Origin of the sequence: Fusibacter paucivorans (assembly GCF_018390735.1) — a bacterium.
Classification (GTDB): Bacteria; Bacillota; Clostridia; order Peptostreptococcales; family Acidaminobacteraceae; genus Fusibacter; species Fusibacter paucivorans.
On record NZ_JAHBCL010000006.1, the window covers coordinates 57,672 to 115,342 of the forward strand.

The window sequence follows — 57,671 nt, forward strand, 5'->3', positions numbered from 1 at the left end:
GTTTCCACCTTTTCATCAATTTGCCGACAGCTGTCACTTCAAATATCATTTAATTTCTTCAAATACAACGGCTGCATGGCAGCGTTTCTTATCTGATCTTTTTGCTTATCGTAAGTTTTTTTGCTGTTTTTGACTTAATTTGCTCAGTACCAACTCATAAGAATCGGCGATCATTTCTTGCATTGTTGTCACCGGAACATCACCGTTTAAATCAATCGAATTCCATAATCGCTTGTTCATATAATAGCCAGGATAGATATCCTTATATTTTTCTCTGAGTACGACCGCTTCCACTGGATCGCTTTTTAAGGTTATAATGCTTCGCTTCGCCTTGTCTTCACCGATCATGGCAAACATTTTACCGCCAATAAAATAGCGCGTCGCCTCCCATTCCGGCTGGTAATCTTTTGTCGCGTTTTTTAACGACAGACAATATGCATCAATCCATTCATGTGTCATTCGATCCCTCCAAACTTATGTGCCCTAACGATGATAAAACCGTCATTCGCTATGCGGCGGTATCATCATAGTGTTTTCTTTAAAAAATAGCGCTTCACATCATCTTCATATCCATTTAGAATTCCAAACGTTTCAAAGCCATTTGCAAGATAAAAATCAGGCGCCTGAAAACTGAATGTATCTAAATGGATAAAGGTACATTTTGCCTCTCTCGCAAACGCCTCTGCCGATTCGAGAAGCGCCTTGCCGTATCCTGCACCTCTGCAGGTTTCTTCAATCCACAAGATATCAATAAAAAGGCAGCCGCGATAAGCCTTTCCAAGCATGCCGCCATACACTTTAGAATCGTCATCCATCAATACTAGTCTGAGCGGCAGGCTGTAAAAAGGCTGCAACGTTGGCGCCTGTCTTTGATTATAAGCAAAGAGCCCTTCACGAATAGCCTCGTCAAAACGATCATCTGTCGGTACCTGAATATGCATTGATTCCATCAACTGCCATCCTTTCTCGTCACCATCTCACAGCATCACTCACCTATTATAGAATCACCTATAACACAACCCACTTCATGCCAGCACCACTGCTTGGCAGTCATTATCCAAGCCTCTATTTTAACGGTCGTCCGCACGAGGGACAAAACGTGTAACCATGTTTTAATTTTTTACCGCAGTATGGGCAAAAGTGTACTTCAACTTCAGCGCCTTCCATATGGTCCGTCTGAACTGCTTTGCGCTTCGGATGATTCTCTTCTTCATCGTCCGTAATATCGTATAAGGACATACGCTTTTTACCGGTTGTATTCTTCATGTGATAAATAAATTGTACAACACCTAAGATGATAAAGAGAATCCCAAAAAACACCATTGGATTACGAACACCAAAAGGCGTCGCAGCAACCGTAAACGTCCAAAAAATACCAAAGATGATGGCGACGATTGAACCTACTGCACTCATTGCAGACGGCCCTCTGCCTGGTTTAATATGCCTCATATAATTGTTGCCTCCTCATTATATGCAATCAGTTAAAGTCTTACTTTTCATTATAGCATTTTTGCCGTCTTGCGCCTTATGAAATTATTGTCATCTCTCGCACTGATGATCAATATGGCAATTGCCTCAATTGCAAAAAAAGAGGAGGGGATCGCGTGATGAATCGCGATCCCCTCAGGCAAGTATTAGGTTTATCAGAAATTTTCTTGTAAGTCTTTTCATGATGCATACAAGCACTGTCAAACAATGCGTTTATTACATCTTAAAATTTGTAAGGCTTCAAAAGAAACGGCTTAGCGATATGCTTCAATAAGCGTCATAAAGTCTGATTCATTTAAGAGTCCATTTTTCTTGTACGCCGTTAATTTGATCTGATCAAGCAATGCAATTTTTTCTGTTTCGTTAAGTTTAACATTACACTTATCAAGCCAGTATTCGATAGATGGCGCCCCACTGTGTTTGCCTAAGACAATTTCTGTCGCTTGATGACCTGTTAATTCCGGCAAGTATGGACTGACCAGCAACGGATTGTCATTTTTAACATTTTGGAACCAGCCTGCAACAATACCGGATTCGATTTTAAAAATATCGTCGCCAACAATACCGCGATTGGGTCTGACCGGGAAATTCACCATGCTTCTAAAGAGTTTTGAAAGCGGATAAATCTCATCGTATTTGAGCCCGAGATCAATCCCATACATGGTCAGAAGTGAAAGGGCGATATCTTCGTATGAAGCATTGCCGGCACGCTCGCCTGCCGCGGAAATCGTTGTGTGTACAACATCGGCTCCTGCTGCAAGACCCATGATACTGTTGGCGCTTCCCAGACCATAGTCATCATGGAAATGCAATTCAACAGGTTTTTGAATGCGCTTTTTGACGACATCTACCAAGTAAGGCACCGTATGCGGCGCCAGTCCGCCTAAGGTATCCACAATTGCCAGCGCATCCATATGCCCTTCTGTCGCAACCCTCTCGATGAGTTTTAAGACCCAGTCAATGTTCGCACGGCTCATATCAATCGGAAAGAACACGGTATATAATCCAGCTTCTTTAGCTGCCGTCGTCGCTTTGATGGAAAGTTCAATCGCTTTTTCCAAAGACCAGCCATATGCTTCTGTAATCATCTGTTCATTGGAAGGAATTTCGATGACGAGACCCGATACGCCACAATCAGCCGCACGCTTGACATCTTCTACCATACATCTTGCAAAGCCAAAAATTTCAGGCCCCATATTCATTTTGACAATGGTCTTGATGGCATCCGAATCCGCTTTAGACACCGCCGGCATGCCGGCTTCAATTCTGTGAATTCCGGTTTCGGCCATTTTTTCTGCGAGTCTAATTTTTTGCTCTGTATTCATAATAAGTCCCGCTTGTTGCTCGCCATCCCGCAAGGTGACGTCGTGAATTTTTATCTGATCCTGAAAGTTAAATTGTTTTGCCACCTCATCGAGATGATTCCACTGGCTCGTATACCATTTGTCCGAATGCCATTTTTCCATTTTCGTCCTCCATACTAAATAAATCTACATATTCTGTCGATGCATATATCCGAGAAGCCATATGTCTCTGCCTTGGTCAACTTGCCGTTAACCACGGTCATCAGCTCATCGAACAAGTATTTTCCCGCATCATCAATCGTTGTTTCACCAGAAATGATGCCGCTGACATCGCAATCCATGTTGTCTTGCATCATTTCGAATGTGCCGTGATTACCTGTGATCTTAATCACAGGTGCCAGTGCATGCCCTGTTGGCGTTCCTCTACCAGTCGTAAAGGCAATCACTTGACACCCACCGGCAATCATTGCCGTAACCGACGCAATATCATAACCGGGTGTATCCATGATAATAGCACCTTGTTTCGTTGGCGTATCCGCATATGCAAGCACCTCAACGACCGGGCGCGTACCGCCTTTATAAATACATCCAAGCGATTTTTCTTCAATGGTCGAAAGACCACCATCCTTATTGCCTGGTGTTGGCTGACCCGTTCGAAGGTCTTGACCGACGCCGGCGAGATGCGTTTCGAAATCTTTACAAATCTGAATGATTTGATCGTGGATTGCCGGTGTTGCACCGCGCTTTGCCAAGATATGTTCTGCACCTATAAATTCAGGCGTTTCACTCATAATCGTCGACGCACCCATATCCACGAGTTGATCACTCAAAAATCCTACGGCAGGATTCGCCGCCAAACCCGATGTTGCATCTGACCCACCACATTCAATGCCCATCATTAATTTTGAGATGGGAACGGAAACGCGTACCTGCATTGATGCCTGTTCTGCCATTTCACGAGCAGCCTTTACTGCTTTTTCAATTGTTTTCACCGTACCGCCTTCTTCCTGAATGCCAAAAGAGACAACCGGCTTATTCGTAACAGCTTGAATAGAAGCTTTCACACTTTTATGCGAATGATTTTCACAGCCGAGGCCGATGACGACAACGCCAAAGACATTTGCATTCGATGCAAAACCTTTTAATACGCGTTGTGTAATGTCCTCATTGCCCTTGACTTCTGCACAGCCCACTTGATTAATGATATTGACACATCCCTTAACTTGTGAGGTAACAATACGGCAAGTCTCACTGGCACATGCACATGTCGGCAAAATGAGAACGTGATTCCTAACGCCTACTTTGCCGTCTTCTCTTACATAGCCCATAAACTCCATAACGTTACCTCATTTCCTTATCATAATCTCGGGGGAGACTCTCAATGTTAAGATGAGAGACATAAGCGCCCTTGGTAATCTTTTGCAGGGATGCGCCAATAATTTCGCCGTATTTGACAATTGGCGATTGTTCTGCAATATCTTCAATGGCAACCTTATTCCACGCCGGGATGGCTTCTATAGCATTAATGCTTTTCAGTTTGTTATCGAAAAAAAAGATAACGGCCTCCCCAGCAGCAATATCTTGTGTTGCTGTCACGACATTGTCGCGCTGATTTAGTAATACTGTGTTGGTCTTCATTTTTCTTTTACACTCCATTTTTTTGGGATGACTGTGTGTACTGATTTTAAGCTTCGCTGACTTTCGTTTTTTTCATGAACCTCTCTTCAAAATCTGACATGCCGGTTTTCACTGATCCAAACCGTTTGGCGACAAAAGTGGTAATAACCGGTGTTAAGAGCGTCGTTACAATTACCGCAGCTGCAATTTGTGTTGTCGCCACTTCAACCAATGGTGCCATAGCGGGAACCGCCAACGCAACAGCTGCCGGCGTCGCTACCGAATTGCCTGCCGCACTCGAAGCCGCAGCTGCAGCATAGCCCGGACGGCGATTGATGTAGCGATCTGCGAAAAACATCGGAATACCGCTAACGAAAACGACTAATAATCCGAGCAGTACACCTGAAGCACCTGCACTTACAACATTTGTGAGCTTAATGCCGGCACCGAGGCCAAAAGCAAAAAACGGAATGAGCAACGAGACACCCGGTGTTAAAAATGTTTTGATTTTCGGATCGAGATTACCGAGCAAACAACCGAAGAGAATTGGGGAAATTGCAGCAAACAGACTCATGAAAGGTATATTTGCCATCCCTGTAGCACCTAATGCCACCAATGTTAAAAACGGTCCATCATTGATATTCATAACAGCCTGTGATGCAATGTCTGTCGAATCACCGTATTCGCTGGCGAGCGCCATAAAAAGGCCGCCATTTGAATTTGTCACACTGCTGATAATAGCCAGTGTTGAAATGCCCATGAAACCAGCTGGACCCGTAACACGTCCAACGATGTAGCCAAACAAGGCACCTGCAATAAATTTGGTGATCAATAAGACGCCGCCGCGTTTGATCGCCGCCGGAGCATTTTTAAAATCAATTTGCGCCCCTACGCAAACCAGAAAAAATGCAATGGCAGGCGTCGCTGCTGCCTTTGAAAAATACGCACTATGCAGGCCGCCAAGTTCCAATACCTGCGGCAAAAAAGTGTTGAGCAGTGAACCAATCAGAAGCGGTATAACCATTAGGCCACCCGGCACCCTCTTGACGTTATCCAATATGTTCATAACGCTAACCATCCTTTTTTTGAGTATTTAGAATAAACATTTGACCGGTCGATATTTGAATATCGCAATTCTCGTGCCAACTGTCTAAAAAACACCTTTTGAATCCCTGCCATCCCATGCTGAAACCATTCAAAACACAATTCTTTATTTAAATATACACGACTTGCCCACGCATCAATCAGCAATGGGTAAGGCTATCATAAAAAAACGGCAGCTATGGTATTCTGCCATAGCTGCCGCTGTATATTGCTACAGTTATCTTATAATGGGATCGAAAGCAATTTGATTTTACGAACCAGCGTCGTTCGGTCGATACCGAGCGCAAGCGCCGCCTTTGTACGATTGCCGTCATTTCGCTTTAGCGCCATTTCGATCGCCTGTCGCTCAATAGCCGCCAACGTCTGATCAAAAGGGTCTTTCAAGTCATCATTCAGTTGTCGCTGAAAGCAGTTTCGAATAAACGATACCATCGATTCACCAACAATCCCTCGCTGTTGAATGACAATAACCTTTTCAACGACATTTTCAAGTTCGCGAATATTCCCAGGCCAGCTGTATTGTTCAAACAGCTGAATAACGTCTTTTGAAAAACCTTCAACACGCCGATCAAGTTTCTGATTGATACGCTTGCGCAGGCTGTCCATTAAAATGGGAATATCACCCTTTCGCTCCCGAAGCGGTGGTAAAATCAAATTCAAAACGTTCAATCGATAATAGAGATCTTCTCGATAGCGCCCCTGACGCATCTCATCCAGCAAGTCGCGATTGGTCGCTGCGATGACGCGAACATCTACGGGGATCACTCTAATATCACCAATCCGCATGACTTCTTGCTCCTGCAAAACACGCAGCAATTTTGCCTGCATGCTCTTTTCGATTTCACCAATTTCGTCAAGGAATATCGTTCCCTTATGTGCCAGTTCAAAGAGCCCCATTTTGCCGCCCTTTTTGGCACCGGTAAAGGCGCCGTCTCGATAGCCAAAGAGTTCACTCTCGAGCAGATTTGCCGGCAGTGCTGAACAATTAATCGCTACAAAGGGGCCCTGAGCCCGCTTGCTTGCATTGTGTATAGACTGTGCAAAGAGTTCTTTCCCCGTCCCCGTTTCACCGGTTAATAAAATCGTCGAATCCGTGCCGCTAAAATTTTGTGCAAGTTCAATCGTCGTTACAACCGACTGGCTATTGCCGATAATATTGGTAAAATGATATTTGGCCGTCAAGCGCCGTTCAACCAGTTCTTTCCGGATACTGCTCTCCATATTTACAATCTGTGATGCACGGTGCATAAAAGCGATCGCACCCTTAATTTCACCGTTGACGAGCATCGGCACCCGATCCACCATCACATTGACTCCAAAAAATGCTTCCATCTGCTCCATTTCCGCATCTTCACAAGAAAGAAAATCATATAGTCGAAGTGACGGCAGTACCATTTTGCTGTGTCGTCCTGCACAGTCTTTTAGCTGTATCTTAAGCAATTCCTCAGCAACCGCATTCATATTGATAATCATATCATTTTGATCAATAACGAGAATACCGCTCTGAGAATAATCCAAAACCGTTTTTAACACTTGGTGACGGCTTTTTTCACGCTGTTTGGCATAGAAAACCGCAATCGCACTTTCTATCGCCTGTCTCACAGATGGTTTTTGAGAATGCAGCATTTCATAACGAATATTTCTGGCCTTTAGGCCATCCTGATATTCAATCCCCCAGCTGCCGCCGATAAATAATTCAATGCCGTCAGCCATGGCTTGCTGCGTTTTTGCCTCAAACTCACTAACGTGATCGACTTGATAATAGTGCAAATCCAAACGCAGTTTTTCGTTTATCTTACGGCACCCTTCTATAAAGTCAGCCCCTTCTATAATACCGATTGGTTCATTAAAATCTTTATACTTAAACAATACATCAAAAAATTCATAACCTGTAAAGGGAATATTGATCACTTCTACATCAATATTTTTCGCAATCGCCTTTGCCAAATTACCACGGCTTACAATAATTTCAACACCACGCCGTCTATAGGCATCCGCCACTGCAAGTGCATTGTCGATAACTATTTTTTCAATCGCAATGTTGATCGCTAATTCTTGGGTAATTGTCTTAGCTAGCTCAATCAGTTCATCATAGGGTAATAAAATCGCAATATTATTTTCAATACAGTCCTTCAAAACGGCCTCCCATTTAACCAGCGAACCCCTTTTTTGCTGAACGCAAAAAAGTGCATCTTAAGTACGACTTAATAAATGCACACAAACATCACTGACGTGATGTATCAATCATCCCTATTTACTTCATTCTACACGCAATCGTCTTTCTCCTTCTAAATGACTAAAAATTTACGGTACAAATATTTCCGAAGGTGTCGCTTCTCTCGAAAGCGCCAGCCGCTTTTCCACTTTACACTTGTACATATTCCGATCCGCTTCATCAATGAGCTGAATGACTGAATGCGCTTCAAAGCTCGCAATACCATAGCTGAAGGCCACCGTTGTCTGTTGCTGAAATGTCATCAGCTGTGTATTCAGTACCTCTGCTGTCATATTGCGTCCGATCAGTAAGAATTCATCACCGCCATAACGTCCAACACTCACTTTGGGTATAAAAAAATCTTTAAGCTCAGTTGCCAGAGCCTTAATCATTTGATCGCCGTACTGATGCCCATAAGTATCGTTGATATGTTTAAAAGCATCAATATCCAGCATCGCAACCGTGAGCACCGTCCCTCTTCGCCGACTGTCTTCTACCAGCTTTTGGAGTTTTAAGTGGATTGTACTGTGATTATAAAGCCCCGTTAGCCCATCGTGCTGTGAAAGATACAAAAGTTCCCTGTTTCGTTCAAGAATGATTTCTCGCTGCTGCACGTCCCGCACACTATAACGGTAAAACATCCATGATATCATAAAGGCAATCACATTGAGTATGAGGCCATTCATTCGATGGGATAATAAATAGGACGGCTTATCCTGAAAATAGGGCATGCCAAAGAAGAAAACGGCATAGCCAAGGCCGTACACAACAGCCGAAGCCCTCGGGCGCATGCGAACTGTCGCAGCGAGTCCAAAGACGACCAAGATGTAAATGCTGATATCCGATGTAATCGTCTGCGCAAAAAACGTACTAATAACAGACCATATGACGATGACGTTGACATAACCTATCAGAATAAAATGTCTCAGATGATCTTCATTTTTCTCACGATCTTTCATCAGCCTGTCAAAAATAAAAAGCAATAGAACCAATCCTATGTATAAACTCTTCATCCCAATATATTTAATATGGCGCAGCCGTTCATCAACCCCCAACAGATAACTGACCACGATTGCGCCTTGCAGCAGACATATTGCCAAACTAATCGCCTTAACACGCTGATAGTTGCCAGACAGCAATTTACGTTTCATATTTTCATGACCATTTTCATAAGCAGCATCTACTCGATCGTCTTGCATAAGCCCCCCTATAAAATTTCTTTTCTCCAAGTAATTGTTATTATACAACAATAAAAGCGGCTTGTAACGCGTAATGTTTTACGCTCTTCCGACAAAACGTTTTGAATATCAAAAACAAAAAAACTGCGCACGTTTGTATCCATACAGATACTGTGCGCAAGTTTCTCTCATCACAGCGTTGCAATTATTAATCAAATTCAATACTCGGATGGTCCTCATCCAGCATAAAACGCTGGTAATCGCCGCCAAATCGTCTTTCGATCAATGCGATGACTGCATCCATGGCATTGGTCAGTTGTTCGTAATGATCCCCTTCGAAGCCGACGAGCTGAAAGAAAATATCGGTGCTCGTTTCCGTTATTTTTCCCAGCTCGCTTTGACGCCACAGCCACTGACGCGTTTGAATTTTATTACCGCTGGTGAAAACGAGTTCTCCCGGCTTTACCGTTTCAAATGTCGTTTCGCCGAATGGCAGAAAACAGTCGCCTTCTTCCGAGAGCCGTACCGCCAAATCCGAATCAATGTCTCTCAGATCGTGTGCACCGAGCGAAACCATCTCGCCAATGGCAACGGCATTGCATAAATCGACAAGTGCATTGATTCTTGGCAAACTGCCGCCTTTAACAATGCGTTTACTCATCGCTTCAACTGAATTCATAAATTTATTGGGGTTGATTCCAGCGCTTTGAAGCGCTTCCCGATAAAGCGCCACATCGGGGTGCTGTTTAAGCTGGTCTGAGGGAATTCGCTGTCTGAGCATCGTTTCTTTTTCATTGAGCAGTGCAGAATCTTCGTCTGTCGTCGGCGAATTTTTTAGACCCTTCGCAACAATAATACCGAACCGAACGTTGGGAATATGTTCAAATACCCATGAATCAACTGTATATTTCATATTTGCCTCCAATCATTTATCCCTATTCTAAACCTTACATCTAGTGTAAGGTCAATTCATTTCATGTTATAATCAACATAAGGCAACAAAATCACTATTCTAAGCGAAGCCACACTTTCATATGAGTGAATCTGCATTTTTAATATGGGGGCATTATGAAAATACAGTTGACCGTTAAAGAAATTGCCGATATTGTAGGGATGCCGCCAAGGCGCATCCGTTATTACCATCAGATCGGACTCTTCGCTCCAAGTGGCGTCGATCCGCAAAACGGTTACCATTACTACACACTTGAAAAAATCGAAGAACTTAGGCTCATCATGTATCTTAGACATCTCAACGTGCCAATTGCCGAAATCAAACAGCATCTAAACAATCGCAACCTCTCTGATTATTCACGTATTCTGGAACGTCAGCTACACCAAACGCGTGAAACCATTAGCGCGCTGACAGTCCTTGCATCCAGACTTGAAAAACGCATGCAGTCCATCGCTTACATACACCATCTTCCTGCAATCGGCAATATAACGCTGCTTGAATTGCCGCCACGCGATGTCCTCACCATTCGAAGGTCCATTAACGAACCCTTAGACTGGGAAATTGCCATGCTTGATTTTGAGCGAGAAGCCGACCTACCGCCGAGCCTCTTCATTGGCGACATCGGGTTTTTTGTCGACCTTCGCATCGTTGACCATCGGCACGCTACACAATTTACAGGGCTATATCTCTTTGCTGACGATGCCTATTTTGGCGAAACACCCATGCGTGAAACACTGCCGGGCGGCAGTTGGCTTACCGTTGTCTTTAGAGGTGACCATCAGTCCGCCCCCGAACAGCTGAAAGCGATAAGCGCCTATGCCGAAGCAAATCATCTTCTCTTAGCAGATTACGCATTGGAACGCGTATTGATAGATCATTTCATCGCCAGTGATCCAAATCTCTATCTGACCGAAATCCAAATTTATATTCTGGGATCATCCTGATCCGCGTTAACCTTAACAACACTTAGATTATTTATCTTTTTAATCAATTACACTTGCACTGGCAGGCGATAACAATACTGTAAAGCATCCTCAGCAAGTCATGAAAAACTCACCTGTTCAGCGGCGAGCATTAGACTAATGTTCAAATTGCCATTTCGACATCTCAACGAATCAATCAACGCTTTTGTACTTGTATTTTCATCTAGCGCCACATCGTATGTCAGTTGATACAAACTGCCCATATTGGTTGTTTTAACACGCTTTAGCGTATATTGCACCGTATAGTTTTTCAAAATATCTTCAAAGGCGTTTTCAAAGTCAAGATCTTCCGGCACTGTTATTTGAAGCTGTCTTAATACTTCCGACTTCCCGCCGAGTCGCGTGCGACTGAGAAGATACATGCCGAGGCAGAGAACGGCGCTGAAGAGAAGTGCGTACAGGTAGGCACCGACGCCGACAGCTAATCCTGCTGCCATGGCAAACAGCACATAGGCAATGTCCTTTGGATCACCAGGTGCACTTCTAAAACGAATAATTGAAAAAGCCCCTGCAAGGCTAAATGCTTTAGCAATATCACTGCCAATCAGCATAATAATAATGGCAATGACAGCGGGCAGCAGTATCATGGTTAATGCAAAACTTTGTGATATACGGCCATTTTGCTGTGTCTTGCGGTATGTACCGCTGATGAGTCCCCCGACGGCAAACGCAATTACAATGGTCATCATCACATCTATAAATGCAATCTCAACACTTGTCGTGCCGGTAAAGATCGAATCAAGCATACTGGTTTACCTCCTTCTGCATTTTCAATTGATGCGCCTTGCCATATTTTGAAAAACTCACTGGGAATATTTTCATTGCCGACAGCGCATGCGCTAACCAAAGCGGCATGGCATTTTCAGCTTTAATTTCCATCAGCCACCAACCTCGTTCAAGCAATTGCTCGCCAAAATCACCCGCCTCGAGCTGTAGCGCGTGGCGCCTCGTCCGTATATTCGAATCAAAGGTTATGCGCAATCCATCACCAAAATAAGCACTTCTGTCATAGGCAATATACACCGCTGGCTCTAAGTGACATCTGTCAATCAGATATTGTATTTCATAAAGCACTTGCCGATTGTGGTGAGGCCTTGGTTCCGGCAGCCTCTTTTCCTTCAAGTACCGCTGAGCTTCTGTCAGCACCATATCGGTTCGGCGTTTATTCACCAACCCTTTATATTTCTTTTTAATCTCTAAATAAATGTGATCGTCTGCTTTCGGTACGCCATATGCTCTTAGTCTCAGCTTCTCTTTATAGATCGGCTTTTCTAGCGATCTTATAATCAACTCATCCTGTGGTGTATCATAATAAAGATTGCTGATCGTGTAAAAACCGTTTGACTGCTGATACGCATCCATCATCATATATGGCTGTATCAATGTCAGCATTTGACGATAGGCTTCCTCCGAGATCAGACATTTTTTTTCATATCTGTTGAAAACCTCAATTGCCATGGTATATCCCTCCTGGTTTAACGCATACTTGCCGCATAGTGCGTTTGCCCATTGCTGCAAGGCGTTTGCTTTGCCTTCATTATAGTCAGCCTAACTTAAACAAACCTTAAAGCCAAATGCTTTGCCAGAGGTTAGCTTTTAAGTTTCATTAAAGCATCTTGTGTTATATTCTATGCTATAATGAAGGCAAACAAACCATATCCGTCGCCGCAGGCAGGAGGAAACCATGAGAATTTTACTGGTTGAAGATGAACGACATCTAGCAGAGGCCATTTCGCAGATCCTTAAAAAACAAAAATATACCGTTGATATGGTACACAATGGCGTTGCCGGACTCGACAACGCACTCAGCGACATCTATGATCTAATCATTCTTGATATAATGCTCCCTGAAATGAATGGTCTCGAAGTCCTTAGAACACTTCGCGCCGAAAGTATCGAAACACCTGTCTTGATGTTAACGGCCAAAGGTGAAATCACCGACCGCGTCAAAGGACTTGACAGTGGTGCCGATGATTATCTGCCAAAACCATTTGCCACAGAAGAACTGCTCGCCAGAATACGCGCCCTCTCCAGACGCAAAGGCGAGATTGTCTCCAGCGATGCCATGTGTTTCGGCGACATCATCTTAAATACTGAAACGCTGCTGCTCAGTACAAACCACAAAGAAATAAAACTGACGCTTCGCGAAAGTGAACTATTGGCATTCCTTATTTTAAGAAAAGGACTAATCGCCTCTAAAGAACTCATCATCGAAAAACTGTGGGGTTACGACTCCGAAGCAGAGCACAACAACGTCGAAGTTTATATTTCATTTTTACGCAAAAAACTCCTATACCTTGATGCGCACGTCGTCATCACGACAACACGCGGTGTCGGCTATTCGCTGGAGGTGAAAATCCCGTGTTCAGAAAATTAAAAATACGCATGATGCTCATGAACCTCAGCATTATCACAGTCCTTATGTTTATCGTCTTTGCATCCATCTATTTGATTACTTACAATAAAATGCAGGTTGCCATCGCCAACGATTTGACGCGAGTCGCATCATTCCATCGCGGTCAGCCGCCTGAAGACAGTAAACCGCAAACAGATCTGCGATCCCTTGAAAATACAGAAACACACTCCGTCAATGAAAAATACCCTGAGCGCACCGTTTCTTTTACCATTCTGACTGATGGCGACCGTCAGATGCTGTCAAAAAATTCCTTTTTCGATGCAGAAGATGCATTTTATGAAAATGCTTTGGCGGCTGCTGACAATCAACAAAAGGAAACAGGGATTTTTTCACTGGAGGGCAATGCGTGGGCATATCTCGTCGTCAACCGCGGCAGTGATAAACTATATGCATTTATCGACATTACAGCACAACAAAGTATGCTCGATCGGCTTATGTATACTTTTATCGCCGTATTCGTCATGACCTTTATTTTTATTTATTTCATTAGTCTATTTCTTACCAAACGCTCTATTCAACCCATTAAGGACGCTTTCGACAAGCAGCGTCAATTCATTTCCGACGCTTCACACGAGCTCAAAACACCGCTTGCCGTCATTCAGACCAACGTCGATGTCCTGCTTCAAAATAAAAAAGATCTTCACGAGGAAGATCAGAAATGGCTTGGCTATATTCAAAGCGAAGTTCAGCGTATGAGCAATCTCACCAGAGATTTGCTCTATCTGACGCAAATGAGCGATGATGAGAGCCAACAGCTTATGCACTCGCCTTTTGATATCAGCGATTGTATTGAAAAGCAAATGCTCGGTTTAGAGGTGGTCGCCTTTGAAAAAGACATTATTCTGCAATACGCGCTTGAACCTGGTCTCATGATGCAAGGCAACGCCGAGCAAATCGCTCAGATCATCATCATTTTAATGGACAATGCCATTAAATATACTCCGCCAAAAGGGCAAATAGCTTTGCAGCTCAAACAAATTGCACACACGATTCAAATTGAGATCACCAACACCGGCATGGGAATCTCCCCCGAGGATTTGCCCTATATTTTTGATCGCTTTTACCGCGCGGACAAAGGCCGTTCTCGACAGAACGGCAGTTATGGCCTTGGTCTTTCAATTGCCAAAGCCATCGTCGAACGACACGGCGGGAAAATAAACTGTACGAGTAACGATGGCGGCAATACACAGTTTCTAATCAAATTCAAATCGCTTTAATGCACTAAATGAAATATGGAACAGCATGTTCGCCCAAGATTCTCTCATGTCATCCATTACCATTGTCTCGAACTTTATTCAGCAACCTTTAGTTTAAATATTTTCCTATCAGCGCGGCTGCATCCGCGCTGTTAAATATTGGCGAAAAGCTTCTGCGTCGTAATTCATAATCAGCGCTTCTGGAAAATCAACCTCTGCAACGACAGACAGCGCATAATCAAAACGCGCAATATCCATATTGTAATGGGCATCGGAACTCATCATTACAGGCACTTCATATTTTTTGCAAAGTGTCAGCATCACTTTGACATTTTCATAAGCACCCACTCTAAAAGCATTGGGCCCCAGCGAGCTATTGTTAACTTCCAGCAGTACGCCCTTTTCCTTTGCCGCCAGTACGAGCGGCTCGTAGTCGACCGGAAAACGGCTGTCATCAGGATGTCCAATCATAATAACCTTCTGATGATCCATGGCGCGAATGAGCGCTTCTGTATTGCCAGTCTGATTGCTCTTGCTGTAACAGGGCAGATGGATGCTTGCAATTGCATAATCCAGCGTACCGAGTAAATCTTCCGATAAGTCAATATCGCCATGTGAACTCAAGATATTTAGTTCGACGCCCTTTAAGAGCGTCAGCGCACCATAAGCTTTCGGCAAAACTCTCAAGTTTGCAAAATAAGCCGGACAAGTAGTATTCGGCAATGATGGCGCATGGTCGGAAACACCAAGTATGCTTAATCCGGCTGCCTGTGCATTAACGATATTTTCGTTTAGGGTGCTATAGGCATGTGTGCTGGCAACCGTATGCGTGTGTAAATCAATTAAAGGCTTCAACGTTACCTCGCTTTCTCAGTGATGTCATCAATGATTACGCGTAGATTATACCAGAAATGCTCTAAAGGGTCAAAATGACTTTGCATGCATGCCGTGCATAAGCTATAATGAAAATATTAACATGCATTATACCAGTCTTTACCATGTGAGGTACTTATGAAAGAAGAAAACAATTCCCTTCGAAAAGCATTAACGGTTCTCGACCTTTTTCTCAGGCGAGATCGACTAACCATAAAGGACATCATGCAGCTGACCGGCTATTCAAAAAGTGCCGTCAATCGCATTATGTCTACGCTGGAAAGTACAGACTATGTGATCCGAACCAAAGAGGACTATCAGTACGCACTTGCCAACAAAGTATTTTTTTTAGGCGAACGTACGGATCTTTACCGCAATATTCTCGCAGTCTGCGGTGACGAAGTCGAGGCGCTTTCCGTTCGCTCAGGATTCTCAGTTACGATTTCCGTTCGCGAAAGGAACATGAGTGTCACCATTTTTAAACGTGAATCAAATTCCACAATGAGTCTCGTCCCCAATGTCGGCGATCATAAATCCCTACACTGCTCAGCTTCCGGCAAAGTACTCTTCGCCTATACTGAAAACAAGGAGAGTCTTTTAGAACAAATTCTTTTCAATGCCGTCACGGAACACACCATCGTTGACAAAGATCGTTTTCTGGAAGCCGTCGAACGCGTCAAACACGAACACGTCGCCTATGACGATGAGGAACTCTCGCCGGGGCTTTTCTGCGTCGCAATGCCCGTTGTTTCAAAAAATGGCGATTTTCTTTGCAGCATCAGTCTTTCAGGCTATAAACCGAAAATGCTTGAGAAAATGACAGAAGTCAAAGCCGAACTCAGACAGAGTATTGAGCGTATTCGAGAACGGCTGTAACACATTGAGCTAAAGTGTGTGACAAAAACTATCTATTTTTTAAAGCCTTTGTAACCATTTCCGAATCATTTATAATCGAATCAAACAAGCCTGCGTTAGCACTGTTTAAGTGCTGCCGCAGGCTTTCATCTTATTTTATACACATCTCTCTTTAAAAGATGCACGAGACAAAGCAGTCCTTTATGAAATCATTTGCATTCCCTGATCAAATGCCCGCTTATTGAGTTCAATAAATTTAGGCTTGACTTCAGATGCAATAATAGCATGCCAATCAATCGCTTCGAGTCCCATCGCTTTAACCAATGCGCCAAGGAGAATGATATTCATCACTTTTGGATTACCAATGGTCATTGCTGCACTTGAAGCATCAACAAAATCTGTCTTTGTTGCATCAGTGAGGACTGATTTAATGTCGGAGCTGTACTGCGCCCTTCCAGTTAATACCGGCATCGGATTAATCTCAAAGTCATTGACAATCAATTTACCGTCTTTTTTAAGATACGGCATCCATCGCATAGCTTCCATTTTTTCAAAAGCGACGAGAATATCGGCACTGCCAGCTTCAATCACCGGCGATGCAACGTTATCGCCAAAACGAACTTGTGACGATACAGAGCCGCCACGCTGACTCATGCCATGTATTTCACTCATTTTCACATCATAGCCGGATTTCATTAAGCCAATTGTCAGCAGCTTGCTTGCCAGAATAGTTCCCTGACCGCCAACGCCAACTAGTAAAATATTTTTTGTCATTGTGCTGCCTCCTTTTCAATCGCTTTCACCGGACAAACTTGCAGACATACCTCACATCCGACACAGACATTCGGATCAATAGTCGTCTTCTTCGTTTCCTGATTAAAGCTTATCGCAGGACACCCGACACCCAAACACTTTTTACAGCCAATACATTTCTCTGTCTTAACCGTACAATGCGCTGTAAAAGCATCTTTAAATTCTTCTCGGTCTGCTTCTGTAAAGCGTTTAAGTGCACATGGCCATCTCGTGATAATAAAAGAGGCTTCATCAGACTCAAGCGCCCAATTCAGTGTCTCTTTAACTTCTTTCAAATTATTGGGATCAATTTGACGGACGCGCTTAGCCCCAAGGGTTTTTAAAATCGGCTCAATGGCCATTTCACCAATGTGTTCCCCTTGAATCGTATACCCAGAACCTGGATTCTCCTGATGACCCGTCATCGCCGTCACGCGATTGTCCAAAATAACATTGATACTGTTGCCTTTATTGTAAAGTACTTCAATCACTGAGTTAATTCCCGTATGGAAAAACGTCGAATCGCCTAATACGGAAATGACGCGTGGTGCCTCTGCACCAAGTTTGTTAAAAATCGTCTGAGCACCATGTCCCATACTAATGCTGGCACCCATACAGATACTGAAGTCAGTTGCATTATACGGTTCATCAAAACCCAGTGCATAACAACCAATATCACCTGAAATGACAACATTTTTTAATTTGCCAAGCTCATAGAAAAAACCTCTATGCGGACACCCAGCACAAAATGCAGGGGGACGCGGCACGGTTAAGTCTTCAAAATCAATGGTATCAAACGAAGGCTGTCCCAATGATTTACGAATAACATCCGGTGTCATTTCACCCATTTTGGGGAAAACTTCTTTACCTTTACAAGCAATACCAAGACGCTCAACGAATTCTTCAATAATGGGATCATTTTCTTCGATAATATAAATTGTCTTAACTTCTTTTGCAAATGCAGCAATCTTAGCGGCAGGCATCGGATTTGTAAAACCGAGCTTTAAATAAGAAGCCGTATCACCAAACACTTCACGAGCATATTGATAAGAAACGCCTGACGTAATGACACCAATCTCCGAATTATTTAGAATCATCTGATTAAGCGGTGTCGTTTCTGAAAACACCCTCAGCTTTTCCAAGCGTTCTTCAGCACGAACACGCATGCCACGTGCATGTTTTGGTATAGGATGATATTTTGACATATGTTTCGTATAAGGCTTTATTGCCTTTTCATTACGATCATAACACTCGACAAGTCCTTTTGAGTGACAGACGCGAGTTGTCATGCGAATCATCACGGGCGCATCAAAAGTTTCACTGATTTCAAAAGCTTCAATGAGCATATCCTTGCATTCCTGACTGCTAGCAGGCTCCAACAGTGGAATTTTAGCAAATTTTGCATAATTCCGATTATCCTGCTCATTTTGTGATGAGTGCATTCCAGGCTCATCAGCCGTAATCAGCACCATCCCGCCGTTAACACCCGTATAGGCAAATGTCATTAATGGATCCGCAGCAACGTTGACGCCAACGTGTTTCATTGATGCCATTGAGCGTGCACCTGCAATCGAAGCGCCAATCACCGCTTCCAATGCTACTTTTTCATTAGGTGCCCATTCAGAAGTGATTGCTTCATATTGCGCAATATTCTCCATAATTTCAGTGCTTGGCGTACCCGGATATGCCGCAGCAAAGTGCACGCCGGCTTCATAGGCACCACGTGCAATACTTTCATTGCCGGTTAATAGCTTTTTCATCAAGTCCTCCTAAATGATATGATTGTCTCATCCAATTTGGATTTAACACGACCTACTTTCGCATCACCAAAGTGAATGCGTTTGTCTAAGATATGAAGCGCCATATCAATGGCAGTTCCAATCGTCAGCGCCGACAACAGTGTTCCGAAGTAAATACCTCTAACGCCGCCAAAAAACATCAGACTCATCACGAGTGAACAAAGCGCCAGCGTCAAGTCAAAAGCCGTTTTGACAATGCCAATACGTTTTTCAATCTTTGCAGACAGCTCTCTGACAAACATGTCAAACGGCAGCATCGGCATTTCACTGCGAATAAAAAAGGCAAGCGCAAACCCGATTAACAAGATGGAACAAATAAAACCAATGACGCGCTGAACATGTGTCTCAAATGTCATATGCTGCAGCATCAGGACAAAGAGATCAATGCAATAGCCGAACAGGACATTTGTAATAAAGGAAAAAACGTGTTTCCATTTCAACGTTTGAAGCATTAGAATCATTAATATAAAGACAACGCCTTGAATCATGTAATTAAATGTTCCCAGTGAAATGTCCGAAAAGTGAAGCGATAAGACATACGCTGGGGATGTTGCAACTGTAACACCATAATTTGCTTTGACTGCAACGACAACGCCAAGGCTCAATAAGATTATTCCCCACAAAAATGCTACCCATTGATGTACACTGATTTTTTGTTCTACCATAATCACTCCTGTTCAATTTGTCGTACCGTATTTCGGTTCGTAATAACCGTTTTTCGGGACACTTTTACTATAACATGAAAGAATTCATTGCACAAGACGCTAATAGATTAATTCACTTTTTACTTTTCACTTTTCCACTGTTTAATTTCTGATTTGGATTTTATAAAACAATCAACCGACAACTTCCAGCTTTGCCGAACGCTCATGCATCTAAAAAAAGACGAACGCATCAGCGCCGCCTTTATGAGATCATTGGATTAAATTTATCACGCAAGCCCTTCGATTTCATACTTTTTGAGCGCCTCCAATAGCCCCTCCCGATAATGTGCTTCGACGCCAACCACAGTGTCGGCATAAATCAAAGCATGCAAAACCGCTTCCTCAGTTGCTTCTGCAACTGCTCGGAAAGGCATATCCATCTTCGTTTCAGAAAGCATTTTGACGGTTATAACAGAAGACTCCGGTTCATGCGGGATGCGATTAGCTGTTGAGAAACCGATGGCAATCTCACCGCTGCCGTTCCCAATATAGCCGCCAACCCGTGCAATGCCTACTGTCGTTCGCCGAAGCATACGCTTTAACTGCCGATGACTTACAGGCAAATCGGTTGCGACAATAATAATAATTGAACCTTTGTCGATCGAATGATCAGAAGCATTCTCTGATTTTATGCCATGCTGTGCATCAATGGCATGTCGCAACTTGCTTCCAATGGGAACCCCAGCGACCATCAAGTCTTCCATCCTGCCATAATTCGCCTGTACCAATACGCCCACTGTATAACATTCACCGTCGAGTTCAAACTGCCTTGATGATGAGCCAATTCCCCCTTTGAGTTGATGACAGCTCATGCCGCGGCCACCCCCTACAGCCCCCTCTTCAAAAACTGTCGCGGCTGACCGAATGGCCTGATGCACCATTTGTTCATCTATCACACGTTTCTCGATTGCATTGAGATAACTGTCGTTGCACTCACATACAATTGGATTAAAACTCTTGAGCCTAACAGATTCCTGCTCGCAAGCTTCAAGCATGTATGCCACAAGTGCGTCTGAGACCTTACCAACATTAAGTGTGTTGGTCAGTGCAATGGGACTTTCCAATTGGCCTAGTTCTTCAATTTGAATCGTTCCCAACGTTTTGCCAAAGCCATTGATCACTTCTGAAGCCGCAACACATTTACTGACAAAGACATTATCAGGCGTTGGCATGACAACGGTTACACCTGTCTGCATATCATTCGATGCCACTGTGACGTGCCCGACAGCTACACCGGCAACATCCGTTATTAAATTATGCGCACCCTTTTGTAAACTGCCTATTTTTAGTCGATCAATGACATTTTTGCGTTTATTCATCCGCCAGCACCCCTTTTTAAATAAGTCCAATAACTTTACTTCACTTCGAATAACCCATTACCTATTAAAGAGGCATCCGTTATATCATCTATTAGCATTGTATGCCTTTTTTGATGCACTTTAAAGGCATTTTTCATCATCCAATCTGCTCAGGACAACCGTAGTCTCACTAAAATCAACTTCTGAAAAACGCCGGTATTTTTTGATGCATTGATACATTCGTTTGTTAAGTAAATAACTTATGCCGCCCAGTAAAAAAAATGTGTTCAAAACCTTGACCTCCTGCACGGTTATGATTAATATATGATATAAAGCAATCAACTTAGTCGATGCATTTATAGCACTTCAAATAGCACGATTTCAGCATGATTTGTACCTTTGTATAAACATGCAAACAACTTTTCGTTAAACCCTAAGGAGGCACACGTTGTATAAAATTGTTCGTAAAGAAAACTTAGGCAGCAGCGTCGTCCAGTTTGATGTCGAAGCGCCGAAAATTGCTGCAAAAGCAAAATCAGGCCAATTCATTATCGTCAGACTTGATGAACAGTCAGAGCGCATTCCGTTAACCATTGCCGATTACGATCGAGAAGCCGGCACAATAACAATGATCTTTCAAGCTGTCGGTTTCTCTACAAATGCATTAAAAACCCTCGAAGCAGGCGATTCTATCCTCGATGTCGTCGGGCCGCTTGGCACCGCATCGGAAATTGAAAATTATGGTACCGTCGTTTGCATCGGCGGCGGCGTCGGCATCGCTCCCGTCTATCCAATTGCACGTGATCTGAAAGAAGCCGGCAATAAAGTCATTTCTATTATTGGTGCAAGAAATGAAGACTTGCTCTTTTGGAAAGACAAAATGGCGGCAATCAGCGATGAGCTGCTGATCGCAACAGATGATGGCAGTGCCGGAATCAAGGGATTTGTCACAGATGTTCTCAAATCTGTTATGGATCGTGAAAATGTAGATCGCGTCTGGGCAATCGGTCCAATGGTTATGATGAAAGCTGTTGCCAATACAACACGACCTTCAGGTGTTAAGACGATTGTAAGCCTTAATCCAATTATGGTTGACGGCACCGGCATGTGCGGTGGCTGCCGGGTTCAAATTGGAACAGAAACCAAATTCGCTTGCGTCGACGGGCCTGAATTCGATGGTCATCTCGTCGACTTTGATCTGGCGATGCGCCGATCATCCGTTTACAAAACAGAAGAACTGCAAGCTGTAGAGCACGATCATCAATGCAGGATTGGAGGTATCGGGAAATGCCATTAAAAGCGCCTAGAACCTCCATGCCGGCACAAGACCCTGCCGAAAGAAGTCATAATTTCAAGGAAGTCGCTCTTGGCTACACTGCCGAAATGGCCAAAACAGAAGCTTCAAGATGCCTTGACTGCAAAAATCCACTTTGTGTCAAAGGGTGTCCAGTAGAAGTCGATATCCCCGGTTTTATTCGCGCCATTGTTTCTGACGATATGTCTGGCGCAGTCGACGTCCTTAAACAAAAAAATAACCTTCCCGCTGTATGCGGCCGTGTATGTCCTCAGGAATCGCAATGTGAATCAAAATGCGTCTTAGGCATTAAAGGCGAATCCGTTGCCATTGGACGTCTCGAACGGTATACAGCAGACTGGGATATGGCACAGACATTCAAAGCACCTGAAAAACCCGAACCGAAATCAGAACGCGTCGCCATTGTTGGCTCAGGCCCAGCTGGCCTTACCGCCGCAGCAGATCTCGCTAAGATGGGCTATCAGGTTACTATATTTGAAGCACTTCATACGCCAGGCGGCGTCCTCATGTACGGCATACCAGAATTTCGTCTGCCGAAAGCCATTGTACAGCAGGAAATTGATTACATTCGTGCGCTTGGCGTCCAAATCGAAGTTAACGCAGTTGTCGGCAAAACCGTTTTAGTTGATGAACTGCTAGACACAGAGGGTTTCGATGCCGTTTTTATCGGCACTGGCGCCGGACTGCCTAACTTCATGAATATCCCGGGAGAAAATCTAAATGGTGTCTATTCATCAAATGAGTTTCTTACGCGTACCAATCTTATGAAGGCTTATGATTTTCCGAACTACCATACGCCAATTAAGATCGGTAAAAAAGTCGCCGTCATTGGTGCGGGCAATGTTGCAATGGATGCCGCGAGAACTGCGCTTCGCTTAGGCGCAGAAGAAAGTTACATCGTTTACAGGCGTTCAGCTGCTGAAATGCCGGCACGGCATGAAGAAATTGAACACGCAGAAGAAGAAGGCGTTCAATTTCGTCTACTTCATAGTCCAATTGCCTATGAAGGTGATGAAAAGGGGCAGCTCACAAAAATGACGCTCCAACGCTTCGAACTCGGCGAACCGGATGCTTCCGGCAGACGGCGACCAATGCCAATTGAAGGCGATACCGTTGAAATGCCAATTGACACTGTTGTCGTCGCCATTGGCCAAGGCCCTAACCCATTGGTGCCGCATTCTACAGAAGGATTGGAACTGACGAAAAAAGGGAATATCGTTGCCGATGAAGAAACGGGCGTTACTTCTCGCGATGGCGTTTTTGCAGGCGGTGACATCGTCACTGGCGCTGCTACTGTAATCTTGGCCATGGGCGCAGGCAAGAAAAGCGCGCGCGCCATTGATGCTTACCTTAACGCAAAAAGAGATCAATGAAATGAAATTAAATGAACTGATCTTGAAGGGTTATCGGGAAAATACGCATTTTAATATTTAATCCCCCAAAAAACAAACTGCTAGAAATAGGACTTTCAAAAATCCTAAATCTAGCAGTTTTATTGTGGTTTTGAACGTATAACACGCTTTAAGGAAATTGTATAATTTTCTCAATTAGCCAATTTGGTGTTTTTTGAAAGAACGATACGCCAATGGCGCAAGCAACATGCTGATTACGATCGCAAAGATTGGCATAAATACATAAGGCTTTATCACCAGCCCAAGTAATTCATATAGAATACCATTCGTTACCGTCCAATAAGGCATCATATTGGTCGGAAGAAGCTGAAACAAATTATAGAGTACAATGTTTCTTTCGGATATAGATACGAACATCGGCATAATTAGCAACAAACCGACAAGAATGATTACACCAAACGGGGATTTGAATTTTGCAGACAACAGCATCGTAATTGCCGCTGTCATCAAACAGGCAAAAAGAGTACAGACTGCAAGAATCAAAGCGGTCTTACCCATCGTCAGCGGATAAGGTGAAAGTGGAGAGTATAATTGAAGCGGCGCATCTGCGCCGTCCGAACCAAAAAGGCTCAATGATAGAATATAATCAACTGCCGTAAGCACAGCACAAATCAATGCAGCCAGAGAAAAACCGGTAAACAGCTTTGCTGCAATAAGCTTGTTTTTCCCGTGTCTTGACGTCAGAATGAGTTGATCTGTCCCCGCAGCGTATTCACCGGAAAATATCGGCGCAATACATACTGCCATGGCAAAAGCCGCTACTAGCCCCAATGTATAGACGGTTACAAAGAATCGTGTATAGCCATCCGTATAAGAAAAAATCAGTGGTGTCATAATCTTCGCGTCGAGTACCAGCACCTTTTCTTTGGCTTTATCACTCATGCTCGTTGCCTCGACAAGCTGTACCTGCTTATTTCGCCGCAAGGCATAAAACTGTTCTACCTGCTCTTCTGACAATTTCTGGAAATCTTCCATATTAAACCGTTTGGATTCCGTATTATAAACAGTGCGAACGATGGCGTAAATCGCACTGTAAGGTCGTGCAAATGTTTGATACTCCGTGGTATCATGATAACTGTCGCTACCTGGTATTTTTGAATAGGCATCTACGGCTTTTACAATCAATTTATGATCAATCGCTTGTCCAGAGAGTGAGCGCGCATAGGATCGATCTTTTGTCATGCCCTCATAGTTGGATTCATATATTTCACCATCTATATAAGAATTGCCTAACAAAGTCCCGCTTACGCTGATTACGGTAGCAATAATGGCTAGGAAAAAGACGATCCATGTACTTTTCCGACACAATATTTTTTTATACTCAAAGCCTGTCAGGCTCCAAAAACTATTCACTGTTCGTTCACCCCGCTAAAATAGTACAAGTATAGATCTTCAAGCGTTGCCGTTACGCCTGTTGCGTCATCCTGCGGCGGATTTTCGCATATCAGGCGAAGAAAAATTTTTTCTCCCTCTTGCCGTATGTTGATGACAGGATGTTTTTCACACATGATCTCCGCTGCTTCCTGTGAAACGCTGCATTCCCAAACCTTGCCCGTAATGGTGTCAATAATTTGTTCCAATGTTCCCTGATGGATCAACTGACCGTTCTTCATAAGGAGAATCGTATCGGCAATATGTTCTACATCCGAGACGATGTGGGTGGAAAGAAGCACAATCCGTTTGGCGCCAAGGCGAGAAATTAGATTTCTAAAGCGTACCCGCTCTTTGGGATCCAGTCCGGCAGTCGGTTCGTCTAAGATTAGTATTTTAGGATCGTTCAGCAGCGACTGGGCAATGCCAAGCCGTTGCTTCATCCCGCCTGAAAAGGTCTTGATCTTTTTCTTAGCTTCTTTTTCAAGGGAAACCAGTTCCAATAACTCTCGAGATTTTTCCATCGCCCTAACTTTAGGCAAGCCCTTGAGCATCGCGATATAAAGCATGAAGTTCTGTGCGGTAAATTCGGGATAATAGCCGAAATCCTGCGGCAGATACCCCAGCACATCCCGGTAATCTTCATGATTCACATCAATTCCATCAAAGGCGATGGTTCCCGATGTCGGCGCTAATACACCACACATCATGCGCATCAGCGTGGTCTTTCCCGCTCCGTTTGCTCCCAACAGACCATATACACCCGCATGAAGGGTAAGAGAAATACGGTCGCATGCAATCTTATTGGCATAGCGTTTTGTCACTCGGTCAATAGCAAGTTCCATGTTTTATCCTCCGTTTGTTTCAATAGATTGTGGATTTGAAATCCAATCAGCACGATCGCAGCAGCCGACAGAAGTATCCAGTATCGCAAATATCCTGCTGAATAAAACTGTACAGCGCTTCCAATAATCATATTGATAATGCCTACCAGGCCTGCGGCAGCAGCGCAGCCGTACATACTCTCCCGAGTGCTTGACCGATTTAGAATCAGAAGGCATAAACTGCAAGTAATCAGATAAGGAACAAGTAAATAGAAAGTTAATCGCAATATGCCAAAGTGAGAACTGCGATTGATCAAGATTAAAAGCAAAGATAAAACAATAAAATTACCTGTTCCTAAAATACTAATCCTTGCCATGACGATCTGCGATAGATTGAACCGACAACTCGTTTCGAGCTCCGCCATACAATCAAAAGCGGAGCGGAAAATTTCCGTCACCGTAAGCAACGTCAAAAACGGAAGTATGGCGGAAACAGTCCATACCCTACTGGCTTCCATATGAAAATTCTGAAACGCCGCTGAAAAAGAAACTGTCCATCCCATCAACAGAATAAAGGCTGAAAGCAGCCAAACGCGTTTGCGAATATAGGCAAACTGATAACCTAAGAAGCTTAGGTATGAAATTTTAGGGTAACGTAGCGTTTTTAAAAATTGAGCTTTTCTCTTTGGTATAGGTGCTTCAAAAGCAGACTGCAACCCCATTTTCAGTTTATTATTCAAGAAAAATCATCCTCCTTCATTAATCGTTTTAAAGTAGACAGCGCAGAGCTTGTCTTCCTATAAACCGCAAACCGCGAAAGTCCGGTAATAGCTGTAATTTCACCGACAGCTAGCCCGTTTACAAACCTCAAAAGCAATAGCTCCTGCTCCTGTTCCGGTAATTTTTTCAAAACTTGTCGTATGGCGATGCCAAGTTCAACGCGCTCAAAGGGCTCTACAGTTGCCACATCCTCTTTCAATTCTTCAAACTGCTTTTTTTGAAAGGTATCTATACAGAGGTTTCGGGCAATCACATAGAGATAGGCAAGTTTTTTGCCATGCTCAATATAGGAGTTCTGCGAGAAGTATTTTAGGAAGGTTTCTTGCGTTAGGTCTTCTGCCAATGTAGCATTTCCAACCTTAAAATAACAATAACGATAGATTTTGTCGTAATGTTCCTGAAGATCAGCGGACAACTTAAAACCTCCTCTCATTCTGTATAACGGTTTGTGAAGCTATAATGTGCGAAAAAAATATTTTTCAACAATTTTTTATTATAATACAACCAAACTATGAATGAAAGTCATTGCATACGTTGTAAAATCGATATTTCCAGAAAATTTCAGTTCAGATATCGAAAAAAAGAAACGTTTGAAAGCAGTCCTACAGATAAAGAAAGTTTGAAAGCAATCCTACAGATATTGACATGTGATTTTCCCGACATCCCTTTTTACGCTTAATAAGCCAATTTCTGCAGGTTACCCCCTAGATTGTGCAAGTTGCCTTTGAACACTTGATATTATCTCAAAACATTGGATAATAAGAATATAAACAAAACTGGAGGTGTCCCTTTGAAGATTGTAATCGAATACGTCGCACCGCCTTTCGAAACCGAGCTGACGATTAAATGCAGCAATCCGGCAGACGCTACCACTAAGCAAATCATCCAAAACATTCAAAATATTTCAAGAGATGTCCTAGGCAGCAAAGACGGTGCTATCCACAAATTTACACTGGCACAAATATTTTATATCGAAAGCGTCGATGAAAAAACGTTTCTCTATCTTGCAAACGATATCTTCGAAACTGATCAGCGCCTCTATATGTGGGAAGCGCAGCTGGAACACACATCCTTTGTACGCATCAGCAAATCTACCATTCTCAACACGGACAAACTGGAATCGATTCGTTCAATGCTTGGCGGCAAAATGGAAGCAACGATGCAGAATGGCGAAAAACTCATTATCAGTCGCCATTATCTATCAGCATTCCGAAAAAAATTTGGGATATGAAAGGAGCCTTTCATGAAAAAAAAATCGATAAAGACTTATATCCTAACCGACTGTATCTCCTTTACTTTTTCTGCCATGATTTTGTCGATTATAGGTTTAATGCAAGATGTTATGATGTCTATTGATAACGTCGTACTGCTTCAGCTTTTTACGTGCACCACACTTATCGCCGTGCTCATGTATTTTACGGAGAGCATTCCAGTCGAATCACAGCTAGCTGCAATCTTTATCAATTTTATCGACACTTCGTTGGTTATTTTGGCAGTTGGCGGCGGTGTTTTTAAGTGGTTCCCCTGGGAAGCAATCTACGTTGGCGAAGTTGTCGCCATTCTCACTGTCGTCTTTATCATTACCACACTGATCATCACTTGGCAAAATTATCACCTCGCCAATTCGATTAACGAAATTATTAAGGAGCGCCAACATGAGTAATCAAACGATTAATGACATCATCATCGAAGTCAAATCTTTAAAGAAATCATATGGTCCCGTAGAAGCCGTCAAGGCAATCAGTTTTTACGTCGAACGCGGTAAACTCTTTGCATTTCTCGGGCCGAATGGGGCTGGCAAAAGCACGACAATCGATATGATTTGTACCTTTTTAAAGCCTGACAGCGGCAACGCAGTGATTAATGGCTTTACCCTCGGTAAAGACGATGCCGGCATTCGCAGCAGCATTGGCGCCGTCTTTCAAGACAGCCTGCTCGATGCGTTGCTCACCGTTGAAGAAAACTTGAGAAGTCGAGGTGCTTTTTACGGTTTAAGCGGGAATGAACTGACAAAAGCCATTGAAAACGCAATGACAGCTGTTGATATCACCGCATTGGCAAAAAGACCTTATGGCAAACTATCCGGCGGTCAGCGCAGGCGATGCGATATTGCCAGAGCGTTAATTAACACACCCAAAATACTTTTTTTAGATGAACCTACTACAGGACTGGATCCGCAGACTAGACAATCCGTCTGGCACACCATTCAAAAGTTGCAGCGCGAAAACGGCATGACTGTCTTTTTAACCACACACTATATGGAAGAAGCCGCAGAAGCTGACTATGTGGTGGTCATTGACGATGGCAATATCGCCGCCAAAGGGACACCAGCCGAATTGAGAGCCGCATACGCTAAGGATAAACTCGTGCTCCACTGCCACGATATTGACGCTGTCCGCAGTATTTTGTCAGCGCAGTCCATTTCAGGCATTTGGCAAGGCAGTCAAGTTACCATCAATCTCGAACAGACAATGGCGGCACTGCCAATTGTACATCAGTGCGAATCATACATTCACAGCTTTGAAGTCAGCATCGGCACCATGGACGATGCCTTTATCGGTATCACCGGAAAGGAGATTAGACAATGATTTCATTTATGCAGCGCAATTTAAAAGTATTTTTTAGAGATCGAAGCGCCGTCTTCTTTTCACTGCTCGCCTCACTGATCATTATTGGTATTTATGTACTCTTCCTCGGCGAAGTCTATGCATCAAATCTCAGCTCAATTGAGAACAGCCGCGAAATTATGGACAACTGGATTATGGCCGGCCTATTGGCCACCACTTCTGTCACAACGACAATGGGCGCTTTTGGGATCATGGTCGATGATAAAGCCAAAAAGATCAACAAAGACTTTTACGTTGCCCCGATTTCGAAATACAAGCTCGCTGGCGGCTATCTCTTTAGCGCCTTGATGATTGGTTTTATCCTTTCGGTCATTACATTTATCTTCGCAGAACTATACATTTTACTCAACGGCGGCAGTCTCATCGCTGCAGCTTCTCTGCCAGCATTCATTGGCACCCTAATGCTAACAGTTATCGCGAACGCGGCGATGGTCTTCTTCATCACTTCGTTTTTCAGCAGCAATAATGCCTATTCAACCGCCAGTACGATTATCGGCACCATCATTGGTTTCTTGACAGGTATTTATCTACCGGTGGGGCAGCTGCCTCAGGCCGTTCAATGGATCGTAAAACTGTTTCCAACATCCCATGCAGCTGTCCTATTAAGACAAATTATGATGAACACGCCTTTGACCACCGGTTTTAGCGATATTCCTGTAAATTATCTTGCAGATTTTAAAGAAGAAATGGGCATTGTGTTTATTATTGGTGACAACACCGTCAGTAATGCCACCAGCATCTTTTTCTTATTGGCAACGGCGCTCATCTTCTTTGCGCTGACGGCCTTTAATCTTTCGAGAAAAACCTCCTAATCAACAAATAAGGAAGTTGCATCATTACCTTTCGTTAAATCTTTACGACAATATGTTGAACTGCCATACGATAAAAATAGCACAGACATTTATCAAACCCTGCTATTTTAATTATTTTAATCGTAAAATATCGATAAAACGCCCCAGTACATGCTTAAAACATCATGACGGGGGCGTTTTCATTTCATTTTTATAATTTTTCAGGCACTTTTTCCATCTTTATATCGTCTTCATAAGCCATTTAAAAACTTTCAATTTAGGCGATGACGAGTGATTCAACCACTTCGCCAGCTTCCAACGCATCTAGAATCTCTGGAATATCATCTTCGGCGACTTCACCGTACCATGTCCCTTCCGGATAAATGATCACGATCGGCCCTTTATCACACAGACCTAAACAGCCTGTGCTCGTGACCATTACGTCTGCTTCCAGATCGCGATCCGATAGCTCTTCATTAATCATCGCCAAGAGATTGTGCGATTCTTTTCGCTCGCATGTCCCCGTCACCTTGCCGTTAAGGCGTGTACTCGCGCATACGAATATATGATGCTTTGGTTTTTCCATTTCATGCCTCCATTTCTTCATTGTAGGGTAACGCCGGATATGACAGCACTAATTTTACGCCGCTTTCGTTCAATTATCACACCTCTCTAATGAAACACAATGGACTGTACTTGGTTAAGAGCGATTGATCAAGAACGATAACAAAGCTTGAAGGCGCTTACTGGAGAAATGGGGTATCTCCCAATAAACACCAACAAGCTTGCTGACATTGGGGTGTTATAACAATTAATATGCTTTTACACGCTTACTTTTCTTTAAAGAACGAGTTCAAAATCTTCATCAGAACATGTTTTGTCTCTTAGGTCAAGGAATGCCGTACTGATTTTTTCGATCATTCGAATGGCGCCCATGTAACCTACAAGCGGGAAATAACTATGACCAACGCGGTCGAGGATCGGCCAGCCGACTCTTACCAGTGGAATATCCTCCGCACGGGCAATGTATTTACCATAAGTGTTGCCAATAATCATATCAACCGGACTTTCTTTAATCCATTGGTGCAGCTCCATGAGGTCTCCTTTTGACTTGACGTGTTCTGCTGTCTCACCATATGTTTGCAGTGTTTCTTCAACCGTCTTGTCAAAGTCCTTTCCAGGTGTTCCCGTCAGTATGTGCACAGGTTTCATCCCTAAACTGAGAACGAGCTCCGTCATGGCAATCACAATATCAGGATCGCCGAAAATGGCAACGCGCTTGTTATGATAGTGATTATGCACATCTACCATGAGATCGACGAGCTGACCGCGTTCCATTTCCAGTTCATAGGGCACGCTTCCGCCAGTAATTTCAAGTACTTTCATAATAAAATCGTCTGTGGCTTTAACGCCCATTGGCACTTTAATAACATGGCACGGGATATTGCATTTTGATTCGAGTTCATAACCACCGTCTTTTGAAGCAAAAGAACCCATGGCAATCGTCGCCTTGCTGCTGCCGGACTTACGAATTTCTTCAACTTTTGTGCCGCCCTTTGGGTACATTTCATATTTCCCCGTCATTGGGGCATTGACAACATCACTGGTGTCTGGAAACATGATATAAGGAGCATCTAAGAGTCTCATGATCCGCTTCATTTCTTTCATATCCGATGGTTCAACATAGCCCGGAATAATGTTGATGGTGCTATTCTTAACTTCTGTATCTTCTGCCAGATAGGCAACCATTGCTTTGACCATATTTGAAAACCCGGTGACATGTGAACCCACATAGCTTGGCGTATTGGCGTGAATCACCACTTTACCTTCTGGAATTTTCGCACTGCGGATAATGTCGCTGATATCGTCACCGATGGTTTCAGATAAACACGTCGTGTTAATGGCAACGACATCTGGATCGTAAATTTCAAATATATTGGTGAGGCCTTTCGTGAGATTCGGCTTACCGCCGAAGACGCACGCGCCTTCTGTAAACGAACTCGTGGAGGCCATAATGGGATCTCTAAAGTGTCTCGTCAGATGCATTCTGTGATAGGAACAGCAGCCTTGCGAGCCATGACTGTGCGGCAGACAATTGTGAATGCCAAGTGCTGCGTACATTGCCCCAACGGGCTGACACGTTTTTGCAGGATTGACAACCAATGCGCTGCGTTCTGATAATTTACTCGGGGTTTGATCTAACATCTTATGCCTCTCCTTCCTCTACGTATTTGCCAACCAATCCTGGTTGCGTCTTCCACGGCGGCAATACATACTGCCATGCCGGTGTAAACATGCCTGCGACAACATCTCGGGCGAAATTAACCGCGCCGCGGTAACCTGCATAAGGTCCACCATAATCGTAGGAATGCAATTGTTTTGCATAAACGCCCATTTTCTGAACGGCGTATTTGTCCTTAATCCCAGAACCAAAGAATGATGGCTTTAGCGCCTTAATCAATACTTCTGTCTCGAAATGGTTAAGGTCGTCAATGAGCATACTGCCATCCGGCATATCGGTAATCATCCCTTTGTAAACACTCATTGGCACCGTTGATTTCAGCTCTTCAATACGTTCTGCCGGAATTCTGAGATGGAATTTTTCCGCATCCTGTTCTACTGAAATTTCTTCAATATTTCGCGTATCGGCATCCAGTTTAATATCCGGTATAATATCCCTGCCCTCATAGTCATCTCGATGGGCAAACTCGTAGCCAGCAGCAACTGTTGAAATACCGATTTCACTTAAAAGTCCTTGGTAGTGATGTGCTCTGGAACCGCCGACAAATAGAATAGCCGTTTTCCCATCACACATTGCCTTGTAACCTGCGATTTCATCTTCAAGCTCTGCCACTTCTTCTGCGATGACCTGTTCTGTACGCTTTTTGAGATTGTCATCATCAAAGTACTCGGCAATATCTCTCAGTGTTTTGCTCATGGCTTCAATACCGATGAAGTTAACTTTCATCCAAGGTGCACCGTATTTAATTTCGATCATATCGGCAATGTAGTTGATGGAACGATGACACTGAACGAGGTTTAAGTCTGCCTGATGCGCCGTTGCAATTTCATCATAGGTTGAGTTGCCTGTCATCGTCGTCATAATGTTATAGCCTATTTTATGCAGAACGCGTGCAATTTCCCACTCATCGCCGCCAATGTTGTACTCACCGAGAATATTGATGGAAAACGGCTTTGTTTCAATATCATTTTTCCCGACAACTTCCAGCATGAGTTTATTGTTGGCAATATGATGCCCCGCCGACTGACTTACACCCTTATAGCCTTCACAGTTAAACGAGAGTACCGGAATACCGTATTTCTCCTGTGCCGATTTTGCAACGGCACTGATATCATCACCTATGAGCCCCACCGGACAAGTGGCACTAATGGAGATCGCTCTGGGATTAAAAATTTCAACTGCTTCATCAATTGCTTTGGCGAGTTTCTTTTCACCGCCAAAGACAATATCGCTTTCCTGCATGTCTGTGCTGAAACAATACTCGAGAAAGCTCTTGCCGCCTTCTCTTGCAACACCTTTATTTCGTCTTGTCTGCCAAGCGTAATAGGAACAGCCTATCGGTCCGTGTACGATGTGAACCATGTCGACAATCGGCCCGATGACAACGCCTTTACAGCCTGCGTAAGCACACCCACGGTTTGTGATAATACCGGGAATGGTACGCGTATTGGCCTGAATTTCCTGTATTTCACTTGAATCTTTTATAATAATGTGCTTTTTCCTGTTCTTCATGACACTTGCAGGATAAGCATCAAGTATCTTTGATTGCAAGTCCTTTTTGCTGACTGCCATAGTTTCCTCCTGTTCACTCACTAAATTGCACTATCTCCTATTTCACCCGTTCTCACGCGAATGACCTCAGCAACCGGCAGAACGAATATTTTACCGTCTCCCATGTTGCCGGTCTGATTGTGTTCAACAATAATGTTTACAACCGCATCGACGTCTTCGTCTTTGACAACCAGCGACATGATGCGCTTTGCAAAGAGTCTTTGACTTTCTGAAATGCTTTCCAGCGTTCTCGGCGGTGCTTCAATGCCATCGTCGATCACCTTCTCGAGCAATTCGAAATTCAAATTCTTTTTACCGCGTCCGAAGACTTTACGCCCTGTCATAGAAGAGAATCCGGCTTCCGAAAGTGCATGAGCGGTATCATTGATGTTATGCATACGAATGATTGCCATAATTTCTTTCACGAGTTGCCTCCTTCTAAGCTTCTACTTCTCCCGAGCTGATGGTAATTGCCTTTTCAACGTCAGTCACAAAAATCTTACCATCTCCGAAAGTACCTTCACCTGTCTTTGCATTTTTAATAATGAGTTTTATAATCTCATCTGAATCTTCCGCCTTACAGACGATCATCAGGAGTTCTTTTTCTAGCTGTTCATAATAGACATTGCCTACTTTGACGCCTCTCTGGCGACCGCGCCCGACGACGTCCATCTTTGTAACCGAGCTATATCCTGCTTCCTGCAGTTCATTGAGAACCTTTGAGACCTTTTCAGGTCTGATGATTGCTCTGATCATTTTCATAATGGTTGTATCCCCCTTTTGATTTTGATGTAATCTTTCTGCTTCATCACTCCGCCACCGTGTCGATGTTTTAAACCGATTTTTACCATCTAAAACACGATCGACTGCAACTAATTGAATATTGATTCATTGAATAGCGCATCGAGTGGTTCGTACACCGCTATTCGCTAATTTGCCATTAACCCAAAATACCGAATTCAGATAGAATTTCTTCCAGTCTGTCTTCAGACATCGGCTTCGGCACAACAAGGTTTTTATTGCCGTCAATTGCCTTTGCAAGTGTTCTGTACTCATCTGCCTGAGGATCTTTCGCATCAAAATCAATAACAGTTTTCCGATTAATCTCTGCACGCTGAACCACATTGTCTCTTGGCACAAAGTGAATCATTTGGCTTCCGAGTTCTTCTGCGAATGCTTTAATCATATTGTATTCATTGTCAACTTTACGACTGTTGCAAATGATGCCGCCAAGTCTCGTCTTACCGGTTGCCGCATATTTCTGAATACCTTTGCAGATGTTATTTGCTGCATACATGGCCATCATCTCACCACTGGCAACAATATAGACTTCTTCCGCTTTCCCTTCGCGAATCGGCATTGCAAAACCGCCGCAGACAACATCGCCGAGAACATCGTAGAAGACATAATCCAAATTATCCTCATAAGCACCTAGTTGTTCCAGTAAGCTGATTGAGGTAATAATCCCCCGACCGGCACATCCGACGCCAGGTTCCGGCCCACCGGATTCCACACACTTGATATTTGCAAACCCCTCTTTCAAGACTGCATCGAGTTCAATGTCGTCCCCTTCTTCTCTCAGGGTATCCAAAACGGTTTGCTGTGCAAGGCCACCAAGAATAAGACGCGTAGAGTCCGCCTTTGGATCACAGCCAACAATCATAATTTTTTTGCCCATCTCGCCCAGTGCGGCAGTCAAGTTTTGTGTTGTGGTAGATTTGCCGATACCACCTTTTCCGTAAATAGCTACTTGTCTCATAATTTTCCCTCCTAATCATCGCGGCCAGCAAGTTTGGTTAATAAAAAAAGGCGCTCGTTTACGCAATAAACGAAAGCGCCTTTGCCTTGAAGCCTTTAATTGTGTGACCTATCACCCTGTGCGTGAAAACTCGACCTTTAAAAAAAACAGCACCTTCCTCCCAATTGGTTATATAGGAAAAAGGCGCCGCTGCCGTTTCTGATCTCATTATCATTTACTTGTCATTATCTGCTTGTCGTGAACTGTATGTTTTTTTGAACACATGGTCAAGTTTTCCTCGCAGCTTGTTGATATGTCTTATTATTTGTGTATTCTAGCATAGAGTAAAATCCATAGCAAGTTTTTTTGAAAGTACAAAATGATAATATTTTGAAGTTTTCTGTTTTTCCAATGCTTAACGCCAAAAAACTTTTTTTGAATTTTCAGTAAACTTCCAACTGTCCTATGCAAAAAATAAAATCGCCCGAACAATTTCGCATCATCGCAGCATATTGTTCAGGCATATATGTTTTGCTTTTCAAATACAAACAGACTTGTTTCATTCGGTTCATTTAACGTATTTTTCAATCAGTATCCTTTATCAGCTTTCTTCAACCACCATCGGTCTCTTTTTCATTTTCAGCATCAAATACTGCTCACGTGTAAAAATAACGAGGCCGATCCATATAAAGATAAATGCCAATAATGCATTGAGATCAAATGGCTCGTGAAAAACGAAAATACCTAAGAAAAGCGAAATTGTCGGTGCAATATACTGTAAAAAGCCAACGATACTTAACGGCAGCCGCTTCGTACCCTCAGCATACAATAAAATCGGAACTGCTGTCAAAATTCCGCTAATGGCAATCATCCCCCAATAAAATGGCGGCAAGTTGCCAACAATACCAGCACCGGACGTTTCGACTTTTATCAAATAAATCAAACTTGGCACACCAATGATCAACGTTTCAATGCCAAATCCCTCTACAGATGAAAATTGCGATTTCTTTTTTAAAAGACCATAGATCGCAAAAGAAAATGCCAACAGCAGCGCAACATAAGGGATTCTCCCATAAGTTAACGTTTTATAGACAACGCCGACAGCTGCAAAACCAATACCGATTTTCTGCATTTTCGTTAAATTTTCCTTGAAGAACACTCTCCCAAAGAATGTTAGCACCAACGGATTAATATAATAACCCAAACTGGTCTCAAGAACATAGCCATTGTTGACGCCCCATATAAAGCCCATCCAGTTCGCAGAAATGAAAAACGCAGGCCCTATCGTCATCAAAAGATGCTTTGGCTGCCGTGCAAGCTGAAAAAACGCCTTTAACTGCCCCTTAAAACTTAGCAATATGATAACGAGCACAAAAGACCACATGACGCGCTGTGCAAAAATCTCATAGGGTGATATAGCACTCACCCATTTCCAATATAACGGCAACAAACCCCAAATCACAAAAGCTGCGCTCCCCATCGCAAGCCCTTCTACATACCTCTTTTGATCCATCGCCTCTCCTTATGTCTCCGTCATTAATGATATATGACAATATATGTAAGGAAATCGCATCATTACTTTTAGTTGATCCGTCACTGCAATCTGTTGAATTTTCACCTAAGGAAAATAATATGTATTGTCGTAAAAGGATTAAATTTGTATGATGCATTTCCCCATGTAAATAGCTTGATGCATTATACCATTTTTTCTACTAGATGAAAACACTCGTTTGCCTCCACTTAAGTATCGTTACCACTTTTCTATGGATCATTAATGATTTCAATCACTTGGCAATAATGAATTCTTTCTATAATATAGTGTCTATTAATTATTTCTATAAAAAACGCCGGATATTACTTGATCATGGTAACACCCGGCGTTTTGATTCGCTTCATCTATTTTCTTTTAATTCATCCTTGGCGATCTGTTTTATTCAGACAGCACGTGCTAAATTTATGTTTCAGTTGGCTTACTTCACTGAACAAGCGCAGGCGTATTGGCTTCAGCCAATAGCAATTCTTTTAATTCTGCATCAAGTTTGATAACAGAGATTGAAAAACCAGCCATTTCAAGTGATGTCATATAGTTCCCAACATACGTTTTGGCAATCTTAATGCCTTTTTCTTTCATGACTTCTGAAACACGAAGATTCGCAACGTAGAGTTCCATTGTTGGCGTACCGCCTAAGCCGTTCACCATAACTGCAACTTCATCATCAGCTGCAAGTGATATATCATCAAAAATCTTTTGGAGCAAGTGATCAACGATTTCATTTGCTGTTTTAAGCGTTTCACGATGCGTTCCCGGTTCACCATGAATACCCATGCCGATTTCAACTTCATTTTCAGCAAGTGTAAAGCTCGGTTTACCCGCAGCCGGAACAGTACAAGGGGACAACGCCATACCCATAGACCGTACATTAGTAATCACTTTTTCCGCAACAGCCTTGACTTCATCCAGTGAACCGCCCGCTTCAGCTTTGGCACCTGCAATTTTATGTACAAACAGTGTCCCGGCAATACCGCGTCTTCCCGTTGTCCATGTACTGTCTTCAACGGCAACATCATCGTTGACAACAACTTTTTCAACTTTAATACCGTCAGCTTCAGCCATTTCTGCTGCAATTTCAAAGTTCATGACATCGCCCGTATAATTTTTAATGACGAGCAAAACACCTTTTCCACCATCAACCGCTTTAACTGCTTCATAGACCTGATCCGGTGTTGGTGATGTAAACACGGCACCTGCAACAGCACCATCGAGCATTCCCTTACCGACGAATCCGCCATGGCTAGGCTCATGGCCGCTGCCGCCGCCACTGACGAGCGCCACTTTGTCTGTTGGGCCCTGAGCGCGCACGAGGACTTCAAAACCCTCTAAACGCTTCACGTGATTAGGATGTGCCGCAACAATACCTTTTAACATTTCATCAACGACGTTCTTTGGATCATTAATAATCTTTTTCATGAATTTCCTCCTTAAGCTTTATCTTTTCAAGATAATGCGTCAGACGCGCTCGGGTATCAACAGCGCTTCGACTCGCCAACACATCATCTAAAAGTACAGAATCAACTTTCAGTGACTTCATTAAATATTTTACTTTTAGAACAGAAGGGGCGCTCATGCTGAGTTCGTCAAATCCCATTGCCAGCAGTACGGGAAGCGCCAGCGGGTCACCTGCCATTTCACCGCACATGCCAATCCAAATGCCATTAGCATGCGCCGCTGCTGCTACCATATTTATCGCATACAGCACAGATGGATGAAAATAGTCATAGCGATCACTTATTTTCGGATTACCACGGTCAACAGCAAGTGTATACTGAGTCAAATCGTTGGTGCCTACGGAAAAGAAATCAACGACTTTTGCCAGACGTTCTGCCTGCATGACCGCTGCCGGTGTTTCAATCATAATACCAACTTCAATTGCTTCATCAAATGGCATCCCTGCTGTTCTGAGTTCAGCCTTGGCTTCATCAATCAGCGCCTTTGAATCGAGTACTTCTGATTCGCTGATAATCATCGGCAGCATAATCGCAGCTTTACCATAGTGCGAAGCTCTTAAGATCGCACGAATTTGCGTTTTAAACAGTTCCGGTTTATCAAGACAAATCCGAATGGCGCGCCACCCTAGAAACGGATTGGCTTCTTCGCCAATTTCAAGATAATCTGCCGGCTTGTCACCGCCAATATCAAGTGTTCGTATCACACATAAATGCGGTTTCGCACGCTCGACAACATAGCGATACGCTTCGAATTGTTCATCCTCATCAGGCGCTTTCGCTTTGCCCATAAAGACAAACTCCGTCCGATAGAGTCCAACCCCTTCAGCACCATTTGCCTTCATCGAATCAATATCCGTTGGATTACCAACATTAATCGCCAATGGCAGATGCATTCCGTCTTTTAATACGCTAGGCTGATCAACAATGGCATCATACTGCTTTGCCATCGCTTTAATTGCCGCAACACGTTCTTGATAACGCACTTTTACGGTTTCATCCGGTGAAATAATTATTTCTCCCGTCTCACCGTCTACATAAACAGTCTCACCGTTTTCAATCGCATCAATGTGGTTTCCAAGCCCGACAACTGTTGGTATCCCTTTGGTCTTTGCAATGATAACCGCATGTGAAGTCGTGCTGCCCTGACCGAGTATAATCGCGCCAACATGTTCTGATGTCATATTGGCAACCATTGACGGTTCAATATCATCACCACACAGCACGTGATAGCCAACAGCAATATCCGGCGCAGAAATGCCAAGCATGATTCTCACCATTCGTTTGCCAATGTCAATAACATCCTTACTGCGTTCTTTCAAGTACTCATCTTCAATCGCGCCGAGCATTGCCGCCATTTCATTTGCAGCATCCATCACAGCGCGCGGCGCCGATAGGCCGCCGCTAATCTTTGCTTCTATAGAATCTGTCAGCATGACATCGGTTATCATAAGCAGATGTGCATTTAGCACATCTGCCTGCGTTTGATCCGTTGCATTTTTAATCAATTCTTCTATTTGACCAACCGCCGCCTGCGATGCCTGTTGATAGGCACTTTTCTCATCTTCAATTGTCGATACAGCATAGCGATCGAGTACACCTTCAATATCTTCTGATAATGTCATTACGCTTGCTAAACATACGCCGTCTACGACGCCTTTTCCCATAATCTGCTTCATTGCCTACGCCTCGTTAAAATTATTGCCGATTAGTGTATCAAAAGCCTGCATGGCATCTGCTTCATCCGGCCCATCTATTGTAAGTTCAATTGTCTGTCCCATTTTTGCGCCCAATGACATCACCATCAATAAGCTCTTTGCATCTGCACGTTTTTCACCGGCAACAATCGTTACTTTGCTTTCATAAGCACCTGCAAGTTTTACCAGCTCAGCCGCTGGTCGAGCATGTATGCCCAATTTATTTCCTAATGTATATGATTTTTGAATCAAGATGTCCTCCTACAATTTCTGCATGGCTTTTGCCATTTCTGCAGCTGCTTTTACTTCTGCCAGTGTTGCGCCAATAGAAGCTTGTACGGCAGCACTAATAGCGCCTTCAACAATTGGCGCATCAGCAATAACAACCCGTGCCGCCACTTCTGGCTCTATAAGTTCAAATGCGGTTTCTGTGCTGATAATGGCACTGCCTAAATCAACCAATACCAGTACGCCATCACCCGAATCAGCGGCTGCAACTGCTTCGCTAATGCGTATCGCATCTGTTCCAATACTTCCGTCTGTCATGCCGCCTGCTGCAATAATCTTCTGATTAGCACCTGCCATTTGACCCGCTAAGGTTTTAATGCCCTCTGCAATCTGCTCGCTATGAGAGACAATGACAATTCCTACCATAACAACCTCCCGTTTACGCTTTTAAATACTTGGTTGCGGTCTCAAGCATTAATGTAAATGAAGTTGCACCCGGATCTTGATGTCCGATGCTTCGATCGCCCAAATAGCTGGCGCGGCCTTTCGTCGCACGTATTGTCTTTGTAAATTCAATGCCTTCATTCGCTGCGGCACATGCCTTTTCAAGTCCTTCTACTACAGATAGACCTTCAGCAACCGCCTGTTTCAGCGCATCTTGTGCCGGCATCATAGCATCAAGCATGGTTTTTTCACCTTTAACGGCTTTACCGCGGTCTTGGATACCTTTTATCGCAGCCGCGAGCATTACTTCTGCCTCTTCAAGCGTCAGTGTTTCTTTTCCTTGTGCTTCGGCACCTGCTCTCATAAATGCCGTTCCATATAATGGCCCGCTTGCGCCGCCTACAGTAGAAAGCAGTGTCATCCCTAATTTTTTAAGTGATGCACCAATATCTGTATCCTCTTCTGTAAATTTCGTAATAACCGCTTCAAAACCTCGATTCATGTTGATACCGTGGTCAGCATCACCGATAGCCCCATCAAGCTCTGTTAAAAAAGCTTCTTGACTTGATATGGTCTCTTGGAGTGCTTGGATCATCCCAAACAATGTTTTGCTCATAATTCGACCTCCATGTGATAGTGTTTGATTATAAAAAAAGCAAAATACATGCCAACTTTTCAAAGCGTGTATTTTGCTACATTTAAACGTGAACGATTACTAATGTTTGGTGTTTTTCGGTTCTTTATTTTAAAGAGTTGGTAATATCTCCCCAAAAATGTATTGTGCATTAAGCCGATAAAATGCGCTTTTTGAAAAACAAGCGTCCTACACTCGATCATCATCTGCGCTTAATCGATCAAATGGTATTTCTTTGCTTTTGCCGATACCGTTTTATGGTTAATACCCAGCGCCTTACCGGCAGCATTGCAGCTTCCATATTGAAGCAGTGCATGTTCAATAATTCGCTTTTCGTAGGTCTCCCACGACTCTACTTTTCCGGAACTGACTTCGACAATTTCTGCTGTTTGAATCTCTGAAGACGGCATGTGTTCAATGACATATGACGGCAAGTCCTTTAATGTCACCACATCGCCTTCCAACAGCAATAATGTTCTTTCCAGCAGATTCTCCAGTTCTCGAATATTGCCAGGCCAAGGGTAGCTTATCAACGCGTCCATTACGCTGCGCGCATAGGTGACTTTCGATTTTGAAAGTTCTTCACAAATACGTTTTGTAAATGTCTCCACCAGTATTGCGATATCTTCTTTACGTTCTCGAAGCGGCGGCAATAGAATGGGAATAACGTTTAAGCGATAATAGAGATCTTCTCGAAAACTTCCCTCTTTAACCAAATCTTCCAGCCTGCGATTTGTCGCTGCGATAATGCGGATGTCCAATTTAATCGTCTCTTCACCGCCAACACGCTGAAATTCCCTATTTTGGACAACTCTTAGCAGTTTTACCTGCATGTTTTTATCCATTTCACCGATTTCATCCAGAAAAATGGTGCCATTGTTGGCGAGTTCAAACTTACCATATTTCGTTTTATAAGCACCTGTAAAAGCACCTTTTTCATGACCAAACAATTCGCTTTCCATCAGTGTCGGCGGAATTGCCGCACAGTTGACTCGGATAAACGGTTCACCTGCGCGATCGCTGGAATAGTGTATCGCCTCGGCCATTAATTCTTTGCCTGTTCCGCTTTCGCCATTGATCATGACGGTATAACGGCTCCCGGCCGCTTTAGAGGCAATCGCCATCGCATCCATTATCTTGCCCCCAGTTCCAATGATACGGTCAAATGCAGGGCCAATCTTTTTGGTACGTATGAGTTCTTCTTCAAGATAAGCTGCTTTGGCTGATACCTTGTGCAGTTTATCCACCAGTTCTTTCACTGCCGTAATATCTTTCACAACGGATAAAACGCCAGTGCCGCGACCATCTACAATAATGGGCGTCACATTGGCAATAATCTGTGTCCCATTGCTTTTCGTGGTAATGCCGCCGATTATTTTTCGCCCAGAGTTCAGCACTTTTGCACGATTGCCTTTCGGTGCCACTTCCATAACATTTTTGCCAATGAGATTTTCATAGCTCTCACCACAAATTTTTTGGTAAGCCGCGTTAATGTACGTAATGACTCCCGTTTGATTAATCACACAGATGCCGTCTTGAACGGTTTCAAGAATCAATTGATATTTTTCTTTGAGTTCTTTAATTTCGTTAAGTTCCCAAGAGATATGGACCAGTTTTGTAATATCTTCAAAAATACTGATCGCGCCTTTACACGATTGATCAATCATAATCGGCGTCACATTTGAAACAACGGTAAATTGGCCAATGCGATTGGTATAGGCAATTTCGGGTTTGAGCGTCTTAACCACTTGAGGCAACCTCGAATTGGGCAGTACATCGAGAATCTTTTTGCCGATTACCGAGCTTGCGGACATACCGAAGATTCGTTCGGCCTCGCTATTAAACATGATAATGTCTTCTTTTTCATTGATTACGACAAGACCATTCGCAATATGTTTAAAAATATTGTCTGCCGTCAGTAAATTATTCTGTAAGATATCGTCAATTTTATAAATGGCATTTGGATCGCCAAAAGAAAAGCCCCCCTCTAAAAAGCGTTTCATTTCATCAGACGCTTCATTCGCAAGCTCGCCATAAGTCACAAGTTCCAAAATGTCATTTGCCTTAATCCGCAATTCGATTAAGAGTAAAATACTGTCTAGCGGCACTTCTGAATAACCGTCTTTTTGCACTTTAAAAATGACGTTATACCGGTTCTGAAGTTCTCCGGCCTTATGTACGACCATCGCTGCAACACGGGCATGCATACCTTTTTCATGTCGAAAAGTTACTTCTGTTCGGATACTATCTTGCGTGATGGTGTTGAGCATAAAACCTCCTATGGTGATTATGTCATTATTGTATCACATCTTGCCTAAAGTCGCATTTTGACGTCTGGTAATATTTCATCTAATTGAGAAAACTTTTTCTCAGCCTTACAAAGTCTCCTATGTGGCAAACGGCTGTTCATCACCATCACGCCCCTCAGATAAAATTTGATAAAAAAAATCGGTCATTCAATCCGACCGATTTTTTGGCCTATTTAGTTGCCGTCATGCACAATCGTCAGCGCCCCGGTATCCGGCGACATAATCAAACCGTGAACGCGTACGTCTTTGGGAACGAGCGGGTGCGCTTCAATGATGCTAACGCTTTCAAGTATCGCAGATTCAACGGATTCAAATCCGTGCAGCCATTTTCGGATATCAATGCCCGCATTCGTCAGTGTATTGACCACCTCTTTATCAATGCCGCGCTCAACCATTTTGCCAACAACGACTTCACTGTTCAGATTACTCATACCACAGCCATAATGTCCCACGACAAAAATATCTTCGATGGCAAACTCATAAATGGCGACGACAATGCTTCGTATAATACTGCCGAAAGGGTGCATCACCGTCGCGCCGGCATTCTTAACCAGCTTGGCATCGCCGTTTTTAATGTTCATTGCCTGCGGCAGCAGCTCTGTCAGTCGCGTATCCATGCAGGAAAGAATGAGCATTTTCTTTGCCGGTTCCTTATTGGTCTGAAATTGCGCATAACCTTCCGCTGCGATAAACGCCTGATTATAAGTCATAATTTCTTCGAGTCTGTTCAAGCGACACCTCCTGTTTTGTTATGATGTTCTCAATGCCGTTTTCATTGCAGCGCCTATCATTGCTCTTCCATACAACGCTTACAAATTCACACGTCACTTACATCAATTATGAATATTATACAGGAAGGTATGCATTTGTCAAAACGGCTGACATCTATGCCAGCCGTCTTACCATTTATATTACTTTTTAATTGTTAGCTGTCCTTCATCAAATGTTGACTTCTTCTTCAGATACAACTTTATCAATGATATCTGTCAATGCCATCTCAACTTCTTCCGCATAAGAGCGCAATAGGTCATCCGGCGTCAAGAGTGCTATAAGCTCAACAGGTCTGGGAAGTCCAATAAAAACTTCGCCATCCTGTTCGTAAGCTGCCATTTTACATGGCAGGAAGTAACCGGTTTTAATCCATTCATTAAGTACTTTATCCGCTTTTGATGGATTGCATACTTCAAATACCCAAAAGTTATCCTGAAGTTCAAATCCCTTTTCTGAAAGTTTATCCTTAAAATTCAATTCCCACAAAACACCAAATCCTTGTGACGGCAACAGCGCTTTAAAGCGTTCAATCGTTGTCTTAAGGTCATAAGGTGATTTCTTTTCAACAATAAAATTCATTGCTACCTCCTTCTTCATTCTTACTGACGATTCAATTTGGTTTTAAGCATAATACTCACGCTTACTTCCCAGTAATGTTCTAACATGTTGCTTTAAAAACGTCCTTTTTATTATTGTGCTCCCATTGGATAAATGCCTTTAGCAATAGAGGGAATTATTTCTCTAAATAATATAGTCTGTTGCATCACGGTGAATCACTTGAAGATTCCGCTTAATAATCGCTTTTTCACGATACATGCGCTCATCAGCCAAATGAATCAACGCTTCGAGATTTGCTTGGCTCAACTCACTAATCCCTGAAACACCGTGGCTAAGGCTAATGACAAAAGCCGCTTCAGCAGTCTGGTTAAATCGCTGAACACCCTCTAAAATACGTTTCCAGATCACCTCGGCTTCTTGCGGCGTCGTACCGACAAAGCCAATAACGAACTCATCGCCGCCAAAACGGCAGAGCACGTCTTCATTGCGTATTTTTTCCTTCAACAGTTCAGCAGAAGTTTGAAGCAGCTTGTCACCCGCTTCATGCCCCAATGTATCGTTGACGACTTTTAAGCCGTTAACGTCAATAAAGCAGATTGAAAGTTGTTCATCATAGTCAGACAATATCTCTTCCAGTAAATCAAATCCCTTTCTTCGATTGTAAACGCCCGTCAGCGAATCAATTTCAGAAAAACGCTTTATTTTGGCACGTGTAAAACGACGACTTAAAAGAAACGGAAAAAATCCCAGCATCACAATGAACGCCATCATTAAAAACCATTTATAGCGTTCGACAACGCGCAAAAACATTGCCATTTGATCATTTGAAAATAAATAGCCGACGTCGCTCGTTTTTGAAATAAATGACACCATCATCAGTCGTCCGGGATCATAAGCAATTAATGGTACCGTATGGAGTACGGTTGCTTCTGAGGCAACAGTCTCTTGGGTTAGTGCTTGATAAATATAACCGCCGGCTTCTGTCTGTACTTTTCCGGTATCGTTCTCAAGCATTGCCACCCACGCCAGTGGATCGAGTCTGCCAAATGTTATTTCTGAACGTTCTAAAATAGAATTGCCCCACGTTTGCGACGGATCCGGTGATACGAGATAATAGCCGTCACTGTCAAGTAACAACAGCTCACTGTCAGTCCCTTCCGAGAACTGTTCATAGAGCATCAGCAAGTCATCTAGTTTATAATTAATCACGAGAATACCTTCTGGCGAATCGCCTTTAAAAATTGGCGTCGAAAACCTGACAACAGGATTATAAGGTTTCTCCACTTCATCATTCTCCACATTGAGATCCAGTGCTGAAATATGGATAGCACCATCAATGAGTTCTCGCGCTTTGACAAAATATTCCCGTGAACGTTTATCCTGTAGTCCCGTTTCAGAGACAATCTCCGCACCAGTCGGCGTATTGATGACACGTACGCGCTCCATACCGTCTACACCGATGAAGCGCACTTGATCATAATGCAAATGCGTCGATAAAAATTCGATGAAACGGACTGCCATCCTTTCTTCGGACAACGCCCTTTCGTTTATCGGCAAATCCGTATCTGCTGATATCAATGTTTTTAAATAGAGCAAATCAGAAACTGCTTCATCAAAAGAAGTACTGAACAGCTTTGCTTCTGCACTTAAAATATGCATTTCTTTATCGACAATGGAGGCTTTGAGTGCTGTATTGCTCTTTTCATCAACATAGACAATCAAACAAATGAGCGTCACTAAAATGACAGACATTAGCGCAACATAAAAGGCGATATCTTTTGGCCTTATCGCTTCCTTACGGTAATGGTAAGGTTCAGAATGCCTCACCGCTCTCTTTTGTCCGTTTCGCTCATTGCTCATGGCAAAACCGCCTCCGTGATACTGTTTATGTTATCATTATTACCCCCACTTTATTATTTCACACATGCCTTTTAACAAAACAAAAATCCTCGCCCTTCCGATATCACTAAACTTCATTAGCAATAACCGAAAACAGGCGAGGATATTTTAATCATCATACTCTATTCAACATACTTTTTCTTGTTTTTGAACACTTAAATGTCTCAAAATACCATTATGCTTCCATCTCTGATTCCGCCATCTTCGCTTCTCTCGACTTGACGATTGCCGCAAAGAGTGCACCGGATATATTATGCCATGCACTAAATAGCGCTGCCGGTACTGCCGCCATTGGCATTGCAGCAAATTGGCTTGCTGCAAGCGATGCTGCAAGACCTGAATTCTGCATCCCCACTTCAACCGCAAGTGTAATACGCTTCTTGCGCGGCATCCCTGTTATTTTTCCGACAAAATAGCCAAGCGCATAGCCACTGAGATTATGCAGTATAATCACAATGACAATAATGCCAAGCGCACCAATAATACGTTCCGCATTAGCGCCAATAACGCCCCCGACGATACATGCAATTGATAATGACGAAATCGCAGGCATCACATCATTCACCACATTCGCCTTTTCTTTAAGCATGGCTTTGACAATTAGTCCAAGTGCAATTGGCAGTAAAACGACCTGCACAATGCTGATAAACATGCTCATCGGATCGAAAGACACGGTCTGGCGAATGAGGAAATAGGTAATCGCCGGCGTTAGAATCGGTGCTAAAAGTGTTGAGACAGTGGTCATCGCCACCGACAACGCAACATCACCGCCTGCCATATAAGAAATAACATTTGAAGACGTTCCGCCAGGGCATGTCCCGACGAGAACAACCCCCACCATCAGTGCCTCTTCAAGACCAAACAGTTTTGATAGAATAACAGCCAGGAGCGGCATCACGATAAATTGAGCTGCTGTTCCCTTTAAAATATCAAGGGGACGCTGCAATACAATTTTGAAATCATCAAGGCTAAGCGTCATCCCCATACCAAACATAATGACGCCAAGCAAAATGGTAATCATTGATTGACCGAATACTTTTTTCAGCACCCATCCAAAGAGTGTAGGCTGTATAAAGCCAAGAATCATGCAGATAATAATGATGACGCCAAAATACTTTGAAATCCCCTTTGCAATTTTTGTAACCACAAATACCTCCTATAAGTTCGATAAAAATTTGAGCATAAAAATTTAATTTCATCAATTTTACCAAACAAATCGCTCAGTTAAAAGCATTTTATTCAATTTTCTACAAATTTTGTAAACCTTCCGTTTATGTTAATTGCCTGTTTTGCATTCGAAACTTTCCCGGTGTCATACCCTCCCGCAGCTTAAAGCACTTGGTAAAATAACTGACATTCTGAAAACCGGACCGATGGGCAATATCAATAATCTTCATATGACTATTCAACAGCATCACCTTTGCCGCGTCAATACGCAAATCGGTGATATAGTCTGTAAAAGAGCATTGATTTACTTCATTGAATTTGGCACTTAAATAATTGGGCGAAATGTAAAAGTGCGTCGCAACTGACTGAAGATTTAACGGTTCTCTATAATGCAGCTCCAAATATTGATTGACACGCTCTATGAGCGTCCCGTCATTTTCTGCATAAGAATCCTTAATGTCACTAAGGCATTCTATACAAAATGTTTTGAGCAATCCTTTTCGATCCTCAACATCGCGCTTTGTCAGTGCTTCTTCATACTTTCGCATTAACCGCGCCGTTTTTTCAAAGTCTTTTGTCTTCCGCGCCGGCACTCTCGAGAGTACCACTATCATTTCCATGATTGTTTTCAGATCATAATTGGTCAGGTAAGTTGCCTCATCCAGCAATTGAGTTACTCTTAAAGCATCCTCATCGACCAGCGCATTTTCGAGTGCCATTTCCAGCGCATATGGATACATCATCTTTGGCGTTCGTCGTGAACTGTCAATAAGAAAACTGTCATGGGCATTCCGAGCACCCGTCTTGAGTAAACGATCTTTAAGTTTCAGCTGTTCCTGTGTTTTTCTGAGCAATTCGTTTTCTTTATCGAGCAGAACACTTTCCAAAACACGTCGCTCGTGAACCATATTGATAAATTGAGCCGCAATGGTCATGTGATCAAAGACGACGTATATTCTGCTTTTGATAAATGTTTTAAACCGGCTGTACTCTCTGGCCGCCTGTTCTGCTTCATTGCCAAAATCGCCAAAGCTGTTGCGCGTGTAATCACCACCGCCAAGTACAAAGCGCTCTGTCCACAAAGTGCCGTATTGCCGTTCATTGAGTACCAATGGTGCCGCAATCTGAGAAACACCATAGGGACAGTAATACTGACGGATCCCGTCATGAGGTGTCTGTTCTGATTCAAGTGCACAATCTCGGTGTCGGGCACACGTTATACAAAATTCCGGGAGTGTCAAATCACAATTGCCGCCTCTAAGGTAGTGCATGTCGAGTTTCAAGAGTTGGCTCAGTTCTTCTGTAACATTTTGTATCAGCTCTAAATTCACATGTTCGGTCACATCAACATGCCATTCAGATACCTTGGGCATATCAAGCGGTGATAGAGAAATTGGCGCATAGATCACCATGAGCACTAAATCTTCCTTTGCAGATTCATTAATGACAACGTGCTCGGCAAACGGTGCAACATATTGAAAGGCTGTTGATTCAATATGACGTTCAACGCCGTTATTAATAAAAATGCCTTTCCCTGACAAAACAAAGAGCATCTGTTCTTCACCAACGTGAAAGTGCTTGTTTTGGTGCGCTTTTGGCGATATGACAACACGCGCCAGACTCAGATGATGATGAGGGGAATCCGACGGTTCATGAAGCCATTCGATGGTTCCCCAATTAAATTGCTGCACATCTACATGATAATCTGTACGATTCATTAGCATAACCTCCCCCAGTGGCAGTACAAATGTTATACAGTTTTATCATACACTAGTTCGCATCAATTCAAAACCGGTGTTTATAAAATCGCGTTTAATCTCCGCTAAGGACAGCGCCGCGGTTGCCGGATGTCACCAGTTTGGCGTAGCGTTTCAGGTATCCCGTTTTAATTTTCGGCGGTTTAGGTATCCACGTTGCACGCCTTATTGCTAAAACCTCATCGGTCACTTCGATGTTAATTTCGCAGGCATCAATGTCAATCGCGATGATATCCCCTTCTTCAATTAATGCGATATTGCCGCCAACAGCAGCTTCCGGCGAAACGTGTCCTATTGCGGCACCTCTTGTCGCGCCACTGAAGCGCCCGTCGGTGATGAGTGTCACGGACTCTCCTAAACCGCGTCCCATAATTGCTGCAGTAGGGTTTAACATTTCACGCATTCCCGGACCACCTTTTGGGCCTTCATATCGGATAATTACCACATCACCCGCTACAATTCTGCCTTCGTTAATGGCTGTAATTGCCGCCTCTTCACCATCAAAAACCCGCGCAGGTCCCTTGTGTTTCATCATTGCTTCTGAAACGGCCGAGCGTTTGACCACACAGGTATCCGGCGCTAAATTGCCGCTTAATACCGCGATGCCGCCTTTTGTGCTAAACGGATTCTCAATCGGACGAATTACTTGTGGATCAATAATTTCACACCCTATTATATTGTCTGCAACGGTTTTTCCCGTACATGTGAGCACATCACCGTTTAGAAGGGTTTGTTTATTCAATTCGTGCATGATTGCATAAACACCTCCGGCTCGGTGAAGGTCTTCTATATAATCATCACCCGCCGGTGATAAGTGACAAAGATTCGGCGTGCGTTCACTAATCGTATTTACTTTTGTTAGATCAATCGTCACATCTGCCTCATAGGCAATTGCCGGTAAATGCAGCAGACTGTTTGTACTGCATCCAAGCGCCATATCAACGATGATGGCATTTTCAAATGCCGCCTCTGTCATAATGTCCTTTGGCTTAATGTCTTTGCCGATCAGCGTCATAATTTGCATGCCTGTTTGTTTAGCCAACATTAGCCTCTCTGAGTAAATCGCCGGCAACGTGCCATTCCCCTTAAGTGCCATGCCCAATACCTCAGTCAGACAATTCATGCTGTTTGCCGTAAACATCCCCGAACACGACCCACAAGTCGGACACGTTTTTTCCGCCATTGTTTCCAGTGTTTCTCGCGATAGCTTTCCTACTTTATAAGCACTCACCGCCTCGGTAATCGTTGTAAACCCAATTTTTTCAGCTTCAAATACGCCTGCCAGCATCGGCCCGCCGCTGACAAAAATCGACGGTATATTCAGGCGTGCTGCCGCCATCAACAATCCCGGTACATTTTTATCACAGTTTGGCACCATGACCAGCCCATCCAGCATATGCGCCATGGCCATTGCCTCAGTAGAATCAGCAATGAGTTCTCGCGTTACCAGTGAATAGTGCATGCCCTCGTGCCCCATGGCAATCCCGTCGCAAACGGCAATTGCCGGAAAGACAACAGGTGTACCGCCAGCAGCAATCACACCGGCACGAACTGCCTCTGTCATTTTGTCCAGATTCATATGTCCCGGAACAATTTCATTGTAGGAATTGACAATGCCGATAATTGGTTTCGCTAATTCGACATCTGTCAGTCCAAGCGCCCGAAGCAAGGCACGTTTCGGTGCATTTGCCGCACCGAGTTTAATCGCATCACTTCTCATCTTAACCTCCTTATCTTTCTATACCGTCATTATACAGAGGTTTTGTGGTCATTTATTACGGGAATTGAGAACAACTTTATGATTGTTGAAAATAAAAAAATATTAAGATACGTTGTCATATCTTAATATCTTAATATTTTAAATATTCCTATAAAACACTAATAGACGGGCTGTAATGATATCCGATCATAGATATTCCCAGTGATCTCAACGTCATCAATAGACGCCTTCACACTTGACAGCTCTTGACTCGCCGTAAGCTCTGCCTCGTAAGGACTTCGCTTTCGAATATCTTCCCATGACAGCGTTGAAGGCGCCAGCGGCAGTAAATACGTCCCCTCCCAATTACTCATGGCACTCGCCTCATCATAAGAGACCATACTTAGCGCCAATGGAAAGGACACATCGTACCCAACCAGTTCTTCATATTCATAGACGACACCATAAGGGTCTGTATACGTCATTGCCATCAACTCCGGCGACAGCATCACTGCTACTGTCTCCGGAAGACCTTGAACAGAAGCGTGAAAGGTCACTGTTTCAAGCGACAAAAATCGGTGCGCATTCGGCGTCAAATAAATGCCGCGATAATCTGTACGCCCATCCCAGTGATTCCACGCGCCTGTAATCTCAAAATCACTGATATGCAGCGGCTGTACGATAAAAGTTTTGACGTCTTCATCAGTCGCCGTCCCATCACTGACAACCGCCTTGGCGGTATAGGTTCCTTCCGGTAAGTTATCATACGATTTTTTTATCATTTCATATTGCGTGCCAAGCCACGCCACGGGGAATGTACTGACATCATAAGTCGTACCGTCTTTTATAACCGTCAGGGTTACGGTGAGCGGCTCATGATCACCATCGTCAAACAGCATGGCGACGGTTGCCTTCTGCCCTGCATAAAGCGTTTCGGGGGTTACACCAACTGTCACAGAAGGCGGCAGATTGCGTGGTATGACATTAAAGCTGTAGTTGACGTAATTCGATGTTGCATAGCCATCCCATGCCGCCACTTGTCCTAGATAACTGCCGATTGGTAAATTCGGGAATGTGAACAGCACATCACTGTATATGCCGCCAACAGGCGCAACTGTGGTGTTCTGACGACTATATAATACACCTTCCTTGTAAAGCTCTGTCTGAACAAACAGGTTTTGCGGGTCGATGTCCGTTAAATGTGTCGTCAGTGTATTGCTGTCGCCATCGAGCACTTCTGGGAATGCAATTTCTGCGGTGATGTATGGCGGTGAATTGACATAGACGGGAAATGTAGCAGTTGCCGTGGCATTGCCATAGTCATCTGCTGCAAATGCCCTTACAGTGTAAGTCCCCGCACTGAGGTTATTAAGTGTTATCACTTCATCGGTATAAGGCGACGTTTTATTGTAGCTAAACGTCCGATAAACGGTGCCGTCTTTGAGAACCGTTACATCGAGTGCCAAATCATCCCCTTCCGCATCATATACACTGACAAATGCCGTGTTGGTATCTGTCTCAAAGAGATACAGCGATGCTACATTAACCGCTACAGCTGGTGGTGTATTGGGGATCACGGTAAACACCAGTATTTGCGTCGCTGTGGCCGCCCCATCATTCACTGTTGCCGTCACCGCGTAATTGCCCGTCTCAAGATTTGGAAGCGTCAGCGTCGTCGTATCGTACGGGTATGACTTCATATACGATTTAGACAGATATACTTCGCCGTCCTTCTTCACTTCAACGCTCAATGACAGATTATCCAAATTCGGATCGCTGACATTGAGATACACAACATTGTCACGCCCCTGATACAGTGCGGTTGCCGCTAAACTGGCCGATAGTGACGGCGGGTCATTTGCATAGAGAGTGATGTCTTTTCTGACGTAATGCCGTTCACCTGTTATGGTACTTACCATTGCGATTTCCATTTGGTACGTTTTATTTTCAAGTCCAACCACATCAGGTATATAGAAGTCCTGCGGCTGCCAGTTCCAATCGTAGAAATTGCCCGATATTTTTGAATAATCATCCACAACCATCATTGGCACGTTTTCTACAGGAAGACCATTAGATTCAAGAAGCCTTATTTCGAGGCGATGTTCTGGTTGAAATCTTCCTGAATCACGCACATTGATGTTATACCACTGCACGTAATTGCCCGGTCGAAATGCCGTCAATGGATTGCCCGCATTGCTTGACTGTAAATCCGCTGTAATACTCAGCAGGTAGTGTTGCGGCGGGGGTGTAGCAATGGTTTTCTCTGTCCAGTCACTCCATACCCCTTCAACATCTTTAGCGCGAAGGCGCATATAAGTGCCGCTAATGCCTGCATACCCAGTGGGTAATATTCCTGGCTGCCAAGGCTCTGAATTAAGTCGATACTGAACCTCAATTTGTTTGATGCCTCGATCCGGATCACTCTTATGATCGTAATCGTAGGATAAATCTTCAAAAGCTTGGGGATTCCAATTGTAGTAGAAATCTGCCACAGGTTTTCGGTGCACCAAAACTGTTTGATGCATTTTATCACGCGACCAATAGCGATACTTATCCAGTGCATCGTTCTTCCCAACAGGATTATCACGCACGTAAAAGTCCATATCATACTTTCCTACTTTATCGAAGATGATTTCATCACCCCGAAATTGTGTATTGTGATACCCTGATACACCCATGCTGTTTTCATAATAATATGGGTCTGTATGTACGATATCAGCTCTAAAATCATAGCGTGCATCATTTTCATAATCGTGGTAAAGTGAGGCAATTGACAACGGATCACCAACTGTCACCAAGATCGTCTCTGCTTCTGCACTGCCCTGATCTTGCAGGTTGATTAACGCATTGCCCAGTTCCGTGTATTGACTCATCCGTAATGCACTGCCGAGTTTATCACTTTGATTCGTCGTAATAAGCTGCTTTTGTGTTATTAAATTTGCCAGTTGATTGGATTCGTTGGCAGAGATATAAGAAAAGTCATCGCTGCCAAGCAGGACGTAGTACGTGTTCTCCGATAGCTTTTCAAGCTGATTTTTGGTGTTGGTATAAAAATAGTTCTTCGTCTGAACGTTATATGCCCAAACACCAGCATCAAAGAGCTGCCTTAGATAAATATAATTCTGTTCTGCACGTTCTACATAATTAAATTCAATGTACTGATTGTGCGTTCCTGCCCAACTTCCCGTCGAAACGCAAAATGTACCCACGTTTGCAGGTGCCAGCATGTGATCGTAGTTCATGTAAAACGGCGCATAATAATCTGTATCACCATTTTTATCTTCTACAGGGTAAGCCGCCCCCTCATCAATCGTTATATTCATGGTATTCTGTGGTGCGTGATTTACAAATTGACTGCCCTGTACAATATTTGAAGCGTTAATATTATCGTCTTGATAACTAACAATCGTATCTTGACCTGTTTTGACATTGTAAGCATGGTAATAACCTTGGAAGTAGTATAAAACACTATCCGGCATATCCTTATAAGCTGCAATCCACGGTCTGGACTGGTCATCATAGGTTAGATCAAAATCTTGTACCTTATGCCATTTTATCTGAAAGTCTTTTGTGATTTCGACCAGTGCATACGCTGTAATTGAATAATCTCTTTTATAGTAAAAGTAGTATTTTTGCATGTAGAAGATTGATGCGTCAGGATTTTGTGTAATCATGTCATTGTATGATGTCACCGCATGCTCGCTTGCAGGATACGAATAAATGCTCGATGTATAAGCAAGCATATCATTAACGCTATAAACAGGTGAATCACCGTAATTAAAGAAATTAGCAGGGCACCAATGGGAAGGTGTAATAACCTGTCCCGTATCTAAGTTAGTAATTTTACAGCCAAGCAAAAATTCTTCAGGGTAATCTCCCACTGTCATATAGACCTTGTTTGAATATCCCGTCGTATACCCTAGAGGCGCTGAGACGCCATACAGCGAATCGGTACTCAATCCTTGAGACGATACCATTTCGTAACCCACTGGTTGATTGACAATTTCAAAACTGTCAATGAAGATGTTCTCTGATTTCAGTTGCGTTGTTAATGAGCCATTGATATAGGCCGTCAGCATTTCAGGGCTAAGGCCACTGTTCCCCGTTTGAAGCTTCAAATTGATGTGTTTGGGCGCTTTCACCGTTACCGCTGTACTTGGCGGGATGTTGTCCACCTCAACGATATGGTTTTGATTAACAGAGCCATCGTAGGTACTGTCATATAGATAAACGGCACTGCTTTCCATGCCGGGCATTGGTGTGTAGGTTTCTGCAACAGAAAGTGCTACATAGTATTTGCCCACACTGGATACGTTAAATGAATAATCCTTGTTTTCTGAACCGTCTGCATTTCTTTTCGGCGCACCCCAATAGGCGATATGTTGCACTTCATCATCAAACCGATTATCACCGTCGTGATCGTACCAGTAAGATACTTGAATGGAGCCAATAGCATCACCATCTTTGGATGTACTTTCATTTAATACCGAAATGGTTGCCGTGTTGCTGTTCGATGGGTCGCGATAGACTTTATTCACTACCGATAAAGCAGCTTCCGGCGGTTCATCCGGTGTAATGGTAATGATTTTACTTGCCTGTCCTTCATAGCCAAGAGTGTTTTTCAGTGTGACGGACGTGTTAATCGTTCCCGCTGTTGGTACACCAAAATCAAACTTTCGGCTGCCGTCAGGATCGGCAGGCGAATAGACGCCCGATGCCGCATTAACGGTGCCGCTTGAAACCCACCAATCCGTTTGACTGTCTACAATGGGAAATTTATCGGGGCTGTCCGACTGCATGCTCGATACGGTAATCTTACGGTATGGTTTGAGCTGTCCTTCGGTATGTATAACGGCATCGACTGTGGGCGGCAGTACCATTGTTGTATCTTCACCATAGCCACTGTAGCCAAGGGTATCAATGGCAACCCCTGTAAAGGTCTGTTCACCTTCCCTTGTAAATTCATACTGTTTATTCAAATAGCCATCGGTTGGATGTTCAACGGCTATGTCAGTGCTCCCATCATTTAAGATAAGATAGTCCAGTGCGCCCGTGACGCTGCTCCCACGTACTGTTATCCCCTTTGTATCACCGACCTTTGCCGTTTTGGGGGCATTGACTTTGACTTCCGGCGGCTTCGGCTCACCCACCACAACGGTCATATCATCACCACTTGCCTCTAGGACGCGGCCGTCTTTCAGCGTGACATCGACGGTAACGTTCCAAGGCTGTTTAATCTTTTTATCTGGGTTGTCGGCAAAAGGCGCACCATCAATGGTTCGATGAAATGTCACGGTAGGATTAATGACACTGGCATATTGACATTCCCCGTCAAGCCACACGGCAATATTCGCTACATTTGCAGTGGTAACTTTATAAAGTGAGATGTCAGCAGTGATGCTGACATCGACATCACTGCCGCTTGATGTTTTATACCGCGGATTTGCCGTTACAAGACAGCTCGCTGTGGGGACAGCAGGTTCTTCTACGGTAACGATGACTTTTCGCGTGAGGTTTCCTGACTTTTTCGGGTCATTTTTAAAAATGGTATCCAGTACGTAACTGCCGCTGATTTCAACTTCTTGTGTGCCTACCACCAGTTCACTTCTGTTAATGCGCACGGTTCTGTTAACCGTCTTTCTCAGTACAGAAAATGCCGCTTCTGCGCTGTCAATCACACTGCCATCTTTGCTGATACTGGCTTCAAACTGTTTGACATGCTCTTTTTTCATATATTGATTGTCCGGTACAATGACTGCCGTATACGAGGTATTCACTTCAACAAATTGCTGATCGGATGCCATTGTAACGGCAATGTCATTGTTTTGAAGATTCAGCGTTAACCATTGATCGACGCGTGCATTTGATGCCATGCCGTCGCCAATCCACGTTTGATAATATTTACCGCGCTCCGTTCGCACAGAAAAGTTCGTATACCAACCGCCAGCTGTAAGCAGAAGGGTGCGCTTATAGCTATCTGTGACGCCATCAATGGGATAAGCATTCAGCGCACCCATTGACCGCGTATTGTTGATCGTTTCAACGGTGTACTGTGTATTGATATCGTTTGGATTTGTATT

At 43.5% G+C, this 57,671-nt stretch carries 51 protein-coding genes (1 of these 51 only partly in view); 10 read left to right on the plus strand and 41 right to left on the minus strand.

Features of this window, described 5'->3' with window-relative positions:
- Positions 1–105: 105 nt before the first annotated feature.
- From KHM83_RS04500 to KHM83_RS04545, 10 genes are all read right to left on the minus strand, one after another.
- A complete protein-coding gene (locus tag KHM83_RS04500; RefSeq protein WP_213235723.1) occupies positions 106–459 on the minus strand; it encodes an MmcQ/YjbR family DNA-binding protein in 354 nt (117 codons plus the stop codon).
- A gap of 65 nt (positions 460–524) precedes the next feature.
- A complete protein-coding gene (locus KHM83_RS04505; RefSeq protein ID WP_213235724.1) occupies positions 525–950 on the minus strand; it encodes a GNAT family N-acetyltransferase in 426 nt (141 codons plus the stop codon).
- A gap of 115 nt (positions 951–1,065) precedes the next feature.
- Entirely contained in the window at positions 1,066–1,449 is a 384-nt protein-coding gene (locus tag KHM83_RS04510) for a zinc ribbon domain-containing protein (RefSeq protein WP_213235725.1), read from the minus strand.
- Positions 1,450–1,742: 293 nt separating this feature from the next.
- Entirely contained in the window at positions 1,743–2,954 is a 1,212-nt protein-coding gene (locus KHM83_RS04515) for a LeuA family protein (protein ID WP_213235726.1), read from the minus strand.
- Positions 2,955–2,968: 14 nt separating this feature from the next.
- Positions 2,969–4,129: a UxaA family hydrolase gene (locus KHM83_RS04520; RefSeq protein WP_213235727.1), complete on the minus strand. Its 1,161-nt coding sequence runs from the start codon at positions 4,127–4,129 to the stop codon at positions 2,969–2,971.
- A gap of 4 nt (positions 4,130–4,133) precedes the next feature.
- A complete protein-coding gene (locus KHM83_RS04525) occupies positions 4,134–4,430 on the minus strand; it encodes a UxaA family hydrolase (RefSeq protein ID WP_213235728.1) in 297 nt (98 codons plus the stop codon).
- Between the two features lie 46 nt (positions 4,431–4,476).
- Positions 4,477–5,475, minus strand: a complete 999-nt coding sequence (locus tag KHM83_RS04530; RefSeq protein ID WP_213235729.1) for a 2-keto-3-deoxygluconate permease — start codon at positions 5,473–5,475, stop codon at positions 4,477–4,479.
- A gap of 260 nt (positions 5,476–5,735) precedes the next feature.
- Positions 5,736–7,649, minus strand: coding sequence for a sigma 54-interacting transcriptional regulator (locus KHM83_RS04535; protein WP_213235730.1), 1,914 nt, complete (start codon positions 7,647–7,649; stop codon positions 5,736–5,738).
- A 168-nt stretch (positions 7,650–7,817) separates the two neighbouring features.
- Positions 7,818–8,927 carry a GGDEF domain-containing protein gene (locus KHM83_RS04540; RefSeq protein ID WP_213235731.1) on the minus strand — a complete coding sequence of 370 codons (1,110 nt, stop codon included), beginning with the start codon at positions 8,925–8,927 and terminating at the stop codon, positions 7,818–7,820.
- A 187-nt stretch (positions 8,928–9,114) separates the two neighbouring features.
- Positions 9,115–9,819 carry a B3/B4 domain-containing protein gene (locus KHM83_RS04545; RefSeq protein ID WP_213235732.1) on the minus strand — a complete coding sequence of 235 codons (705 nt, stop codon included), beginning with the start codon at positions 9,817–9,819 and terminating at the stop codon, positions 9,115–9,117.
- Between the two features lie 155 nt (positions 9,820–9,974).
- On the opposite strand from KHM83_RS04545, the gene KHM83_RS04550 reads away from it, so the two are divergent.
- Positions 9,975–10,802 carry a MerR family transcriptional regulator gene (locus KHM83_RS04550; RefSeq protein ID WP_213235733.1) on the plus strand — a complete coding sequence of 276 codons (828 nt, stop codon included), beginning with the start codon at positions 9,975–9,977 and terminating at the stop codon, positions 10,800–10,802.
- Between the two features lie 98 nt (positions 10,803–10,900).
- Here the strand turns inward: KHM83_RS04550 and KHM83_RS04555 are convergent, their stop codons facing one another.
- Together KHM83_RS04555 and KHM83_RS04560 are read right to left on the minus strand one after the other, a co-directional pair.
- Positions 10,901–11,587, minus strand: a complete 687-nt coding sequence (locus KHM83_RS04555; RefSeq protein WP_213235734.1) for a DUF4956 domain-containing protein — start codon at positions 11,585–11,587, stop codon at positions 10,901–10,903.
- Entirely contained in the window at positions 11,580–12,299 is a 720-nt protein-coding gene (locus KHM83_RS04560; RefSeq protein WP_213235735.1) for a polyphosphate polymerase domain-containing protein, read from the minus strand. Before KHM83_RS04560 ends, KHM83_RS04555 begins: the two co-directional genes overlap by 8 nt.
- Positions 12,300–12,525: 226 nt before the next feature.
- On the opposite strand from KHM83_RS04560, the gene KHM83_RS04565 reads away from it, so the two are divergent.
- A complete protein-coding gene (locus KHM83_RS04565) occupies positions 12,526–13,218 on the plus strand; it encodes a response regulator transcription factor (protein WP_213235736.1) in 693 nt (230 codons plus the stop codon).
- The gene (locus tag KHM83_RS19930; RefSeq protein ID WP_213235737.1) at positions 13,203–14,474 is read left to right on the plus strand and encodes a sensor histidine kinase; all 1,272 of its coding nucleotides are present in this window, start codon (positions 13,203–13,205) and stop codon (positions 14,472–14,474) included. The genes KHM83_RS04565 and KHM83_RS19930 overlap by 16 nt, the downstream gene beginning before the upstream one ends.
- A 108-nt stretch (positions 14,475–14,582) precedes the next feature.
- Here the strand turns inward: KHM83_RS19930 and KHM83_RS04575 are convergent, their stop codons facing one another.
- Entirely contained in the window at positions 14,583–15,308 is a 726-nt protein-coding gene (locus KHM83_RS04575) for a phosphatase (protein WP_213235738.1), read from the minus strand.
- 156 nt (positions 15,309–15,464) lie between these two features.
- Here KHM83_RS04575 and KHM83_RS04580 point away from each other — a divergent pair, with 156 nt between their 5' ends.
- Complete coding sequence (locus KHM83_RS04580; protein WP_213235739.1) at positions 15,465–16,202, plus strand: IclR family transcriptional regulator; 738 nt, start codon at positions 15,465–15,467, stop codon at positions 16,200–16,202.
- A gap of 180 nt (positions 16,203–16,382) precedes the next feature.
- Here the strand turns inward: KHM83_RS04580 and KHM83_RS04585 are convergent, their stop codons facing one another.
- From KHM83_RS04585 to KHM83_RS04600, 4 genes are all read right to left on the minus strand, one after another.
- Complete coding sequence (locus KHM83_RS04585) at positions 16,383–16,955, minus strand: indolepyruvate oxidoreductase subunit beta (protein ID WP_213235740.1); 573 nt, start codon at positions 16,953–16,955, stop codon at positions 16,383–16,385.
- Positions 16,952–18,733, minus strand: coding sequence for an indolepyruvate ferredoxin oxidoreductase subunit alpha (gene iorA / locus KHM83_RS04590; protein ID WP_213235741.1), 1,782 nt, complete (start codon positions 18,731–18,733; stop codon positions 16,952–16,954). Before iorA ends, KHM83_RS04585 begins: the two co-directional genes overlap by 4 nt.
- Entirely contained in the window at positions 18,733–19,437 is a 705-nt protein-coding gene (locus KHM83_RS04595) for a YczE/YyaS/YitT family protein (RefSeq protein WP_213235742.1), read from the minus strand. The genes iorA and KHM83_RS04595 overlap by 1 nt, the downstream gene beginning before the upstream one ends.
- Positions 19,438–19,703: 266 nt before the next feature.
- On the minus strand, positions 19,704–20,795 hold the full coding sequence (locus KHM83_RS04600; RefSeq protein ID WP_213235743.1) for a DmpA family aminopeptidase: 1,092 nt from the start codon (positions 20,793–20,795) through the stop codon (positions 19,704–19,706).
- 427 nt (positions 20,796–21,222) lie between these two features.
- Here KHM83_RS04600 and KHM83_RS04605 point away from each other — a divergent pair, with 427 nt between their 5' ends.
- Positions 21,223–22,071: a sulfide/dihydroorotate dehydrogenase-like FAD/NAD-binding protein gene (locus KHM83_RS04605; RefSeq protein ID WP_213235744.1), complete on the plus strand. Its 849-nt coding sequence runs from the start codon at positions 21,223–21,225 to the stop codon at positions 22,069–22,071.
- Positions 22,062–23,462 carry an NADPH-dependent glutamate synthase gene (gene gltA / locus KHM83_RS04610; RefSeq protein WP_213235745.1) on the plus strand — a complete coding sequence of 467 codons (1,401 nt, stop codon included), beginning with the start codon at positions 22,062–22,064 and terminating at the stop codon, positions 23,460–23,462. The genes KHM83_RS04605 and gltA overlap by 10 nt, the downstream gene beginning before the upstream one ends.
- Positions 23,463–23,636: 174 nt before the next feature.
- Here the strand turns inward: gltA and KHM83_RS04615 are convergent, their stop codons facing one another.
- Genes KHM83_RS04615 through KHM83_RS04630 form a run of 4 tightly spaced genes read right to left on the minus strand, consistent with a single transcriptional unit; the run spans position 23,637 to position 26,891 of the window.
- Positions 23,637–24,854: an ABC transporter permease gene (locus KHM83_RS04615; protein ID WP_213235746.1), complete on the minus strand. Its 1,218-nt coding sequence runs from the start codon at positions 24,852–24,854 to the stop codon at positions 23,637–23,639.
- Positions 24,851–25,717, minus strand: coding sequence for an ABC transporter ATP-binding protein (locus tag KHM83_RS04620; protein ID WP_213235747.1), 867 nt, complete (start codon positions 25,715–25,717; stop codon positions 24,851–24,853). The genes KHM83_RS04615 and KHM83_RS04620 overlap by 4 nt, the downstream gene beginning before the upstream one ends.
- Positions 25,693–26,436 carry a hypothetical protein gene (locus tag KHM83_RS04625; protein WP_213235748.1) on the minus strand — a complete coding sequence of 248 codons (744 nt, stop codon included), beginning with the start codon at positions 26,434–26,436 and terminating at the stop codon, positions 25,693–25,695. The genes KHM83_RS04620 and KHM83_RS04625 overlap by 25 nt, the downstream gene beginning before the upstream one ends.
- Positions 26,433–26,891: an RNA polymerase sigma factor gene (locus KHM83_RS04630; RefSeq protein ID WP_213235749.1), complete on the minus strand. Its 459-nt coding sequence runs from the start codon at positions 26,889–26,891 to the stop codon at positions 26,433–26,435. Before KHM83_RS04630 ends, KHM83_RS04625 begins: the two co-directional genes overlap by 4 nt.
- Before the next feature lie 375 nt (positions 26,892–27,266).
- Between KHM83_RS04630 and KHM83_RS04635 the strand changes: the two genes are divergently transcribed.
- From KHM83_RS04635 to KHM83_RS04650, 4 genes are read left to right on the plus strand one after another with little or no spacing between them, the layout of a single operon-like run.
- A complete protein-coding gene (locus tag KHM83_RS04635) occupies positions 27,267–27,707 on the plus strand; it encodes a LytTR family DNA-binding domain-containing protein (protein ID WP_213235750.1) in 441 nt (146 codons plus the stop codon).
- Between the two features lie 12 nt (positions 27,708–27,719).
- The gene (locus KHM83_RS04640) at positions 27,720–28,139 is read left to right on the plus strand and encodes a DUF3021 family protein (RefSeq protein ID WP_213235751.1); all 420 of its coding nucleotides are present in this window, start codon (positions 27,720–27,722) and stop codon (positions 28,137–28,139) included.
- Positions 28,132–29,064 (plus strand): ABC transporter ATP-binding protein, encoded by a 933-nt coding sequence (locus KHM83_RS04645; protein ID WP_213235752.1) that lies wholly within the window; start codon positions 28,132–28,134, stop codon positions 29,062–29,064. The genes KHM83_RS04640 and KHM83_RS04645 overlap by 8 nt, the downstream gene beginning before the upstream one ends.
- Positions 29,061–29,915, plus strand: a complete 855-nt coding sequence (locus KHM83_RS04650) for an ABC transporter permease (protein ID WP_213235753.1) — start codon at positions 29,061–29,063, stop codon at positions 29,913–29,915. The genes KHM83_RS04645 and KHM83_RS04650 overlap by 4 nt, the downstream gene beginning before the upstream one ends.
- 256 nt (positions 29,916–30,171) lie before the next feature.
- On the opposite strand, the gene KHM83_RS04655 is transcribed toward KHM83_RS04650, so the two are convergent.
- From KHM83_RS04655 to KHM83_RS04750, 20 genes are all read right to left on the minus strand, one after another.
- A complete protein-coding gene (locus KHM83_RS04655) occupies positions 30,172–30,480 on the minus strand; it encodes a (2Fe-2S) ferredoxin domain-containing protein (RefSeq protein ID WP_213235754.1) in 309 nt (102 codons plus the stop codon).
- A gap of 254 nt (positions 30,481–30,734) precedes the next feature.
- Positions 30,735–32,099, minus strand: coding sequence for a nitrogenase molybdenum-iron protein subunit beta (nifK, locus tag KHM83_RS04660; RefSeq protein ID WP_213235755.1), 1,365 nt, complete (start codon positions 32,097–32,099; stop codon positions 30,735–30,737).
- 1 nt (position 32,100) lies between these two features.
- Entirely contained in the window at positions 32,101–33,708 is a 1,608-nt protein-coding gene (gene nifD, locus KHM83_RS04665; RefSeq protein ID WP_213235756.1) for a nitrogenase molybdenum-iron protein alpha chain, read from the minus strand.
- 20 nt (positions 33,709–33,728) lie between these two features.
- A complete protein-coding gene (locus tag KHM83_RS04670) occupies positions 33,729–34,112 on the minus strand; it encodes a P-II family nitrogen regulator (protein ID WP_213235757.1) in 384 nt (127 codons plus the stop codon).
- Between the two features lie 13 nt (positions 34,113–34,125).
- Positions 34,126–34,449, minus strand: coding sequence for a P-II family nitrogen regulator (locus tag KHM83_RS04675; RefSeq protein ID WP_213235758.1), 324 nt, complete (start codon positions 34,447–34,449; stop codon positions 34,126–34,128).
- A 178-nt stretch (positions 34,450–34,627) separates the two neighbouring features.
- Positions 34,628–35,446 carry a nitrogenase iron protein gene (gene nifH / locus KHM83_RS04680; RefSeq protein ID WP_213235759.1) on the minus strand — a complete coding sequence of 273 codons (819 nt, stop codon included), beginning with the start codon at positions 35,444–35,446 and terminating at the stop codon, positions 34,628–34,630.
- A gap of 580 nt (positions 35,447–36,026) precedes the next feature.
- The gene (gene rarD, locus KHM83_RS04685) at positions 36,027–36,938 is read right to left on the minus strand and encodes an EamA family transporter RarD (RefSeq protein WP_213235760.1); all 912 of its coding nucleotides are present in this window, start codon (positions 36,936–36,938) and stop codon (positions 36,027–36,029) included.
- A gap of 462 nt (positions 36,939–37,400) precedes the next feature.
- Entirely contained in the window at positions 37,401–38,393 is a 993-nt protein-coding gene (dhaK, locus tag KHM83_RS04690) for a dihydroxyacetone kinase subunit DhaK (protein WP_213235761.1), read from the minus strand.
- Positions 38,377–40,107, minus strand: a complete 1,731-nt coding sequence (gene ptsP / locus KHM83_RS04695) for a phosphoenolpyruvate--protein phosphotransferase (RefSeq protein WP_213235762.1) — start codon at positions 40,105–40,107, stop codon at positions 38,377–38,379. The genes dhaK and ptsP overlap by 17 nt, the downstream gene beginning before the upstream one ends.
- 3 nt (positions 40,108–40,110) lie before the next feature.
- Positions 40,111–40,377, minus strand: coding sequence for an HPr family phosphocarrier protein (locus tag KHM83_RS04700; protein ID WP_213235763.1), 267 nt, complete (start codon positions 40,375–40,377; stop codon positions 40,111–40,113).
- Between the two features lie 9 nt (positions 40,378–40,386).
- On the minus strand, positions 40,387–40,779 hold the full coding sequence (gene dhaM, locus KHM83_RS04705) for a dihydroxyacetone kinase phosphoryl donor subunit DhaM (protein ID WP_213235764.1): 393 nt from the start codon (positions 40,777–40,779) through the stop codon (positions 40,387–40,389).
- A 13-nt stretch (positions 40,780–40,792) separates the two neighbouring features.
- Positions 40,793–41,413 (minus strand): dihydroxyacetone kinase subunit DhaL, encoded by a 621-nt coding sequence (gene dhaL, locus KHM83_RS04710; protein WP_213235765.1) that lies wholly within the window; start codon positions 41,411–41,413, stop codon positions 40,793–40,795.
- Between the two features lie 230 nt (positions 41,414–41,643).
- Positions 41,644–43,701, minus strand: coding sequence for a sigma 54-interacting transcriptional regulator (locus KHM83_RS19835; RefSeq protein WP_213235766.1), 2,058 nt, complete (start codon positions 43,699–43,701; stop codon positions 41,644–41,646).
- 212 nt (positions 43,702–43,913) lie between these two features.
- On the minus strand, positions 43,914–44,471 hold the full coding sequence (locus KHM83_RS04720) for a beta-class carbonic anhydrase (RefSeq protein WP_213235767.1): 558 nt from the start codon (positions 44,469–44,471) through the stop codon (positions 43,914–43,916).
- A gap of 208 nt (positions 44,472–44,679) precedes the next feature.
- Positions 44,680–45,090 (minus strand): DUF302 domain-containing protein, encoded by a 411-nt coding sequence (locus KHM83_RS04725; RefSeq protein ID WP_213235768.1) that lies wholly within the window; start codon positions 45,088–45,090, stop codon positions 44,680–44,682.
- A gap of 162 nt (positions 45,091–45,252) precedes the next feature.
- Entirely contained in the window at positions 45,253–46,929 is a 1,677-nt protein-coding gene (locus KHM83_RS04730; RefSeq protein ID WP_213235769.1) for a sensor domain-containing diguanylate cyclase, read from the minus strand.
- A 214-nt stretch (positions 46,930–47,143) separates the two neighbouring features.
- Positions 47,144–48,115 (minus strand): bile acid:sodium symporter family protein, encoded by a 972-nt coding sequence (locus tag KHM83_RS04735; RefSeq protein WP_343213118.1) that lies wholly within the window; start codon positions 48,113–48,115, stop codon positions 47,144–47,146.
- Positions 48,116–48,239: 124 nt separating this feature from the next.
- The gene (locus KHM83_RS04740; RefSeq protein WP_213235770.1) at positions 48,240–49,853 is read right to left on the minus strand and encodes a helix-turn-helix domain-containing protein; all 1,614 of its coding nucleotides are present in this window, start codon (positions 49,851–49,853) and stop codon (positions 48,240–48,242) included.
- Positions 49,854–49,947: 94 nt separating this feature from the next.
- Positions 49,948–51,612, minus strand: a complete 1,665-nt coding sequence (gene ilvD / locus KHM83_RS04745; protein WP_213235771.1) for a dihydroxy-acid dehydratase — start codon at positions 51,610–51,612, stop codon at positions 49,948–49,950.
- A 158-nt stretch (positions 51,613–51,770) separates the two neighbouring features.
- Positions 51,771–57,671 carry the 3' portion of an Athe_2463 domain-containing protein gene (locus KHM83_RS04750; RefSeq protein WP_213235772.1) on the minus strand. Its footprint extends 540 nt past the window's final position, so only the last 5,901 of its 6,441 coding nucleotides appear in the window; the start codon falls outside the window, past its right edge; the stop codon is at positions 51,771–51,773.

Bases quoted from the DNA above. Each gene is read 5' to 3' on its own strand.
- KHM83_RS04515 (WP_213235726.1), bottom strand. From the start codon at position 2,954: ATGGAAAAATGGCATTCGGACAAATGGTATACGAGCCAGTGGAATCAT.
- nifD (WP_213235756.1), bottom strand. From the start codon at position 33,708: ATGGCAGTCAGCAAAAAGGACTTGCAATCAAAGATACTTGATGCTTAT.
- nifK (WP_213235755.1), bottom strand. From the start codon at position 32,099: ATGTTAGATCAAACCCCGAGTAAATTATCAGAACGCAGCGCATTGGTT.
- KHM83_RS04675 (WP_213235758.1), bottom strand. From the start codon at position 34,449: ATGAAAATGATCAGAGCAATCATCAGACCTGAAAAGGTCTCAAAGGTT.
- KHM83_RS19835 (WP_213235766.1), bottom strand. From the start codon at position 43,701: ATGCTCAACACCATCACGCAAGATAGTATCCGAACAGAAGTAACTTTT.
- KHM83_RS04545 (WP_213235732.1), bottom strand. From the start codon at position 9,819: ATGAAATATACAGTTGATTCATGGGTATTTGAACATATTCCCAACGTT.
- KHM83_RS04540 (WP_213235731.1), bottom strand. From the start codon at position 8,927: ATGCAAGACGATCGAGTAGATGCTGCTTATGAAAATGGTCATGAAAAT.
- gltA (WP_213235745.1), top strand. From the start codon at position 22,062: ATGCCATTAAAAGCGCCTAGAACCTCCATGCCGGCACAAGACCCTGCC.
- KHM83_RS04500 (WP_213235723.1), bottom strand. From the start codon at position 459: ATGACACATGAATGGATTGATGCATATTGTCTGTCGTTAAAAAACGCG.
- dhaM (WP_213235764.1), bottom strand. From the start codon at position 40,779: ATGGTAGGAATTGTCATTGTCTCTCATAGCGAGCAGATTGCAGAGGGC.
- ptsP (WP_213235762.1), bottom strand. From the start codon at position 40,107: ATGAAGCAGATTATGGGAAAAGGCGTCGTAGACGGCGTATGTTTAGCA.
- nifH (WP_213235759.1), bottom strand. From the start codon at position 35,446: ATGAGACAAGTAGCTATTTACGGAAAAGGTGGTATCGGCAAATCTACC.
- KHM83_RS04730 (WP_213235769.1), bottom strand. From the start codon at position 46,929: ATGAGCAATGAGCGAAACGGACAAAAGAGAGCGGTGAGGCATTCTGAA.
- KHM83_RS04595 (WP_213235742.1), bottom strand. From the start codon at position 19,437: ATGGTAGAACAAAAAATCAGTGTACATCAATGGGTAGCATTTTTGTGG.
- KHM83_RS04725 (WP_213235768.1), bottom strand. From the start codon at position 45,090: ATGAATTTTATTGTTGAAAAGAAATCACCTTATGACCTTAAGACAACG.
- KHM83_RS04620 (WP_213235747.1), bottom strand. From the start codon at position 25,717: ATGGAACTTGCTATTGACCGAGTGACAAAACGCTATGCCAATAAGATT.
- dhaK (WP_213235761.1), bottom strand. From the start codon at position 38,393: ATGAAAAAGATTATTAATGATCCAAAGAACGTCGTTGATGAAATGTTA.
- iorA (WP_213235741.1), bottom strand. From the start codon at position 18,733: ATGAAAAAGCTATTAACCGGCAATGAAAGTATTGCACGTGGTGCCTAT.
- KHM83_RS04555 (WP_213235734.1), bottom strand. From the start codon at position 11,587: ATGCTTGATTCGATCTTTACCGGCACGACAAGTGTTGAGATTGCATTT.
- dhaL (WP_213235765.1), bottom strand. From the start codon at position 41,413: ATGAGCAAAACATTGTTTGGGATGATCCAAGCACTCCAAGAGACCATA.
- KHM83_RS04655 (WP_213235754.1), bottom strand. From the start codon at position 30,480: ATGGAAAAACCAAAGCATCATATATTCGTATGCGCGAGTACACGCCTT.
- rarD (WP_213235760.1), bottom strand. From the start codon at position 36,938: ATGGATCAAAAGAGGTATGTAGAAGGGCTTGCGATGGGGAGCGCAGCT.
- KHM83_RS04510 (WP_213235725.1), bottom strand. From the start codon at position 1,449: ATGAGGCATATTAAACCAGGCAGAGGGCCGTCTGCAATGAGTGCAGTA.
- KHM83_RS04530 (WP_213235729.1), bottom strand. From the start codon at position 5,475: ATGAACATATTGGATAACGTCAAGAGGGTGCCGGGTGGCCTAATGGTT.
- KHM83_RS04550 (WP_213235733.1), top strand. From the start codon at position 9,975: ATGAAAATACAGTTGACCGTTAAAGAAATTGCCGATATTGTAGGGATG.
- KHM83_RS04600 (WP_213235743.1), bottom strand. From the start codon at position 20,795: ATGAATAAACGCAAAAATGTCATTGATCGACTAAAAATAGGCAGTTTA.
- KHM83_RS04645 (WP_213235752.1), top strand. From the start codon at position 28,132: ATGAGTAATCAAACGATTAATGACATCATCATCGAAGTCAAATCTTTA.
- KHM83_RS04560 (WP_213235735.1), bottom strand. From the start codon at position 12,299: ATGGCAATTGAGGTTTTCAACAGATATGAAAAAAAATGTCTGATCTCG.
- KHM83_RS04580 (WP_213235739.1), top strand. From the start codon at position 15,465: ATGAAAGAAGAAAACAATTCCCTTCGAAAAGCATTAACGGTTCTCGAC.
- KHM83_RS04640 (WP_213235751.1), top strand. From the start codon at position 27,720: ATGAAAAAAAAATCGATAAAGACTTATATCCTAACCGACTGTATCTCC.
- ilvD (WP_213235771.1), bottom strand. From the start codon at position 51,612: ATGAGAAGTGATGCGATTAAACTCGGTGCGGCAAATGCACCGAAACGT.
- KHM83_RS04565 (WP_213235736.1), top strand. From the start codon at position 12,526: ATGAGAATTTTACTGGTTGAAGATGAACGACATCTAGCAGAGGCCATT.
- KHM83_RS04650 (WP_213235753.1), top strand. From the start codon at position 29,061: ATGATTTCATTTATGCAGCGCAATTTAAAAGTATTTTTTAGAGATCGA.
- KHM83_RS04520 (WP_213235727.1), bottom strand. From the start codon at position 4,129: ATGGAGTTTATGGGCTATGTAAGAGAAGACGGCAAAGTAGGCGTTAGG.
- KHM83_RS04585 (WP_213235740.1), bottom strand. From the start codon at position 16,955: ATGACAAAAAATATTTTACTAGTTGGCGTTGGCGGTCAGGGAACTATT.
- KHM83_RS04740 (WP_213235770.1), bottom strand. From the start codon at position 49,853: ATGAATCGTACAGATTATCATGTAGATGTGCAGCAATTTAATTGGGGA.
- KHM83_RS04505 (WP_213235724.1), bottom strand. From the start codon at position 950: ATGGAATCAATGCATATTCAGGTACCGACAGATGATCGTTTTGACGAG.
- KHM83_RS04525 (WP_213235728.1), bottom strand. From the start codon at position 4,430: ATGAAGACCAACACAGTATTACTAAATCAGCGCGACAATGTCGTGACA.